Genomic DNA, 56904 nt, shown 5'->3' on the forward strand with positions numbered 1-56904 from the left:
TCAGGCACGGACGCCTCCCTTCGAATGGTTGCAACACTCCATTCTGGCACAGCGATGCCGTCGGGGGGCGTCCACCCCATCAGCTTTGCGCCCCGATTTCGGCCGTTCGACTATATCGTTCGAACTGCCGAAAGCTGTCGGGGCTCCGGCCCTCTCAAACCCTCCGCCGCCGTTGTCGCGCATGTGCCGCATGCCACCTGCCGTGCTTTCAGCGAGCCGACCTTACCTCCAGTCTGGAACCTAGCAGTCGCCCAACTGGTTCAACCTTCCGCCACGGCCGGGCAGGGGAGGGCGTGCAAAACGGTAGGCGCGACCTAAGAAACGGTCGCGGTTCGAGTCGGGAGAGCGCTACCGCCTTTCCCCACACCAAGAAAATCTCCGATATCTCCTCCGTTGTTGCGCGTGAAGCGACCTGTCTTGGTGTTGCTCAGGCCTATGGCGAACGGCAAAGGAAGGCCGGCCGATCCGCGAGGAATATCTGATAGTCGATGGCGGCAAGCGCGCCGGCGCCGGTGCGCATTCCCCTAGCGCCGGCGACGCCATCGATAACAGATATTTAGGGGTGCGGCTGGGCAGGCCCTGCCTGTTTGAGAAAGACGAGCTTCCCGTCCAGTTGCGAGACGACGATAGCGCCTTTGTCGAAGGGGAGCACGTCGACCGGCCGGGTCAGTCCATCGAGAAGCACCTGCCTCTTTCCTGAGACAAGGTCTAACCCGAGAAGCCTGCCGCTGCCAGAAGCCCAGCCATCCGACTGATCGAAAGTGCCATGTTCGAGGACCAGCATCTCGCCCTCTGCATCGAAGGCGACATCGACCGGAGCATTCATGCCGATGGCCTCGACGCGGACGCTGCCTGTTTGGCCGGCCTGCTTCAGCGAGACGATACGGCCGCTGCCGGCGACGAAGGGAAATCCGCCGAACAGGGAGACGTAAAGCCGGCTGCCGTGCACGGCAAGGCCGGTCGGAACCGCGTCGAACTCGTATTTCTGACCGTCGCCGAACTCGGTCGGCGAGAGGGCGGTTAGGGCCTGGCCGCTGGTGCTCAGCCGAGCAAAGGCAAAGAGCTGCGTGCGGCCGCTCCCGTCGGCCAGAAGGCGTTCGACGGAGTTCCGCGCGGCGTCGACGACATAGAGCGTGTCGCCTGACAACGCGAAGTCGTACGGGTTCCAGAAGTCGTTGCTGACGACCCGCGTGACGGCGCCCTCGTCGACCTCGAGCATCGCGTGGTCGTTGGAGTCCTCGTCATGGTCCGCCGGCGTCCAGCCCTGGGCGACGAGATAGCCGCTGCCATGGCGCTCGACCCGATAGGGCCCGGTCGGTTCGCCCATGACGTCGGTGCCATGCGGCAGGACCGGACCGAAAGCGGTGAAACGGCCGTTCGGGGTGCGCCTGTAGAGGCGGCCGTCGGCTAGGTCGGTCACCAGAAGCGCATCGCCGTCGCGAGCAAGTCCGGCAAAGATCGCTCCCGGTCTTCGCACGATTTCGACTTCGTATCCCGACGCTGCCTTCGGCTCCGCCGACCCTTGCGTTGCGATCGCCATAAGCAAAAGGGCAATCAATCCGGTGAGCGTACGCATCGAAAGCCTCCGTTGGCGGCGAAGCGAAAATCAGGGTCATAGGCAAGCCGGCGGGTCGTGCTCAGGCGGGTGGGGTCGCTGTTCCACGCGCCACCACGAAGCACCCGATACTTTCCGGCGATTTCGGGCAGCGCTTCGCCGCCGTAGGGTGCATAGAAGTCGCGGGTCCATTCCCACACGTTGCCGACGAGGTTGAGCAGGCCCTCCCTGCCCGCCCCTAGTGGAAACGACCGGGCGGGTGCCGTCATGTCATGACCGTCGCTGGCGTCCTCGTCGCAGCAGGCGCCGCGTCCAAAATTGGCGCGTGTCGCGTCGACCGGCGCATCACCCCAGGGAAAGTGTGCTCCCTGCGGCCCGCGCGCGGCGCGTTCGTATTCCTGCTCGGACGGCAACTTCAGGCCATAATGGGCGCAGAACGCCTCTGCATCGGTAAAGCTGACGCCGACGACCGGGTGGTCAGGCAGACCGAGGGCCGGATGCCGGTCGTAGAAAGCGGCGCGATGTCCCGTCGCCGCGACGAAGCGGCGGTATTGCGCGTTGGTGATCTCGGTCTGGTTCATGGCGAAGGCCTGGCCTTCGACGACATGTCGCGGCCGCTCGTTTTCATCGCCCGTGTCGTTGCCGAAGACGAACGGCCCCCCCGGAATTTCGACAAGCGGATTGTCCGCAATGACATCCTCGCCTGCCGCGGCGCCTCCGCTCCACAGAAGTGCCGCGACGGCGAGGAGCATCCTAGAAGTCAACACGGTCCTGGCTCTGGCGGTCAAACAGGAACACCCGTCCGGGCGCAAAGCCGACCTCCACCATCTGATCAAAGTCGCCCACAAAATTCTTGTCGGCGCGAACAGTGAGCAAGGCCGCTCCGGCGCGCAGGGTGACCAGCGTGCTTTCGCCGGTCAGTTCGACCGAATAGATCGGGGCCACGATATTGGTCTTTTCGCTTCCGGCAGGAAGGACGTGGATGTCCTCCGGGCGGACGCCCAGTACAGCGCTCGCAACGTTCGCGCCCCCGAGGCCGTCGACCCTGACGCCGCCGAGGCTCGTGAAGACCCCGTCCTTGACCTCACCGTCGATCAGGTTCATCGGCGGCGAACCGATGAAGCCCGCGACGAAAAGGGTGCGCGGGTCGTTGTAGATCTTCTTCGGCGTGCCGAGCTGCTCGATCACGCCCTTGTTCATCACCGCCACCCGGTGAGCGAGGGTCATCGCCTCGATCTGGTCGTGGGTGACGTAGATCGTCGTCACCTGTAGCTCGTGCTGGAGGTGCTTGAGTTCGGCCCGCATCTGGACCCGCAGCTTGGCGTCGAGATTGGACAGCGGTTCGTCCATCAAGAAGACCTTTGGTGTGCGGATGATGGCGCGGGCCAGCGCGACGCGCTGGCGCTGCCCGCCGGAGAGTTGCTTCGGCAGCCGGTCGAGCAGGCCGTCGAGCTCGACGCGGCGTGCCACCTCCATGACCATCTGGCGCATCTTGTCCTGCGCCACCTTGCGGATCTTCAAGGGGTAGCCGATGTTATCGGCGACGCTGAGGTGGGGGTAGAGCGCGTAGGACTGGAAGACCATCGCGACGTCGCGATATTTCGGCAGCACGTCGTTGACCCGGTCGCTGCCGATGAAGATCTCTCCAGCCGTAACCTCCTCGAGGCCGGCTACCATGCGCATGGTCGTGGTCTTGCCGCAGCCCGAAGGCCCGAGTAGGACGAGAAACTCCTTGTCGCGCACCTCAAGATTGAGGTCGCTGACCGCGGTGAAGGTGCCGAACTTCTTGACCACGTTCTGGAAGACGACCGAGGCCATGGCTCACCCCTTGACCGCGCCGAACGAGATGCCGCGAACCAGGTGTTTCTGGACGACGAAGGCGAAGATCATGATCGGGATGCAGGCGGTGAAGCCGGCGGCGCTGATTTCGCCCCAATAGGTGTTGTACTGCGTGACGCGCCCGGCAATGCCGATCGGTAGTGTCTGCGATCGTTCGGTCAGGGTCAGGATAAGGGCGAGCAGAAATTCGTTCCACGAAATGATCAGGCAAAAGATGGCTGTGGCCGCCAGCCCAGGACGGGCGAGCGGCAAAGCGACATGCAAGAATGCGCCCCATCGCGTGTCGCCGTCGACCATCGCCGCCTCCTCGAGCTCGACCGGCAGGTCCTGGAAGTAGCTCTTCATCATCCAGGTAGAGAAAGGCAGGTTGAACGCCGTATAGGCGATGATCACCGCAGGCTTCGTGTTCAGCATGCCGAGATGGTTGAAGGCGATGTAGAGCGGGATGATCGTCACGATGGGTGGCATCATGCGCGTCGACAGGATCCAGAACGAGATCTGGTAGCGCCATCTGCCCGGATACTGGAAACGGGCGAGCGCATAGCCGGCCAGGGAGCCAAAGACGACCGAGACAAGCGTCGTCGAGACCGCGATGATCAGGCTGTTCAATGCATAGATTAGGAAAGGCCGCTCGACGAAGGCGGCGTGGTAATGCTTCGACGTCGGATTGGCGGGGACCCATTGCGGCGGTATCGAGAAGATGTCGATGTCGTATTTGAACGAGTTGGCCGCGATCCAGTAGACTGGGAAGAGGGTGACCACGAGCGCTACGGCGATCACCACATAGGCGGCGATGCGCTGGATTCCGATACGCTTTCGGCGGTGCGCCATAGGTCCTCTAGTCGGCAAGCCGCATGCGCTTGATGAACCAGGTGCTGAACGCGACGGTCGTGAACAGCACGAAAAGCGAGATGGCGGCCGCATAGCTGGGGTCGGCGAAGCGGTACGCCACTTGGTAAATATAGAGACTGAGCGTCTTTGTCCGGTCGGCGGGGCCGCCGCCGGTCAAGATGAAGACGAGGTCAAAGAGCCGCAGCGCGTCCATGATGCGTAACAGCAGCGCGATGGCGATGACCGGCTTCAGGAACGGCAGCGTCAGATCCCAGAACTGCCGCCAGGCGGAGGCGCCGTCAATCGCCGCCGCCTCGTAGGGCTCGTCCGGCAGGCTGGCGAGCCCGGCAAGCATCAGCAGGAACATGAACGGCGTCCATTGCCAAACGTCGGCGACGATCACGGACAACATAGCCAGTCGGACGTCGCCGGCCCAAGCTTGGAGGGGCAGGCCGAGCCGGAACATGATCTCGTTGAGCACGCCGAATTGCGGCTCGTAGATGAGCTTCCAGGTGATCGCGACCGCAACCGGCGGCAGCATCATCGGCAGCATCAGGATCGTTTTCAGGAAATTCAAGCGCCGGATGTATCGGTCGAGCAGCAAGGCGAGGCCGAGGCCAAACAGGAACTCGGTGCCGACAGCGAAGACGGTGAACACCAGCGTGTTCCACAAGCCGACGTGAAACTGCTCGTCGGTGAGAAGCCGCAGAAAATTGTCAGCGCCGGCAAATTGCCAGGGCAGGTCCGGATTCGGGCTGATCCGCGTTGCCGCCGCAATGATCATGTAGATCGACGGAAATATCGTGAGCGCCAGGAGCACGAGCATAGCTGGCGCAAGCATCAATACCCGCAGGTGGCGCTCAAACCACCGCTCGAACGAATTTCCGAACTTCGCACCGATAGAGACGGTCATCGGAAGTTCTATCCGTCATATCAGTCAATCATAGCATGGCGAACCCGAGATCCAAACCGGCGCGTACGCGCTCGTGCTTGCCCCGAGAGCTGATCCGGCAAAATGGAGCAGCATCACCGGATACCACCATATGCGGCCAACTACTTGATGCCGGTTATCTCTTCGACCGCAGCCTGGGATCTCTTCAGCGCCTCCTCCGACGTTTCGGTGCCAGCTACGGCTTTGGAAAGCTCGATCCCGAACGCGTTCTCGATCTCGGGCCATTTCGGATGACGCGGACGCGGCGTCGAGGCTTCGATCGCTTGCATGAGCACTGGATAATGCCGGAATTTTTCCTGGCCGGTCAGGCTGGGATCAGCGAAGATCGACTTGCGCACCGGCGGGTTGCCGCGCTGGGCCGAGATTTTCATCTGTTCCGGTGAGGTCGCCCACAGCATGAAGTCGAAGCCCTCCTGCTTGTTCTTCGCAGCGGCCATGATGCCCATCGTCCAGTGGCCGATTTCCGAGCTGCCCGGTTTGGTGCCCGCCGGGATCGGCGAGTAAGAGATCTTGCCGACCATCTTCGACTGGCTGGGATCTTCGAAGGTCGCGACCCAGTTCGGCCAGTTGATCGACGAGGCTGCGGTGCCCGCTGCCAGGGCCTGCCCGACCTCGTTGGCGTTGTAGCTCTCGACGCCCTTCGGCGAGACGTCGCGCAGGGCCATGAAGGTCTTCATCGCGGCCGCACCTTCGGGCGTGTCGATCGTCACTTTTGTCCGGTCAGCGTTGAACATGTCCGCGCCATAGGACCAGAAGATCGGCATGAAGTCGGCGACGACGGGGTTGCCCTGGCCGCCCCGGAAAACATAGCCGAAATAGCGGCCGCCGCCTTTTTCGGAGAGCGCCTTGGCTGCCTTCAGCACGTCGTCCCACGTCTTCGGTGCCTCAACGCCTGCTTCCTTGAACTTGGTGGCGTCATAGAAGAACATCTGCGCGTTTCCCACATAGGGCAGGCACACGTAGGGCCCCTTGTTGTAAGGATTGCGGCAGACTGCCAGGGATTTCGACAGGAAGTCGCTGTCCGGTCCTTCGAGCCCGGCCTTCTTGAAATAGGGCGTCAGATCTTCAAGATGCCCGTTTTCCGCGAAGAACGGAATCCACGGATCGTCCATCAGAACGATATCGAAGGCGCCCGATTTTGTCTGGCCGGCATTGGCCGCCTGTTCGAAGACGTTGCTGTAGGGAGCCTGGACGATCTCGACTTTGGTGCCCTTCAGCTTCGCATAGTCGGCGGCAGCGGCTCTCAGGCCGTCGCCCTCGCTTCCCGAGGGAACGAGCACTGTTATGTCGGCCCACGCGTGCGTCGCCATCAGCGACGACAGCGCCAAGACCACGGAGAAAAGAAATCTTCTGACCATCTTATTCCTCCCGTTTCCGCTCCGGCCTGTCGGGCGGCCGGTGCCAGAACCGCTCGCACGCGTTTTGACCGCTTACGAAGCGCGCGAGCGCTCCGTCGCAGACGGCAACGTTTGAAAGGGGTGCGAACGGCGCAGGGGGCCACTTGGACCGCCAAAGCATCAATACTGCGGGGCAACTCGTGGGTCATCACAACCCACATCTCCCGTAGGTGCACCGAGGTGCGCTAACTGCCATTTTAACATCTTGGCTGCTTCAGTTGAAGTGGATGCGGGCTCCACGGTGTGACAAATGCGCCCCGGTCGGGTCAGTACGAGATTGTCGGTCCCCGCGGTGGCGGCAGTGGCCAGGAGTGCACCGTTGTTCGCAACGAACCGCTTCCTGTCCGCGCCGAAGACGTATCGTTCGCACTGATGGCCGTGCTTGAGCGCTCCTCCCGCTGGGGCGCGTTGTGTTCGTGTCACTCTTCGGTGTCATCTCTTCCAGTACACCGAGCGCCGCCATCTATTGTACGCGCGTATCGTCCAGGGCGCCCACCATGTATTGCACAAGCTCCTGAGTATGCGTCTCCGCCGTCCGCTTCTCCGTCACTTTGTGCCCCCTGCGCATCACCATGAGGCGGTCTGAGACCGCGAAAACATCGGGCAGTGTGTGCGTGATCAGGATGACGGGGACCCCCTGGTCCCGCAGCTTCCTGATGAGCTCCAGGACTTTGTGCTGCTCGGGAACGCCCAGATTGTTGGTCGGCTCGTCCATGATCATCAACCGGGCGTCCCAATAGACGGCGCGAGCGATTGCGACGGCCTGACGTTGTCCGCCGGATAGGCTCTCGATCGGCTGCGTGAGGCTCGGGAATTGGATCGCGAGCGACTCCAGCGCCGCCCGGGACTCCCGAAGCATCATCTGCTCGTCGAGCGTCCGGATGAGGCCGGCGAGGTAGCGCTTCTTCGCTTCGCGCCCAAGGAAGATATTGGCGCTGACATCGAGATTGTTGGCGAGCGCCAAGTCCTGATAGATCGTCTCGATGCCCTGCCGGCGCGCATCCATCGGGCGGGCAAAACGGCTGAGCCGGCCCTCGAAGTAGATCTCGCCTTCGTCGGGCTGATAAACGCCTGACACGCACTTGATAAGGGTCGACTTGCCGGCGCCGTTGTCGCCGAGCAGACCAACGACCTCGCCAGGGTAGACATCCCAGCTTACGTCGTTGACGGCCACAAGGCCGCCGAAGCGCTTAGTCAGCTTCCTGATCGAAAGGACAGGCTCCGTCACGTCGGCGGCCCTCGTGTCGCCCGGCCGATAATCAGGTCTCGCGACTGGTCGATCAGCACGGCGACGATCACGACAACGCCAACGACGATGAATTGCCAGAACGCCTCGACGTTCAGCATGACAAGACCGGTAGTTAGCACTGCGATGATCAAAGCGCCGATGACGGTGCCCATCACGCTTCCGGCGCCGCCGAATAGGCTGACGCCGCCAATGATGACGGCGGCGATCGAGGAGAGAAGCAACGCATCGCCGATCACCGCCGAGCCGGCAGTGAAGCGGAGTGTCGACAGGAAACCGGCGATACCGGCCGTTGCGGAGGAGAGGATGTAGAGCGAGATGATATGGCGGTCGACCGGGATGCCGGTGCGGATGGCTGCCTCGACATTGCCGCCGATGGCGTAGGTGTGCCGGCCGAACTGCGTCTTTCGCAAAACGAAGATCGCGATCGCGACAATGATGGCGGTGAGCACCACGGGATAAGGAAGGATGCGGTCCATGCGACGGAGCAGCTCGCCGCTTACCTCCGGCGCTGCGAGGAAATGGAGGCCGCCGGCCTCGCCGCGGATGAAATAGACGAGAGCGTCATTGCCATAGGCGCGAATTCCTGGAGGCAGGCCGATCACCGTCGTGTTCTCGGACATCAACAACGCGACGCCACGCACGATGAACGAGCTCCCCAGCGTCACGATGAAGGCCGGTACTTTCAGCTTGGCGATGATGACGCCATTGACGAAACCGACGACACCGGCGCCAGCCACCGCAGCGAGGAATCCGACGACGACCGAGGGAAAAAGCGGCAGTCCGGCATTGAAGACAGCGCGGATCGCCAGCGCCGACAGCACCGAGGCGAGACTCATGACCCAGCCGACGGAGAGGTCGATGCCGGCGGCGATGATGACGAAGGTCTGGCCGAGGCCGAGCAACAGTATCGGTGTGATGGCGACGAGGATGTTCTGCGAGTTGCGCACGGTGAGGAAATTGACGGCGCCAAAGCTGACGATCGGTACTGTCACGACGAAGAAGACGATCATCAGGGCGAGGAAAGCCCAGGCCCAGGACCGGCTCAGCGCCAGCACGAATCGCTTCGGCGGCGTTAGGGTTTGCGCTGCGGGGGCCATCTCCGCCACCGCCTTCATTTCCACGCGGGCCACGAAACCTTGTCCTCATGAGCGGACGCGAGCTAATCCCGGGAGCGCCGCTCCCGGCAGGCCAGTCGCCCGCTATTTGGCCGGAACCTGATAGATGAAGCGGGCAATCGCCGGGTCTTTGACGTTATCCTTGTCGATGATGGCGAACCCGGTCTCGACACGACGCGGCAGGCTCGTGACGCCGGCAGCATCGGCCGCGGCGAACTGCACAGCCATGTAACCCATGTCGAACGGTTTCTGTGCCAACACCAGCGAGACGACGCCGTTGTTCATCAGCTCGATTGCCAATTGCGTCGCGTCATAGGCGACAACTTGAACGTGGCCGCCCAATCCGGCGTTGACGACGGCCGTTCCGGCGCCTTGAGCGCTGAACACGTTGGTGCCGAACACCCCGGCGAGGTCGGGTTCGCGTTCGAGGACCGCCGCGGTCTGTTGCGTCGCCTTGTTCTGGTCATCGAGATTGTAGTCCGGCCCGAGGACCTTGATGTCCGGAAATTCCTTCTCCATCACCTCCTTGAAGCCCTGCTCGCGACCCTCGACCGAGCTGACGTTCGGGTTCGTGGAGTTGATGTAGACAATACCCTTTCCGCCGATTGCCTTGGCGAGGCCCCGGGCTGAAATGCGTCCGCCTTCGACGTTGTCAGAGCCGATATAGCTGATCGGGAAGGTCACCGGGCCGTTCACGTAGTCGCCGTCGCCGAGGAACGTATCAACGGTGATGACCTTGATCCCGGCGTCGACCGCCGCCTTGAGTGGACCGATCATCTGGTCCTTATCGGTCGGCGCGGTCACGATGTAGTCGAGGTCGCCGCGCGCTACCATGGCGTCCAAAATCGGCGTCTGGGCCTCGACGCCCCACGTCTGCGGGATCTGCGTCACGACCTCGACGCCGAGGTCCTTCGCCGCAGCCTCAACGCCAGTCTGCATCACCTGATAGAAAGGATCGACGACGCCAGGCAGAAAGCCGATCTTGATCTTGTCTTGTGCGGCAGCAGCCTGCGGAGCTGCCGCGAGAGCCAGCGCTGTGATCAGCGCAAGGCAAAGCTGTCTCTTGGACATTTTTCACCTCTCGAGTTGACTTTTGATGCTCAGCCGACGTCACAGATCGTCGCTGAGGCTTTGGCAATTTTAGCAGGTGCTGAATCGCTTGCAAACGACGACTGTCCGTTGACGGCGAAAGGCTGGGCCGCATCTACATGACGTTGGCTGCCCTGTTCATCGCGCAGGCGACCAACATCCACTTTCAATTGGTGGCCAGATCCTCCTGCTGCTTTTTATGGCGCCAGCCTGACTTCAATCAGCCTAGCAGCCTCAACGGGCGGCGCACCGTCAACGACGCACAATGGCAGAATCGCGATCTGCTGCGATCGGCTCATCAATCGCCGGAATTCCGCAAGGAGTGGGGTCATTTTCGATCAGTTGACGGACGAGATCGACCCCAATCTGTACGAGGCAGCCCAGATAGTGGTCGGTAGGCGTGCCGCCCACATGACCTGAACCGCCGGGTCGAGACCGCCGACACAAGCTGACAAAGTCTAAGCCATGGCTGCTATGAACCATCGCGTCGTCATCGTGTTCGGTGGAACCGGGTTTCTCGGCCGCCGCGTTGTTCGGCATCTCCGCGATGGCGAGTTTTTTGTTCGGATTGCATCAAGACATCCGGAACGGGCCAAGAAGTTGTTTGGTTCTGATGATCCGCAATTTCAATCGGTCAAAGCCGACATCCACGATGAGCGGGCGATCGCCGATGCACTTGCCGGTGCTTTCGGTGTTGTAAATGCGGTCAGTCTCTATGTCGAACGGGGACAGGAGACCTTTCACTCCGTGCATGTCGAGTCGGCCCGGCAGGTTGCAGCTCAAGCACACCGAGCTGGCGTCGAACGGCTCGCTCACGTTTCAGGAATCGGCTCCGATGCTGCCTCGCCGTCGCCCTACATCCGCAAGCGTGGCGAAGGCGAACTGGTGGTGCGTGCCGCGTTTGCTGACGCCACTATCATCCGCCCGGCGGTGATGTTCGGACCGGATGACGCGCTTCTCACCATTATCCTCAAACTTCTCCGCCGGCTTCCAATCTATCCGATGTTCGGTCGCGGCCTGACGAGATTGCAGCCGGCCTATGTGGGCGATGTGGCAGAGGCGACCGCAAGAGCGCTGCAGGGAACGGAAACGCATGCGATCACGTATGAGTGCGGCGGTCCTCGCATCTACTCTTACGAGGAATTTCTCAAAGCCGTTGCACACCAAGCCGGCCTTAGACCCATACTGGTCCCAGTGCCATTTGCCGCTTGGCACGCGTTCGCATGGGCCGCGGAAATGCTTGCGAGTCCGCCCGTCACTCGTAATCAGGTGGAACTGATGCAGGTTGACAATGTGTCATCGCCGCAGATGCCCGGATTTGAAGAACTTGGCATTTCGCCGCACTCGGTCGAGGAAATGCTCCAGGAGATATTGTGGGATCACTGATTAAAGAGCCTCTTCGGCTAGATGTTTGATCCCAGGCTTTGATGGTTCATCATTGTCGTCCGAATCAAAGGATGCACTATGGGCCAGGTTCTGCATGGGAGCGCCACAACGACAGAGGCGAGGGCGGACCGAGTGCGCTCCGATATTTGCCGCTGCTCCTTCTCCGCCAGAGCTGCGTACGGGTGCAGTATAAGTTCGTCCTGCACACGCGGCATTTCAAGGATGCAGCCGACAGTTGCGGTTGGTTCCGCAATCGTCGGAGCCGAAGCCCGACGGGTATCGACTATCCGCCGGGCGAGCCACCCTTTCAGTGGTGATGGGCGGAAACGCTCTTGATGTATTCGGACACCAGTTCCATCGGCGCCGACTGACCGAGGTCGCCCACGCCGAGGATGCCGACCATCCGCATATTCTCGTTGATCACCGGTAACCTGCGGATTTTTAGTTTCCTCCATGTGCTGCATGGCCTTGGCCAGATCTTCGTCTTCGCGGCAGCGGTGAATGCCGGCGGTCATGACATCGCGCGCCGTCGCGGTACGGCTGTCTAAACCATCCTCCGCCAGTGCTTTGCAGACGATGTCGCGGTCGGTCACCATTCCGATCAACCGGTCGTCTCTCCGATAGGAATCGAGCCAATATCCTGGGCTCGCATCATCTTCGCTAGTTCGGCGACAGGGGTTTCGGGGCTGACCCAGTCGACACCCTTGTGCATTGCGTCTTTGACTTTCATAGCGGACTCCCTTGCTGGTTGCCCCGCCGCTGTGTTGACGTTTGCTGACAAGGCCGCTGATTCCGGCGTTCTCCTGGGATTATCTGGTGCGATCATCATTCGTCATTCGTTATTTTCCTCCAGGCGCGGTCGAGTGAGCGTTCGGCGCATGACGGCCGAGCCAAACGAGTTGTTGTTGGCCCTAAACCATCACTACGACGAGTGGCTTGGTGAGGTTGGCCTGCCGTCGTCTTGTGCCGAACAAGCTGCATCGCTGATCTCTGGCGCTGCCCCCTCTCCTGCGGATCACCCGTCGATGTCGCCGCAACGCTTCCCCCAACGAAAAACCCCGCAGGAGCGGGGCTTCTAGTATTTTTCGGCGCGGGCTTGCGCTCCACTGAAAACAGTGACGGAGCAGTTGGGCGACAGGGCCAGCGTCTGCCGTTACGGCGAGTCAGGATATCGTTGCATCATCGGCGTTCCGAGCCGCGTCGAACGCGACCGGTCGATTGATGACATTGCTGACGGCAGAACCAGCGAGTGTGCGCGTCACGGAAGCCGGAAAGCAGCGGTCGTTCAATTGCGGAATTCGGATGGAATTGTATCGACTCCGACTATCCTTACACACCCTGCAAAGCTACGCCGATGGCGCTTGCAAGGACGACAGGAAAACACCACCTATAGATTGATAGCGAACAAGCTGGAAACGTCGGTTCAAGTCCGACGGCCCCGACCAAATCGGGGTTTCGTCTAGGGTAGGACACCACACTTGGTAAACGCCGCTCCCTTCCGGTCGAGCGGCGTTTTCGTATTTTCTGTAGAAAGGCAACAAACGGCCGGCATTGTGGAAAGGCTAGCCTTGTAGCGCTGGCTGGTGAGCGTTGCGAACTGGCTTGGCAATACCGTCTGAGCGGCAAACGATGCGAGATTCCTCTGCTTGATAAGCGCTGGCTAACAGGTTGTTTGCAATCTTTGGGGGGATACAGAAGTCTGCGAAGTCGGAGCCTGTCAGTGATCATGATGCACGGTGCCGAACCTCGGCAATTCTGAAGTGTCCGCATCAAGCATTTGTTGTCAGCAAACCGTGCGCACGGTCTGAAATAAAGGAACTCGAACGCTGCACCAGTGCCGCCCGCAGCACTTGAAACCATGCCCGGGTCTTCCATGTAATACGCAATAGCGCACAACTTTCCGAATGAGGAAGCGCCGGCAGATGAGTCTGCTCCCCACCAGCAATTCAATAGAGCATCGCCGTGCCGACCATCGTTGGCCGGCAGCGTTAACAACAGAGCGTTTTCCTCTTCGTTGTCAGACGAAGGGAGATACACAATGGCAAAGGTCGTTTGCGTCCTCTATGACGATCCGGTCGACGGCTATCCGACAAAATATGCGCGGGACGGCTTGCCGAAGCTCGACCGCTATCCCGGCGGCCAGACACTTCCCACGCCGAAGACCATCAACTTTGAACCGGGGATCCTGCTCGGCAGCGTGTCCGGCGAACTGGGTCTCCGGAAATTTCTCGAAGGCGCGGGCCATAGCCTGGTAGTAACCTCGGACAAAGACGGTCCCCACAGCATTTTTGAACGCGAACTCGTTGACGCCGAAATCGTGATCTCGCAGCCGTTCTGGCCGGCATATCTGACCGAAGAACGAATAGCCAAGGCAAGCAGACTGAAGCTTGCGATCACCGCCGGCATCGGATCCGATCATGTCGATCTTCAAGCCGCCATGGACCGTGGCATCACGGTCGCCGAGGTGACCTACTGCAATTCGATCAGCGTGTCCGAGCATGTGGTCATGATGATCCTGGGGCTCGTGCGCAACTACATCCCGTCCTACCAGTGGGTCGTGAAAGGCGGCTGGAATATCGCCGACTGCGTCGCACGCTCCTACGATATCGAGGGAATGCAGATCGGAACCGTCGGCGCCGGCCGGATTGGCAGCGCAGTATTGCGCCGGCTGAAGCCGTTCGACGTCAAGTTGCACTACACCGATCGCCACCGACTGCCTGAGGCGGTCGAGAAAGAACTCGGCGTCACCTTCCACCAGGATTCCGCATCCATGGTCGGCGTCTGCGACGTGGTCACGATCAATGCACCTCTGCATCCGGAGACGGAGAACCTCTTCGACGAGACGATGATCGCTAGGATGAAACGCGGCGCCTATCTGGTGAACACGGCGCGCGGCAAGATCTGCAATCGTGACGCCATCGCCCGCGCGCTGGAGAGTGGCCAACTCGCTGGCTATGCCGGCGACGTCTGGTTCCCGCAGCCGGCTCCCAAGGATCATCCGTGGCGATCGATGCCGCATCACGGCATGACGCCGCACATTTCAGGATCGTCGCTCTCCGCCCAGGCGCGCTACGCCGCCGGCACCCGCGAGATTCTGGAGTGCTGGTTCGAAGGCAGGTCAATCCGCGAGGAGTATCTGATCGTCGACGGCGGCAAGCTTGCCGGCGCCGGCGCGCATTCCTACAGCGCGGGAGACGCCACGCGCGGTTCGGAAGAGGCAGCACGCTTCAAGGCCAGGAGTGATCCGCGCTAGATCGATTTCCGCTGCGCTCGACTCGGACGGGAAGAAGACAAGGGCGACGCAGGGACCGCAACGCCATGCTCTCGCCGCAACTGCTGGAACTGGTGCGTCTGTGGTGGCGCGAAGGCAAGCGGCGCGGGGTGATGCTCCCGCACGGCTGGCTGTTCCCAGGGCGTGGTTGCACGGCGCCGATCTCGTCGCGTCAACTGCATCGCGCGGTCCAGGAAGCAGCTGAAGTCGCCGGCATCCGCAAGCGCGTCAGCCCGCACACGCTGCGTCACAGCTTCGCCACCCACCTGCTCGAGCAGGATGTCGACATCCGCGTCATCCAGGTCCTGCTCGGGCACAGCAAGCTCGATACCACCGCGCTCTACACCAAGGTCTCGACCCGGACGATCCACGCGATCGCAGGGCCGCTCGACCGGCTGATGGCGCTGGTGGAAGGCAAGACGCCTCCCGGCTGAACCGGTGCGCGCAGACCTGGAGGTCGCCGATATCTTCCGTGCTGCCGGCCCCGGATACCGGGTCGCCCACGCCGGGCATCTGAGCCTGCAGCAGCTCAAGGTCATGTCGGCGATCGAACACTGCCGCACCGCTGCATTGGGTGGTCATGTCGAAGCCTGCGCGGACTGCGGTCAATGGCGGATCGCTTATAACAGCTGCCGCAACCGGCACTGTCCCAGGTGCCAGGGCGCCGCCGCGCGTACATGGCTCGCCGAGCGCGAAGCCGACCTGCTGCCAGTCGGTTACTTCCACGTCGTGTTCACGCTGCCCGCCGAGGTCGCCGTCATCGCCTTCCACAACAAGGCGCTGGTCTATGACCTGCTGTTCAAGGCGGCATCGGAGACGATGCTGACGATCGCGGCGGATCCCAAGCACCTCGGCGCGCGCATCGGCATCACTGCCGTGCTCCACACATGGGGCTCGGCAATGACACACCATCCTCATGTCCACATGATCGTGCCGGGCGGCGGCATCGCGCCGGACGGGTCACGCTGGATATCGTCGCGGCCAGCCTTCCTTCTCCCAGTCAAAGTACTGGGCAAGCTGTTCCGCCGTCTGTTCCTGACTCGGCTGGTCGCGCTGCACGACGCCGGTCGGCTCGCCCTCTTCGGATCGGCGGCTCACCTGGCCGACCGTCGGGCTTTCCTGCGTCATCTGAAGCCTGTTCGCAGCAAGCGCTGGGTGGTCTATGCCAAGCCGCCCTTCGCTGGGCCGGAAGCGGTGCTCGCCTACCTGTCGCGCTACACTCACCGGGTCGCCATCTCGAACCGCCGCCTGATCACCTTCGATGAGGCTGGAGTCACCTTCCGCTACAAGGACTATCGCCGCGATGGTGTCGAGCGCCAGCGCGCCATGACGCTTGCCGCCGACGAGTTCATCCGCCGCTTCCTGCTCCATGTCCTGCCGCGTGGGTTCCACCGCATCCGTCACTATGGACTGCTCGCCGGCTCCGCCCGCAAAGCCAGCCTCGCACTCGTGCGCGAACTGCTGAACGTCGCTCCGCCACCCGAAGACAACCCTTCAGCATAACCGGCTGACGTTCGCCCGCCTTGCCCTTGCTGCGGCGGGCGCATGGTGGTCATCGAGAGGTTCGAACGGTGGTGCCAGCCTCGTGCGCCGCCAACCTCACGAGCGCCGAACCGGGAGAACACCTCATGACCCGGCATGACCAAGTTGCTCGTACGACCGCGCCACGCCGGCGACGGTCAACGGGATGTTATGTGCACATTGCCGTCGAGCCGGTCGTCACGCACACCAATCCCGTCGGAATCAACAATACACGCTCTGCGACCTGGCCCGGAAGCCGCTTCCACGCCATGCCCACCGCATCCTATGCGGAAGTTCGCGACAGACCCAGGCACGCTCCGAAACACAAATCCCCATAGGCCGTCGTCTGCGGCCCGCGGGTTCCTGCATGAGAGACTTTCGTACGCCTGACGGCACCCGAAACCCTTCAGCATGTCGGTCATTCAGCCAGCCACTCCTGTCCTCCCGAAGCCGACATTAATAGTGCCCACACCACCGTCGAAATTGCGCCGAGAGGGGACGACACCATTAGGAGAAGTGGCATTGAGGCTCTACCTCAGTGTCGCCAGCAGGTGTTCGGCAGCCCCGACATCCGCCGTATTCAGGCTCTCCACAAAATACGCCGCAACCGACTGCAAGAGCTCGCGAGCGCTGTTGATCTCCCCGCGCCCGGCCATCAGCGTCGCCATGTCGATTGCGGTTCGCAACTCCCATGCCCGTGCGCGCTGACTTCGGCTCAACTCCAGTGCCTGCATGAGGTAGGCGGCAGCTTCATCACGGTTGCGCTCCGACTGGAGAAGGAGGCTTCCCTTCATCCGTAGCAACTCCGGGAGGTACAACTGGTCGCCGTTCTTTTCGACTTGACCAAGCGACTCGTCGATCAACGCAATGGCTTCATCAACCTGACCGATCGCGGACAGTCCCCTAACTAGCGAGAGGTTGAGCGGCGTCGTGAGCAATTCATAAGGCGCCGCGTGGAGCTTCCGAAGAGATGTCTGCAGGCCCTCGACGCCGCTTTTTGCATCGCCGTGACGGATCGCGACTTCGCTTTTGAAGCCCCGACCGACCAGCAGGTAAGGAGTCATGGAATGGGATTCCGCGCGGGCGATGAGCATATCTATGTACGCCTCGGCGCTCTTCAGGTCACCGGTCCACAGGAAGACCGATATCGCCCAGATCAACGCGATCGCCAACGTTAGAGAATGATCCATGGCGGCAGCCTCTTCGACGGCCTGTCGGGCGTGTGCCATGGCTTGGTCCGGATGGCCTTGTAGCCAAAGGTTCCTCGCCAGGATGGCCCTGGCCAGGATTTTGCCTTCGAAGCCCAGATAGATCGTCGTGGTCCGCTGGGAGCGCGGCCCACGGTCGAGCGCCGCCTCCAGCTCTGCGCGGGCCTCCGCGAGGTCGCCTCGCAGGTGGAGCGAGATGCCCAGGATCGAGTGTGCCAGCGCGTTGACGACCGAGTCGTCCAAGGTCGCGGCTGTGGCTGAACAACGCCTTGCAAACTCAAGGGCGGTTGCGAAATTGCCCGTCCGCAGATGGAACATGTTGAGCGAACCCAACAGACGCACCCGGTCCAGCGGATCGCCGCGCTGCTCGGCGATCGCCAGGCTCCTCTCCAGAGCTACGCGCGCCCTGTCGCGTCCTCCCCGCATGAACATGAAGGACACGCCGAGGGCTGCCTGAAGATGCATCTCGTCAAGTCCGCCAAGGGCGGCATCGTCGAAAGCGAATATTGCTCTTTCAGACCAGCGATGACACTCCGGCAACAAGGACATTGCCAGGAAAACCGGCGCGACAGCGCTGGCGAGTCCGACGCCGATGTCGGCGTTTCCGCTGTCGCCGAAGCACCATTCCAGGGCAGCCCGGACATTGTTGATGGCGGCGAAGTGGGGCGCCCGCTCCTCACCGGTCGCCAGGCTTGGCCACTCGATCCCGGTCTGCTCCAGCCATCTCCGATAGTAGGCGGTGTGGCGCACTGCCAGATCGGCAGCCTCGGCGTCATCGATCCGGATGTCGAGAACGTAGGCGCGCGTCGTATCGAGGAGCCTGTAGCGCATCATTGCTCCAACCGGACGCGTCGCCACGATCGATTTGGCGACAAGACTGTCCATGGCGCCAAGGACGGTCGATCGGTCGAGGGTCGCGCTCGTCACGACCTCCAGGGCGGCATCGAGCGTGAAATGACCGACGAATACAGCGAGCCTGCGAAGCACCACGCGCTCAACGTCGGTCAGGAGCCCAAAGCTCCAGTCTAGTGTCGCCTGCAAGGTCTGCTGACGCGGCGGCGCTGTCCGTGAACCGAGCCACAGCAGTGTCAGGCGTTGATCGAGAAGCGCGGCTGTCTGCTGCAGCCCATAGGATTCGACACGTCTGGCCGCCAGTTCGATCGAGAGCGCCACCCCGTCAAGCTTTCGGCAGATGCTTGCGATGATCAAGGCCTCGGCGTCGCCGACGTCCAAACGAGCGCCACCTGCCACCGCTCGCTCGACGAACAGCTGGGTGGCCGGGAATGTCTGGACGATGGCCGCCGTTAGCCCCGGTTCGTCGGGCGGAAACGCAAGCGCATCCAACCGGCAGATATGTTCGCCCTCGACCCGAAGCGCCTCGCGGCTCGTCGCCAGGATGTAGACCTGTGACGCCGCATCGACGATGCTCGAGGCCAGAGGCGCCACCGCATCCACGAGATGCTCACAGGTATCGAGGATCAAGAGAATCCGCTTGTTGCGCAAGTAAGCGATCAGGTTGGGCGTCGCATCCTCTGTTTGAACCGTTAGTCCAAGCATCGAGGCGACGGCTGTCGTCACCAGACCGGGATCGCCGATCATTCCCAGATCGACGAACAAGACCGCCCCTGAAAATGCTTCGATCAGGTGATGCCCGACTGCGATCGCGACGGTGGTTTTGCCGACGCCACCGGCGCCAACGATGGTGACGAACCGCGAAGCATTCAGCTGCACCGACAGCTTAAGAACATCCTCGTCCCGTCCGACCATCCGGCTCAAGCGGTTTGGAAGATTCGCGTGCGGAAACTCAGCGGCAATGAATAGGGCTTCGTCGCGTGGGCTGTTTAATCGCAAAACCGGCGCAACGAAGCAATAGCCCCGCCCCGGAAGCGTCGCGATGTACCGCGCGCCATCCTTTCCATCGCCCAGCGCCCTGCGCAGTCCGGTCATGTGGAACCGCAGGCTGCCTTCCTCGACGACGACATCCGGCCAAACCCGCGACATTAGATCTTTCTTGCTGACGACTTCATTCGGTGCAGAGGTCAGGACTATGAGAATGTCGATGGCGCGCGAACCCAACTCTACGGGAGCGCCTTCTCTTGTCAGGAGCCTTTCACCCGCAGCAAAATGGAAAGGGCCAAACGACAATCTGTCTTTGGCTTGTATTCCCGTTTTCGTCATGGCGTCTTCTTTTGGAGCCGCCTGCACCCAGCGCCGCAGTTTAAGTCAAGGAGCGCTCCTGCACCATAGGGAGTCTCACAGTCTAGGCGCCTCCTATCTGCTCAAAAAAGCGGCAGGCTGGCAGCGGCTAACACAAGCTCACGACGCATAACGGGCTAATCCCGCCTCCTGGGCGTAGTTCAAGCTACGTAGATAGATCGCAAACCCATCAACCCAGGAGAGACCCATGGACACGACCAGAACCTCCGAAGCAATCGACCAGGATCGCCGGCGACTTTTGGGCACTGCGGCGGCCGGCATCGCCGCCGCCGGCGCGGCAAGCCTGCTCCCGTCGCAATTGGCCGCCGCATCCACGAGCGATGCCATCCGCCCTTTCTCCGTCAGTTTCCCGCAGGAGGAGATCAATGAGCTTCGCCGGCGCATCGCCGCCACGCGCTGGCCCGAGCGCGAACTCGTCTCCGACGAGGCGTCCCGGCGGATCTGGTCGACCCCAGCAACTGTAGGGCCAACGCAGGGCGTGCAACTCGCCACAATGCAGAAGCTCATGCAGTACTGGCGAACGGAATACGATTGGAGCAAGTGCGAGGCGCAGTTGAAGGCGCTGCCGAATTTCGTCACTGAGATCGATGGGCTCGACATCCACTTCATCCATGTGAAGTCTAAGCATCAGGGCGCCCTGCCTGTCATCATCACGCACGGCTGGCCCGGTTCGGTCATCGAACTTTTGAAGATCATCGACCCGTTCACCAATCCCACTGCGCACGGAGGCACGGAGGCGGAGGCGTTCGACGTGGTGATCCCGTCGATGCCGGGCTACGGCTTTTCCGGCAAGCCCACCGAAACCGGTTGGGATCCCGGGCGCATCGCGCGGGCGTGGATCGTGCTGATGAAACGCCTTGGCTACGACCGCTACGTCGCGCAGGGCGGCGATTGGGGAGCACTCATCACGGAACAGATGGCCCTGATCGCACCTCCCGAGCTGGTCGCCATCCACACGAATATGCCGGGGACCATTCCGCCGGAGATCGTGAAGGCGCTGGCCTCCGGCGGTCCGCCCCCCGCTGATCTTGGCCCCGACGAGAAGCGTGCCTACGAGCAGGTAGCGTTCTTCTACCAAAACGGCCTGGGCTACGCCAACGAGATGGCTCTTCGTCCGCAAACGCTCTACGGGATCGTCGATTCACCGGCCGGCCTGGCGGCGTGGATCCTCGATCACGATGCGGACAGTTATGCGCTGATCGCCCGCTCCTTCGATGGAGAGCCGGAGGGCCTTACCCGCGACGACATCCTCGACAACATCACGTTCTACTGGCTGACGAACACGGCGATCTCGTCGGCACGTCTCTATTGGGAACATACGCAAACGGCGAAGGCCGGCTTCTTCGACGCCAAGGGCATCACCATTCCCGTCGGTGCGACTGCGAACCCCAGTGAAATCTACACCGCACCGAAGAGTTGGACCGAACGCGCGTTCCCGAAGCTTCTGCACTATGGCCGCACGGACAAGGGCTGCCATTTCGCCGCCTGGGAGCAGCCAAAGAGTTTCACCGATGAGGTGCGCGCAACATTCAAGACGTTGCAGACATGACGTGTTGGCGGGGGATGGCGCGCCGGACGCTCGTCATCTTCCGCCCAGCGATAGCTGCGTAGCGAACCTCCGAAGGGAGCGACTGCAATGAACCCCCTCATCAAGACGCTCACCGCACTCGCGGTTTGCACCGTGCTCGCCACGGGCGCGTTTGCCCAGAGCACGGTCGTTCCCATCGACAACGAGCCCGCACCCAAGCTGATCGTGGAGCCGCCGCTTCCGGGTCCGTTGGCTAGCGGCGTCGTGTTCATCCCGTACCGGGTGGAGAACTTGCGCATCCTGCCTGTGGGCGGGGCGGCCGCGCGCAACGTGTCTCCGCGGGTCGGGCATCTGCACGTCACCGTCGACGACCTGCCTTGGGCGTGGGCGGACTACGGTCAGAGCAACACCATCATCTTGGTTGGCATGCCAAGCGGCCAGCACAAGGTGCTGATCGAGGTGGTGGATCCCGAAGGCAAAGTCTTCACCAAACAAACGGTGACGTTCCACACTCCGGACAAGAAGGTGCAGCCATGAGGCTCGACCAACTGGCGGCCGTGCTGGCATTCGGGCTTTGCATCCTTTCCGCGCCCGCCTCCGCCAACCCGGTCGAGGATCGCTCGATCCGGCCCTTCAAAGTCTATGTGCCGCAAGCGCCGCTCGATGATCTTCGCAGTCGCATTGCGCAGACAAGGTGGCCCGACCGGGAGACGGTCGATGACCAGTCGCAGGGCATACAGCTCGCGAAGATCAGGCCGCTCGTCGAGTATTGGGGCACGGCCTACGACTGGCGGACAGCGGAAGCGAGGCTGAATTCCCTGCCCCAGTTCATGACCACGATCGACGGAGTGGACATCCACTTCATTCACGTTCGCTCGAAACATCCCAATGCCTTGCCGCTGATCATGACGCATGGCTGGCCCGGCTCGGTGCTGGAACTGCTCAAGACCGTCGGCCCTCTCACCGATCCCACGGCGCATGGCGGTAGCCCGGAAGACGCGTTCGACCTCGTACTGCCGTCGTTGCCGGGTTTCGGCTTCTCCGGCAAACCCACAGATACCGGCTGGGGTACAGACCGCATTGCACGAGCCTGGGCAGAGCTGATGAAGCGCCTTGGCTACACAGATTACGTCGCCCAGGGCGGCGACTGGGGCTCTCCCGTTTCGAATGCAATGGGACGTCTGGCCCCGGCAGGCCTGCTCGGCATTCATGTCAACCTGCCGGCTGTCGTACCGCCAGAGATTGCCGCGGTGCTCGCCGCCGGCGGACCGGCGCCGGCGGGGCTCATGGACAAGGAGCGCGCGGCGTTCGATGCGCTCAGCATGGCCGCCAAGATGGGGAACAGATCCTACGCCACGATGATGGGCACCCGGCCCCAGACGATCGGTTACGCCATCAATGACTCCCCCGCAGGGCTCGCCGCTTGGATGCTCGGGCATCCGGGCTTTTCGGGCTGGACCTACGACAAAAGCGACCCCGAAAAGTCGCCTGACGAGGTGCTGGACGATATCACGCTGTACTGGCTGACGGACACCGCCACCTCGTCCGGGCGAATTTACTGGGAGTACGGCGGCGGGCGCAGTCCCGTTTTTGCCGGCCCTGAAAAGACCAGCGAAGTCTCGCTGCCGGTGGCCATCACGGTCTTTCCGGGGGAAGGCTATCAGGCCCCCGAGACGTGGGCCCGGCGCGCCTACCCCAACCTGATCTACTTCCATGAGGTCGACAAAGGCGGCCACTTCGCCGCGTGGGAGCGGCCGGAGCTCTTTTCTGCCGAGTTGCGCGCCGCGTTCAGGCCGCTGCGGCAAACCAAATAACCACCTCACTCGAAAGGAACGACAAATGTCTCAAACCATGAAAACGCCCCGTGACGAAAAGCACGAAACTGCGACCGGGACCCTCAAAAAGCAGGCGCTCGACATGAAGCTCGAGGTCGTGGTCATCCCCGTCTCGGACGTCGATCGCGCCAAGAGCTTTTATATCGGCCTGGGCTGGCGGCTCGACGGCGATTTCGTCGTCGGCGATACGTTCCGGGGTGTGCAGTTCACACCTCCGGGCTCGCCTGCCTCGATCCACTTCGGCACGGGGGTCACGACGGCGGAGCCCGGCTCGGCAAGCGGGCTTTATCTTGTCGTGTCGGACATCGAGGCGGCGCGCGCCGAGCTCATTGGCCACGGCGCCGAGGTCAGCGAGGCGTTTCACCGCACAGGTCCCGGCAAGCCGGCGGTCAAGGGGCGCGATCCCGAGCGGCGCAGCTACTCCTCGTTCGCGACGTTCAAGGACCCGGACGGCAACGAATGGCTGCTGCAGGAAATCACCACCCGCTTTCCCGGCCGGATCGACACCACGACCTACGCTTCCGGAGCGGATCTTGTTGCCGCGCTGCGACGCGCGTCGGAGGCCCACGGCGAGCACGAGAAGCGCAACGGCGGCCAGCGCGATGAGAACTGGCCGGACTGGTACGCGGAATACATGGTGGCTGAGCAGGCCGGCAAAGAGCTTCCGCTCTGAAGGATTCAGCGCGCAGCGCGCCGCTGAACCGTCTGCGCGGCGATATCGATCGAAACTGAAAAGGCGTCGTCGATGAAAGCAATTAAGCTGCTCGTCGCCGTGGCGCTCGCAATGGCAATCGGGGCTCCGATTGCCAGTTTTCTGGGAGACACGAATGTGGCTCAGCCGATAGCCTCCGCACCGATGAGGGTTCCGTTCCTTCACGGACTTTCCTCCGACCAGTTCGAGGGTCAATCCGAGCTTGCTTCGCTTGGCGTGGCGCACGAGTGGATAAATTCGCCGCCGCTGACGGCGTCGGCTTTGCATGGCAAGGTCGTCCTCATCGATTTCTGGACCTACACCTGCATCAACTGGCTGCGCACGCTTCCCTACGTTCAGGCCTGGGACGAGAAATACCGGAAGCATGGTTTGGTGGTGATCGGAATCCACGCGCCGGAGTTCTCGTTCGAAAAAGACCTGAACAACGTGCACCGGGCGGTGAAAGACCTGGGGATCGATTACCCGATCGCCGTCGACAACGACCATCTCATATGGCGGGCTTTCAGCAACCAGTACTGGCCGGCACTCTATTTCGTCGATTCGCGGGGACGCGTCCGGTATCACCACTTTGGCGAGGGCTCATACCAACAGTCGGAAATGGTCATCCAGGAATTGCTGACTGAGGCTGGCGCCGGCGGATTCGACCGTGAGCCTGTGTCGGTGGATGCCCGCGGCATCGAAGCCGCGGCCGATTGGGAGACCCTCAAGTCTCCGGAAAATTATCTCGGCTACGAACGCACCCAGAATTTTGCCTCCGGCGGTGAAGCGGTCTTGGACGCGCCGCACATCTACGACGTGCCGGCGCGACTACGCCTGAATGAGTGGGGGCTGTCTGGCAGTTGGACGGTAAGGAAAGAAACCGCCGTACTGAACAAGTCCGATGCCCGCATCGCGTACCGTTTTCACGCGCGCGACCTTCATCTGGTCATGGGTCCGGCAGCGCCGGGAACGTCTGTGAGATTTCGCGTGCTGATCGACGGGCAGCCGCCAGGCACGGCTCACGGCATCGACGTCAATGAAATGGGCGAAGGCGCAGTGACAGAGCAGCGCCTGTACCAACTGATCCGACAATCGAAACCCATCGTCGATCGCCAGTTCGAGATCGAGTTTCTCGACACAGGCGTGGAGGTCTTTGCATTCACGTTCGGCTGATCGCCGCGCAAGGATAGAGGTTCCCAAATGCATCCGCTCAATATCCCCGATGAAATCGACCAAGATCGCCGTCGGTTCTTTGGCGCCGCCGCGATGGCTGTCGCCGCCACTCAGTTCGGCCTGATCGGCCCGGCACAAGCGCAACAGACGACTGGAGAGCCTGCGGCGTCCTTTGGGCCCTTGAAGCGGATCGAGGCCGGCGTGCTGAGCGTCGGCTATGCGGAACTTGGACGGACCGACGGCCCGCCCGTCATCCTGCTACATGGCTGGCCGTATGACATCCACACCTATGCCGATGTCGCTCCTCTGCTGGCAGCGAAAGGCCACCGCGTGATTGTTCCCTACCTGCGCGGATACGGCACGACCCGATTCCTGTTGGACGACACGATGCGCAACGGTCAGCAGTCAGCGATTGCCGCGGACATTGTCGCCCTGATGGACGCACTGGGCATCGAAAAGGCGACGATTGGCGGCTGCGACTGGGGCGCGCGCACCGCGAACATCATTGCCGCACTATGGCCTGAACGCTGCAAGGCGATGGTCTCGGTGAGCGGCTACCTCATCGGCAACCAGCAAGCCGGCAAGCTGCCGCTGCCACCCAAGGCCGAGCTGCAATGGTGGTATCAATATTACTTCGCCACCGATCGCGGCCGCGCCGGCTACGAGAAATACACACGAGATTTCACCAGGCTGATCTGGCAACTCGCGTCGCCGCGGTGGAATTTCGACGATGCCACATTCGAGCGCAGCGCCGCAGCCTTCGACAATCCCGATCACGTGGCCATTGTGGTCCACAATTATCGCTGGCGGCTCGGACTCGCCGCCGGCGAGCAGCAATACGACGCGTTCGAGGAGCGACTCGCGCAGGCACCGGTCATCGGCGTGCCGACGATCACCCTCGAAGGCGACGCCAATGGCGCGCCGCATCCGGACGCCAGCGTATACGCCACGATGTTCCCGGGCAGATACGCGCATCGGGTCGTCACCGGCGGCATCGGGCACAACCTGCCCCAGGAAGCGCCGCAGGCCTTTGCCGATGCCGTTGTCGAAGTCGACGCCTGATCGAGTTCGCGGCAACCGCCGAAGCGGCGGTTACCGCTACCAGCAAAGAATGCCCATGAGCCACATCACAAGGGTTGTCTATACGGCCAGGACCGCAACCACGGGCAGTCGCGAAAATGGCGCCTCGCGCAGTTCCGACGGTCTTCTGGACATCTGGCTATCGACGCCTGGATCGGCGCGCATCGGCACCAATCCGGAGCAGTTGCTCGCGGCCGGCTGGTCGGCCAGCTTCGCAAGCGCAATCGCATCTGCGGCCCACGAACGAAAAATCGCGCTGCCTGCAGGGATGAGCATCGAGGCCGAGGTGAATCTGAACTGCGGAGAAAACGGCCACTTTCTTAGCGTCCAACTGGATATTGCCGTCCCGAGTCTGGAGCGCGATGTGGTACAAATTCTGGTGGATGAAGCGCACGAGATTTGTCCTTACTCCAAAGCGACACGGGGCAACATCGATGTCGTAATGAGGATCGTCTGATTTGACCTAAATCGCTCTTCGGCGTTGAAGCTTTTGGCACCTCGCTCCCAGTCTGTTCAGGGTCAGATGATGATCATGCCCACATCGACGTGAATGTCCGCTTTCGATATCCACGGGCTCGAAGCTGCCGATCCGTTGTCGGCCCATTCCTGACATAATCGCCACTGCTCAGAAAATCACTTGCTCAGCCGGCTTCCACCGTAGGGATACTCACTTGAGCGTTTGACCCTGAGTTCTTCGTTCGCTAGCGGGAGCCTCGCGCGGCGTCACAACCATATGTGTCATCGCCTCCAACCTTCGGCGACAGCGCCCGCCAGTGCCGGGGCGATTCGCGGCTCACGTCTCCCTTTTGCGCCGAGCTTGTTCTATGGCTGCCCGAGAGGCTGCGCCTCCCCCGCCTCGCATTCCGGCAGCCGCACAGGTTTGGCGAGTTTTGCCAGCGACCCGGTCTTGGCGCACGCCGGGAAGCCGGCTAGCGGCATTGTCTCGATGAAACGACCGCGCTCCGTCTTGCTCAAGCTGAATTCATTGACCATGCCCTCGACGGTCAGGTCCGGATACCGTTTGAGGGTTTCCCGGACCGAAGCATTCGCCTCATCGATTCGACCCAGAGCCGCAAAGGAGCTGCTACGCACCACCCAACCCCCTTTGCCGTAGTTATCGGGCGTCTTGCGCTCCAGCATCTTCAAGGCGTCCTCATAGCGACCAGCCATAAAATAGGCAGTGGAGTAGAAAGCAGTTGCCCACATCGGGTAATTCGGGTCGAGCCGTATAACTTGGTCGACCAACTGAGCGCCGCGTTCGGGTTCGTCGAAGCCTGCCGCAAAGCCGGAATAGAATGTCAGGATTTCGGCCGAACCCGGAGCGAGGCGGAGGGCCGTGTCCAGCTCGACCTTGGCGCGGGCGTTGTCGCCCTTGTCTTTGAGGCTCATGCCAAAAACGGCGTGCGCCTCGGCGTCGCTCGGATCGAGCCGCACCGCGCGTTCGGCTACATCGGCAGCCGCCTTGATCTCGCTCTCGGGATTGATACCGAAGCCAGCCAATATGTTATGAGCATGATAAAGTTCCACCCAGGCGCGGGCGAACCCCGGGTCCAGCTCGACAGCGAGGTTGAGCAGCCTGATGGCCTCCTCCTCATCCGCTACGGTAATCTTTTCAATCCTTTCGGTTCCGAGCAGGTAGTAATCATAGACAGTCAAGTTGTCCGGCCGTTTACGCTTCGCTGCAGCCCGCCCCGCGCCTTGAATCAGCCCCACGCCGTTGCCGAGGCGGTTGGTGACCTGCTCGGCGATCTCGGTTTGAACGGCGAATACGTCTTCAGCAGGCCGGTCCCATCGCTCCGACCACAGATGGTTGCCGGTTTTTGCATCGATCAGCTGCGCGGTGATCCGCAGCCGACCGCCCAGGCGCTGGATCGAGCCTTCCAGCACATAGCCGACGTCGAGCGCACTCGCGACCTGGCGGACATCCAGCGACTTGCCTTTGTACGCTTGCGTCGAATTGCGTGCCACGACGTCGAGTTCGGGAAACTGCGCGAGATCGGTGATGATGTCTTCGGTGAGGCCATCGGCCAAACGCCCGGTGGCCTCGTCGCCGCCATAATTATTGAAGGGCAGCACCGCGATCGACGGCTTGGCCCCCAGTGGCGCAGGCTGAAAGACCCACCATGTCCCTCCACCCGCCAGAGCCAGCACCACGATGGCCGCCGCAGCCGTCCTGGCCCAGCGCGGCATCATTCCGAGAAGCGGGCGGCGCGCCGGCTTGCCATCGAGCCTCAGCCGGTACATCCGCACGGGGCGATTGATATTCTTGACTTGCTGCTCGCCAGCGAAATCGAGGGGCCAATCAAGCTTGCCCTGCAGATGGTCAAAGGCCGTGCCCGATACGATCACGCCGCCCGGGTCAGCGAGTTGCTGCAACCGAGCGGCGATATTGACGCCGTCGCCATACACATCGCCATCCACGAGCGCCACATCGCCAAGATTTATCCCGATGCGGAACACAATCCGCTCATGCTCCGGCAGTCCACCATTGCGAACGGCCACAGCTTTTTGAATTTCGGCTGCGCAGATTACCGCATCGACCACGCTGTCGAAGACGACAAGTGCGCCATCTCCTAATAGTTTGACAATTCGACCCTGGTGCAGAGCGATCGCCGTATCGGTTACGTCGGCCCGGATAGCTCTCAGGCGTCCGATGGTGCCAGCTTCGTCAATTTCGATCGCCGTTGAATAGCCGACCATATCCGCTGCAAGGATCGCCAGCAGTTTCCGGTTCAATGGAGGGACGATCATCATCCGGCCCCGGACCCAACATGGCTAAAATTGTACACCTATCGCGGCGCCCTGACGAGCCCGCCCGGCCAAAGCCAGGAGGTCGTCCATTAGCCCCGGTGGTCCGAAAGGTCGCTTCTGGCGCACAGCGGTCAGACGAGGCTGGACGCAAGGGCCGGCTATCTTGTCCAGTCATCTTGAAAGCTGACAGTCCGGTTCCGGCCCCTTCCAGGCATTCACAATGCCGGTCGATCGCCGATCTGACCGCCAGAGGCTGTTGACGTCGAAAACACATAAGCCGCTAGATGTTCCCCTTTTGTGCTTCCAAAGTCGCATAAACAGAACCGGCAGTTTGCCAATCCTTGCTGCGACTGCGTGCCTCAAGCTCTGATCGGCGCATTGCCCGTCCGTTGTGCGGCAGCAGGAGTGGCTGAAGCTGGAGGGCAGCGCCGCGGACTCAACGAGCGCTACTGTTATGACGGCAGGAACGAAGAAGCAGTCCTCATGGACCGATGCATGCTATGCATTGCTTCGATCACGCCCAGCACGTGCGGACATAGGCGAACTCCGGCGAAGAGTTTGACAGCGGAGATCAGCGCAAGATGTCCGACAGGCTCTCGGGCTTCTTCTCGCCAAGCGACAGATCAAGGCCCGACAGAAGGTCGATGAGATGACTTTGCATCAGGTCGGACGCGTTTTTTGCGTCGTGCTTTTCGATAGAATCAACGAGGGCGTGATGGGCGTGGCTTTCGCAGGTGGTGTCGCGGCGGCGCCAGTAGAGCGCGATGATCAGCGACGACCGCGACAACAGGTCCTTGACGAAGCCGGTCAGGATCGAATGGCCGGCGATTTCAGCGATGCCGACATGGAATTTTGCCGACAGCATTATGGCGTCGCTGTCGCGGCCGGCATGCAGGGCCTCGTGCTCTTTTTCGAGATGAAGCCGCAGTTGCGCGATCTCGGCCGGCTTTGCCACTTCGGCGGCAAGCGCCGCGACCTTGGGCTCGATCAGCGCTCGCGCTTCGAACACCTCGCGCGCTTCCTGCTTGGTCGGCTGGGCGACGAACGCGCCGCGGTTCGGCTCGAGCCGAGCCAAGCGGTCATGCGACAGCGCCTGCAGCGCCGCGCGTATCACCGCGCGGCTTACCGAATAGATCGAGGCGAGCTCGTCCTCGGGCAGCTTTGTGCCCGGTGCGAGGCGGTGGCTGACGATGGCGTCGCGCAGGCCGGCATAGACCGGAAACCAGCGCATCGTCGGCTTGTCGCCATCCCGTGTCTTTGGTCCAAGCAGGTCCATCGTCTCATTGTCCCGGCGGCCGGATCGCATAGCGGCGCGAACACCGCGTTTCCGGCCGGACATCGAACATCCTGTGTGGGAATGTCAACAATTTTGCACGCATCAGGATACACGGCCGGAGGGCGAAAAGGACGCAAAGATTCCGGCGAAGGACTTTTCGAGTGGAACCTGGTAGCCGCCGCGCTTCGAGGTCGACAGGCCAAGGCTGACGAGGCTCTCGCAGAGTTGTACCGCGCAGGCGACGCCGTCGAGCACAGGAAGGCCATGTTCGCGGCTGAGCGCGGCGGCGAGGTCGGCCATGCCGGCGCATCCCAGCACAATCGCTTCGGCCCGGTCGTCGCGGATGGCGCGCTCGATCTCCTCCGAAATTCGATGGCGGGCGTTGGAGCCGGGCACTTCGAGCTCCAGAACGGGAACGTCGCTTGCCCGCACCCTAGCGCAGCGGCTGGCGAGGCCGTAGCGCACCAGATTGTGCTCGATCGCCGGCACCGAACGCGACAGCGTCGTCACCACGCTGAACTTGCCGGCAATTAGGCTCGCCATGTGAAACGCCGCTTCGCCGATGCCGACCACCGGCATCTCGCCGACGCAGCGTACTGCGTCGAGGCCGGTGTCGTCGAAGCAGGCGATAACGCAGGCGCTCGCCGCCGGATGTCTCTGGATCTCGCCGATCATTCCCGGGATGGCGAAGACCTCGTCGAAATAGCCTTCGACGCTCGGCGGCCCGTCCTTCGGATTGACGGCGATGATCCTGGTGCCGGCCGAAGCCGCGCCGCGCGCCGCCTCGCCGATCTTTTCGGTCATGGACGCAGTGGTGTTGGGATTGACGACGAGTATGTCCATTTGCGCTTTCATATTTCCCCGCCGAGATAGAGTTTCTTGACCCGGTCGTCGCCAAGCAGCTCGGCCGAATGTCCGGCCAGCGCGATCTTTCCGGTCGTCAGTGCGTAGGCGCGCTGCGAGATGCGCAGCGCCATGCGCGAATTCTGCTCGACCAAGAGAACGCTGACCTTTTCGTCGCGATTGATCGCCACGATGGAGCGGGCGATGTCCTGGACGAGCTTCGGCGCGACGCCGAGCGAGGGTTCATCGAGCAGCAGAAGCTTCGGTTTGGCCATCAGCGCCCGCCCGATCACCAGCATCTGCTGTTCGCCGCCGCTCATCGTGCCCGCCGTCTGGGAATAGCGTTCCTTCAGGCGCGGAAAGCGCGCGAGCACCATGTCCAGCGTCCTGGCGATTTCGGCCTTGTCGGTGCGGGTGAAGGCGCCCATCATCAGATTGTCGCGCACCGTCATGTAGGAAAAGACGCGCCGACCCTCCGGCACCATGGCGATGCCCATCCTGACCAGCTCGTCCGGGCGCGTTCCGTCGATGCGGTGGCCCCGGAAATGAATCTCGCCGCTGCGGACTTTCTTCAGGCCGGTGATGGCGCGCAGGATCGAGGATTTGCCCGCGCCGTTCGCGCCGATCAGCGCGACGGTCTCGCCCTCGTTGACGTTGAGCGACACGCCCTTCAGTGCATAGACATGGTCGTAGTAGAGTTCGACGTCGGAGACTTTCAGCAGTTCGCTCATGGCTAAAATCCGATCGCCTCATCTTCGGCGCCGAGATAGGCCTCGATGACCTTTTCGTTCTCCTGGATTTCGTTCGGCGTTCCCTCGGCGATTTTCACACCGAAGTTCAGGACGACGATGCGGTCGGAAATGTTCATGACGGCGGGCATATCGTGCTCGACCAGCAGGACAGTCACGCCGCGCTTCCGCACGTCGCGCACCATCTCCACCGCGCGCACGGTTTCGTCATGGTTCATGCCGGCGAAGGGCTCGTCGAGCAGAAGCACGGTCGGGTTGGTAGCGAGCCCGATGGCAATCCCGAGCGCGCGCAGATGGCCGTGCGGCAGCGTGCTGGCGATCTCATGCCGTTGCGCGCCGAGATCGAGGAAGTCGATGATCTCGTCGGCCGAGCGGCCGAATTCATCCTCGTCGCGCCGTGCGGTGTTCGTGCCGAGATAGAAGCCGGCAAGGCTGGCGTTGGAACGCAGGTGATGCGCGATGATGACATTGTCGCGCACCGTCATGCCCTTGAAGATCGTCGTCTCCTGGAACGTGCGCACCACGCCCTTCCGGGCGACGATATGCGGCGCCAGGCCTGAAATCCGCTCTCCCCGGAATAGCACTTCGCCCGAGGTCGGATTGAGGAAAGAGGAAATCAACTTGAACAGCGTCGACTTGCCGGCGCCGTTGGGGCCGATGACGGAGAGGATTTCGCGTTCGCGGACCGCGAAGGAAACATTGTTGACCGCGACCAGCCCGCCGAAGCGTTTGGTCACGGCCTTGATCTGGAGAAGCTCAGTCATGGTCCTAGCCCTGCTTCTTGCCGAACAGCCTGAGGCTGAGCAGGCCGTTGGGAAGGAACAGCATCAGCGCGATCAGCACCGAAGAGAAGATCAGCAACTGGAACTCGCCGGTCTCGAACAGAAAATCCCAGCCGAAATAGAGCACGAAGGTGCCGATCATCGGCCCGAAGACGTGGCCGAGCCCGCCGAGAAAGCAGTTCAGCATGAAGTTCACCGAGTCGGTGACGGTGAAGCTCGACGGATAGATCGACTGCGAGATGGCGACGAACATCGCACCGCCGAGACCGCCGAGGAATGAGGAGAAGGCGTAGGCGATAACGCGCAGATAGGCGATGTTGACGCCGATCGAGGAGGCCAGTTCCTCGTTCTGCTGCAACGACTGGCAGAGTTTGCCAATGCGCGAATGGACTAGGCGGTAGAGCGCCGCAAAGCACAGCACCATCAGCACAACCGACACCAGATAGAAGGCGGGACGCGGATTGGCGAGCGTCGCGAAATCTGGAAGGATGGTCAGCCCGAAGATCGAGATGCCGCCGGGGAGCGGAATGCTGACCATGCCCTTGGCTCCGTTGGTGATCGGCAGCGCCAGCGCGAGCAGCCGCGCCACTTCGGTCAAAACCAGCGTGACCATGGCGAAATAGACGCCGCGAAGCCTGAGGATGGGCAGTCCGATCAGCACGCTTGCAGCGGCGCAGAATAGCCCAGCCAGCGGCAGTGTCAGCCAGAACGACACACCGTACTGGACGACAAGAATGGCCGAAACATAGCCGCCCATAAGCGCGAAGGCCCCCTGGCCGATATTGATGCGGCCGATGTAGAAAGTCACCCACACCCCGGCGCTGGCGATGCTGAGCAGCGCGACCGAGGTCAGCGTGTAGTAGAGGTCGAGCCGACCGGTCGCCTCGATCAGCCAGGGCACGCCGACGAGTACGACCAGCAGGAAGACAGCCACGGCGAGGATGTTGCGTGTACGCTTCATGTCCATCATCCCCACGGCTTGCCCATGAGCCCGTTCGGGCGGATGCTCAGGAACACCATCAGCGCGGCGAAGATGACGAGATAAGTGACGTCGCCATATTGGCGTAGGACCGTCAGGCCGACCGATTCCATCATGCCGAGGATGAAGCCGCCGGCGATCGCTCCGCTGACCACGCCGGCCCCGCCGATCATCACCATCAAGAACGCCTTGATCGAGATCGGCCCGCCGATGCCCGAATTGACGCCGGTGATGGCGACCAGCAGCCCCCCGACTATGCCGGCAAGCATGGCGCCGAGCGCAAAGCCGATCATCGAATAGCGGTCGACCTCGACGCCCATCAGCTGCGCCGCGACCCGGTCCTGCGCCAGCGCCCGCATGGCGCGTCCCGGCTTGCTGTACTGCATGAAAAGCACGAAGGAGGCGATGAACAGTATGGCGAGTGCGCCGACCAGCAGCCGGTCGTAAGGCATTATGAGGCTGTCGGAGACGAAGACGCCTTTGACGATCTTCGGCACGCCGCGCTGCTTTTCGCCGAACAGGAGGAGGATCACGGCGTCGAGGAAGAATGCGACCGCCGCCGCGAGAAGCATCGTACTTTCCTCCCGCACGCTTCGCTTAATCACCGTCCTGAAAAGGAATTTCTCGACAAGCGCTCCAATGACCAGCAGCGTGATCCCGGACGCGACGAGCGCGACGACGAAAGGCATGCCGAGCTGGCCATAGACGGTGTAGGTGACGAAGCCGCCGAGAACGTACATCTGCCCATGGGCAAAGTTGAGCACGTTCATCAGCGCGAAGATCAGGGTCAGACCGAGCGCGATCAAAGCGTATTGCGCGCCAAGATAAAGCCCGTTGGCGATGACTTGTTCCATCAGGATGGTTCCGGCCGTTCAGAGGCTGAAGACGAATGCTCGAGCCTCTGCGGCAATCCGCTTCGGTGCAGTTGCGTCAATCGACTTGAGCGACGAAGAGCGTCTCGAACTTGCCGTCGCGGTATTCCGTGACCACCATCGGGACCGAAAGCTGGCGCTTCTGGCCAAACGACGTCATTCCGACATAGGTCAGCTTGGCATCGTCCTTCAGATAGGGATTGGGCGCCGAGAAAGTGTCGATCGTCTTCTTGAACTCCTCGACATTGTCGATCGCGGCCGGGTTCGCCTTCAGCGTCTCGATGATGTATTCGAGCGCGTAGACCTTGGTGTTGGACTCGTCATTGTATTCGCCGAACATTTTCGTATAGCGTTCGACGAACTCCTTCATCGTGTCGGACGCGATTTCGGGCGTCGATGCGCCGCCGACCGAGATGAAGCCGTTGGCCAACTCGCCCGCGCCCTCTTCCAGCACCTTGGCATCCTGCGCCGTTTCGGTGGAGATCAGGCCTTCGTAGCCGAGCTCGCGCGCGGCGCGGATCAGCAGCGGCGCATTGCCCGGCGCGACGCCCGAAAGCACCAGCAGGTCCGGTTTTTGCAAAACGATCGGCGTCAGTACCGGCGTGAAATCGCGGGTATCGTTTTGGTAGACATCCGTGGCAGCCACAACCTCGAGCCCGAGCGCCTTTGCCGCGGCAACACCGCCATCCCGCTGGCTCAGCGGATCGGATTCGTTGGCGGCGACAAAGGCAACTTTTTTCACGCCCCTGTTTTCCATGAGATATTTGTAGATCGCCGGAGCCGACTGGTAGTTGGCGATCATGCCGAGCACGGCGTTGGACGCCGGCGGGGTGTAGAGTTCCTTCGGGAATGCGTAGGGAAAATAGATGATGCCCTTGGATTCTGCCACGGGACGCACCGCCGCCGCGCCGTCGTCGACATTCGGACCGACGACATAGTGGATGCCCTCCTGGGCCATCTTCTCCATGCCGGCGATCGCCCGCTTCGGGTCCTTCTGGTCGTCGAAGGTGACGATTTTGATGTCATAGGTCTCGTCACCAATCTTCACACCGCCGGTTTCGTTGATCCAGGCGGCGCGCGTCTGCATCGAGCGGACGTTGGATGTGCCCCACGCAGCGGCCGCGCCACTCGTCACGCCGACAAAGCCGATCTTGAGTTCCTTGTTGGCGGCGTGCACCGCGATTGTGCCGCCGGCCATGATTGCCAGCGCGGAGACGGCGCCGCGCGCCGCGGATGTGATTATTGAACGTCTGTTGATCATTGTTCTTTCCCCTTTGGAGGCCGCGCATTGTTGCGACAGAACTCGATACGCGGACTTTTGTGAGTGAAGGCTCAAATCAATCACCTGTCAACAAAACTTTCTCAGATTGTTGACAATCTTGTGAGCGGCCGTAGACGAAGAACGTAGGACCGATCGCGGTGCTTTGCTCGAGAGGTTCGTGGTGTCGGAATTCCTGAAGCTCGCATGGTGGTCAGAGCGACGGGTGTCTTTCTCACACTACCGGACCAAGGATCAGGACGAGGTCGGCGTCGTGATCGAGGATCGACGCGGTCGGGTCGTCGGTATCGAGGTGAAGGCCTCCGCAAACGGTTCCGCAGGACTTTCGGGGATTGCACCAGTTGCAGGAAGGAGTCCGCGATCGTTTTGTGCGCGGGCTGGTGCTGCACGACCATCACCGTGTGACGCCGTTCGGCGAAATAATTGCAAGCGGCACCGCTGTCGGTTCTGTGTTCGATGTAAAGTTGCATAAAATGCGGTCTGGAACTTGGGTCGCGAGGTGGTCTAAATAATCCCAGATCGATACGAGCCGAGCCTTCATTGGTCGCGGTGATTTCTGGCAACTTCGCCACCCCCCGTAAGCCATCTTGCATCGAACCAGCGGTCCGCCGGCCCGTCATAGGGCAGCCGCGTGACATCCCAGTGGCTGACGAAGCGCGCGTAGGCGTCCCAGACCGGTGGACCGCCGCCGATGAAGACGACACGGCCGGCAAAGCGCTTGAGCGTGTCCTCGGGATCCATACTGGAGCGAACGACGACAAGTTCCCGATCCGCGCGAGCAAAATCCGGAACGCTCGCGATCGTCTTGGGACCGGCGAGCAAGACGTGTCCTCTCGTGACGTCGAAAAACCGTGCAACGTCGGCTACGAACTCCGGCGAGCCGAAGCGATATTGGCAAACTGAAACGTCAGAGCGGGCATCGAGCAGATGCCCGCCACCAAGGGTACGGATGCACGCAAGGGACCGAAGAAGCGCCGGCGACCCCCCACCGCTCGAAGAACAGGAGAGGGGCCAATAGTGCGAAACCCGCTTTCCAAGCCGTTTGCCGATCCAGAAGGACAGCCAGTCCCCCAGTGCCGCGCCAATGGCGGCGGCAAGCCATCACGAAATTCCGGTTCCTCTCAGCAGCGCCACGCGGGCTAACGCTGATTATCGTATGGCCGGCCTGCAGCGCGAATCGCGCTGCTGGCTCGCCCAGGTTCGGCCATCGTCAACCGCCAGATCACGCACGATCAGCACGGGATGGAGCCGGTGAACGACAGCGCAGGGTTCGGCGTCGTTTTGGCCTTCGGCCTATTGGTGCTCAATTGGCTGGCGATCCGCTATATCGATGTTGTCGCCTGGCTGGCGAGCTTCTGATGCGCACGCCGTTCCACCCCGGTGCGAGGAACGGGAGAGCACCAAGGACGGCGACGAAATAGCAGGGCGGTACAACCCGCCCCAACCGAAGCCGCGTTCTCGACGACATGGTTACTGTGACAAGACGAACAGGGTATAAGGCTATGAGGCAGCAGACTGGTTGAGGAGCGCCCCACCGTCATGAAGCCGATGAACGAAGAGCATCTCGCGGTTCTACGCAGGCACATGGTCGAGATGATTGCAATTCACACCGATCTTGCAAGCGATGAACTTGGCAAGGCGGCGCTCGATGAGCGGGTATTGGCGGCGATGAGGCGGATACCGCGGCATCTCTTCGTGCCAGCATCAGTTGCGCCTTATGCCTACCAAGACATGCCGCTGCCGATCGGCTTTGATAAAACCGTCTCGCAGCCCTTCATCGTTGCTCTCATGACCGATCTCCTTGCGCCGCAACCGCACGAGGTAGTGCTCGAGATCGGCACCGGCCTAGGCTACCAAACCGCAATCCTCGCGGACCTTGCCGGGCAAGTTTGGAGCGTCGAAATCATCGAGGAATTCGCAAGCCATGCCGAGGCTCTCCTGCAGGGTCTCGGCTTCTCCAATGTCGGCATTCGTGTCGGAGACGGGTCTCGCGGCTGGCCTGAGCACGCCCCATTCGACAAGGTCCTGGTCACGGTGGCGGCTGAGCGGACACCGCCGGCTTTACTGAAGCAACTCAAGCCGGGAGGACGCTTGGTTCTGCCTTTGGGATCTGAAAATGCACAGTTTCTGACGGTCATCGACAAGGATGCGGCAGGGCAACTGAAGACTCGCAAACTCATCCCGGTTCGGTTCAGCCGTCTCGAAACGGTCTAATGAGGGGTGCGGCTGCGCGGAGCCGTGCTGGAAGATCAAGATAACGCGCGCCGCATCGATCACACAGGCGCTGGATGGCATCGCCGATCTTTTGACATCCATGCCGCAACGCCACTCGTCGAGCACGCCTGCCGCCGCCGGTCGCAGCCGCTGGCGATCATGCCGGCGCGGTCGTATTGCGCGCTTCTCAAAGACCCCTTATCCAGCCTACTGTGTGCCTGCCAGACGGCAAATGGGTCGCTCATCTGGGAAATGACGGCTAAAGGCTCAAGGAATTCGCCCAGTGGCCAACACGTAGCGGGCAGGAGGTAACGATGGATCTCAAGGACAGGCGCCTCTGGTACGGCGTGGTAGCCGTGATCGTGGTATTGGTCGTGATTGCGTATGCGGCTGGTTGGTTTGGCGGCACACCGATACCAGCGCCGCAGCAGTGAGAGCGATCGTCATTCTCGCTTGGCGGCAGCTGACTGCTCAGTCTCTAAAGGTCGAAGGAAGGGACACCTGATTGGCTGTTTCGCTGGTTCGGCTACCATCCTGACGACGCACAGCCTGGACCGTTTTTGAGATGGCTTCCGCGCAACTTGTTGGTTGTTGGACGGACCGGTCCTTGGATCGCGCAATCCGCAACACTCCGCCATCGGGCCGGGTAACTTCGATAATGGTTTCGACACGGACAAACTGCGATCCTACGGAGTAGCCAGGCGCCAGGTCATGCCGGAAGTCGTACACTGGAGCCACAAGGGCCCAACGACCGGGCGGAGAACTCGCATCAGCCCGGCCTTCGGCGGTTTCGAAGCTAAACTGCCACTCGCTTGATCCCGCTGCCCGGCCAGCGATGGAGCCGGGCTACTCCAGCACAGACTCTGCCCGTCGATCACCTCGATCGGCACGGACTCCAGACCGACATCGTCGAACAGCCGCGCATTTGACCGCGTTCGCCAAATTAATGGCCGGATCTTTGCGAAGCCTCCGCATTTTCGTGGGGGGGAAGCCCTCCCAGCATCATCGTGATTGGACTTCACGATCGGTCGGAGTCACGCTGGCCGCAGGTATAAGAAGGATATGGGTGGGCCAACTATCGTCCGAATAGGAGGCTAAAATGAAGCACCAGACGCTTGAGCAACTGCAGATCGTCGCCGAGATCGATCAGGACTACCTGCGCCAGGCCATGTCGCGCAGCGAACGTCTTGAACGCTGGGCGGAGCTCCTTGAACGGAACCCTGACCGGCGACTCTCGACGCTACACCAGACCGAGTATCAGCCGGTTAGATCACGCGGGGCCATGCGCGGCGACGGCTCGCCGATCTCAGTCGCTTTCGAGGATCCTGTCCTCCGCGCCGCCGGGTTGGAAAACGACAACTACGGCGAAGCGAAGCGGTTCTTCGAACTGACCGACAGGCAATTGCATGAGATCATCTGCTATTGTCATTTCGGCGCGACGGTGAGCGCCGTAACGGCCGCCCGTCACATCCGTGCGGCGATTGCCGGGAGACAGCCAGGCATGTTCGCTCGGATGCGTGAGGCGTTCGTCGGATAAAGCCGGAGCCGTTTCGCAGCATCATTTTTGAAGCGGCTCGCATGGAAAGCCGCCGCCGTAGCGCAGGCAAGCGCTCCCCACGCGGGGAGGCTGCGTTTGCATGAGGGGGTGCGGCTTTCCGCAGGAGCACGCCGACGCCCCCTCCTGCATCTTTTCCATCCGAACCGGAAAGATCCCAATGCTGCCAGCACATCCGTGGTCAGCGCCGGGGTTCAAAGGCTCGAACAGAGCGACATGCGCGCCGGATAAGCGCTATACATTCGCTGTCGAAAATTCGATGCTTCATGGTGGGTCGAAGGTCGCGGACCTATGTCGATCGGGACCGGGAAAGCCAAATCGTGATCGCGAGCAGCTTGGCCTTGTGATCGAGGCCGTCCCGAGCCAGCGCCTCCCCGAACCCGAAATCGATCGAAAGCTGCGCGAGGTCGGGCGCGGTGCCGGCGAAGCGGTCAAAATAGCCCTGGGCGTCGCCCGCTACGAGCCGCTCCAGCATCTCGCGTCCGGCCCATCCGCGTCCCGCTCCGTCACCCGTCGCGGGCTTGATGGGCTGAAATGCCAGCTCGCGTTCGGCGAATACCGACCGGACGATGCCGACGGCATTGACGGTTGCAGGGAAGCCCAGGACCGCGACCGAGACGAAGAGCAGTTCGACGATCGCTTCGGGGGTGCCGCCGGCATTGAGAAAGCCGGCGATATGAAACTTCAATTGCGGCTGGGCGCTTCCGTCGGCCAGCAGCATCGAGACGGTGCAGAGCTGCCTTAGCGGGAGATCCAGCCCCGGGCGGGACAACACATCGCCATAGGGATATTCGACGGTGAAGCGCGACAAATCGGCGGAGGTCTCCGCCAGAGCATTGATCGGTCCATCGAAATTCTCCCCGCCGATCCGGCGGAGCATCTCCAGGCCGCGTGAAAATCGATCCTCATGAGTTTCCGAGGCCATGGCTTGCCCGCTCCGACTGATGGCGAAAGAACTTGCTGCGATGAAGGCAGCCTCAATAAAGCGTCGGCGAGAACTTACTCTTCCCGTTGCTGCGGTGGTGGGACCTGACACTCATGTTCTCTAACTCTGCCCGCCCCCGCTTTATTTCAGGTCAGACCTTGCATCGGCGATTGCGATCCAATTCATTATTAGCATCGCCGTGATGAAGAAGATTCATATCGCTAACGTCGATCTCAATCTGCTGGTCGTCTTCGACGCCCTCGTTGCCGAAGGGCACGCCACGCGCGCGGCCGAGCGGATTGGGCTGACCCAGCCGGCGGTCAGCCATTCGCTCAATCGCCTTCGGGCTCTGTTCGGAGACCCGCTGTTTGTCCGATCCCCGCGCGGCATGACGCCGACGCCACTGGCGCAGGACATTGCGCCGAGTGTTCGGTCGATCCTCGAACAGGTTGAAGGCGTCCTGCTCGGCGGGCGCTCGTTCGATCCGACCGAAAGCACTCGGCAATTCGTGGTCGGTCTCTCCGATTATGCCGCTTTCGTGCTGCTACCGCGTCTGACTGCACGGCTCGGCCGCGAAGTACCAGGCGTTTCTCTGGTGGTCCGCAACACGAGCCGCAGCGTCGGTTTGCCGATGCTGGACGACGGCGCAGTCGAACTCATCGCCGGCAACTTCCCCCAGCCGCCGACCCATATGCGAGAAGAACTGCTATACGAAGAGGACTTCATCTGCGCTGGCCGCGGCGATCACACCGATCTGGCCGATAGTCTCGACCTCGACCGCTATCTCTCGCTGCGCCATCTTCAGGTTTCGATGAAGGGCAATCCGAGCGGCTATGTCGATGCTGTGCTCACCGAGAAAGGATTGAAGAGGAATGTCGTCGTGACGGTCGGCCACTTCTTGATGGCACCGATGCTGGTCGATGCCTCCGAGCTCGTGGCAACGGAACCCCGTCGTCTCTTCGCACCGTTGGCAGGGCGGCTACCGCTCCGACTTTTTCCGCCGCCATTGGATATTCCTTCATTTCGAGTGGTGCAGACTTGGCATGCGCGCCACGACGCCGACCCAGGGCATCAATGGCTGCGACGGGTGCTCAGTGAAGTCGGTCAAGGGGTTTGAGGGCGAAAGCCCCAATCCCCGCTGCCGCCCCAACTGCCAGGACACCGATCCGCCCTGCACGATGCCACTGACCTCGCGGCCGAGCTGGCGGTCGATGACTGGCCGCCACGGGACAAGCGTGAACTCGTGGGACTTCTCGACGATGGCGAACTTGCCACTGGATAGCTGCGCGGCCCCCGGTGAAGGTGCCGGTCACGGTTTCGCCCTCGGCGGCAGCTCGGAAGGGCAGTGCCTTTTTCGCCGCCAGTTCCCCACCGGCACGGTCAACCTCGCGTTCCTGAAGCGTGGCGATCAGGTTGCGCCGGTAAGCGCCCCTTCAAATTTGTAGATTCGCTGAAAGATCTGTCGATCGATCCAAGCCGCGATTGCCGACGAGGAGCTGAGGACCCTGTGAGAGTATGGCGCTGCAGATCAGTTCCTCGGCAACAAATTTCGTTCTTGCAGTACCGCATTTTTCGAGGGCAGCCACAGCCGGCCTACTGAAAGCCACCCTTTGACCTTGCAGCCTCGGCACTGACGTTGGCTGCTTATGGGACGCGCGTCCCATCCATCAATGTCGGAAATGGGGGGCGGTAGCAGTCATCCAGCTCTTAATCGTCGAATGCGAACTTTTCCGTGATCCACACCTAGGAGCTGCCAGTCCGCTCTCGGCTCCATGGCTGTCGTTCCAGACCAAACGTGCAAGGGACCGTATGTAGCGCTGGCACGACAACATTGATTACGGCTCAGGCCTCGTAAGACGTGCCATTTTACCAGGTGGCTAGGTCAGCCTCGTGCGATACGGACTGAGATACAAACTGTGATACAAATCGCTGTGGGCTCCTGGACTAGAAAAAACATCGTAAAATCAATGCCTGCCGAGGCGCGGCATTGCGTCTCGACAGACCCCACCTCAAATCGCCACCTGAAGCGACATCGGTGGCCGCCCGTCCCAACAATCTACTCAATTCCAGAATCATGGAAATCCACAACTCGGTTGGATTGAGCAGCTGAAGCCGAAGTTCATGCGAAATTCGCCGTATTAATTGCCGTACTAATTTACCAAAAAGTACGGCGGCTTGTTGGCTAAGTGCTTGAAAAACTTGGTGATCCCGACAGGAATCGAACCTGTGACCTACAGATTAGGAATCTGCCGCTCTATCCTACTGAGCTACGGGACCATCGCGCCCGACACATAACCGCTTCGGATCGTTTCGCCAAGAGGCAGCTAGGCTGCTCGCTTGGGTTCGACAGCGAACGGGCTCAGGCCCAGCCAAGTCTGCATTTTGCGGGCGATATCCTGATCGCCCGTCAGAATGACTTTCGGCCCGGCCTTCTCGACGGTGATCAGCCCCATCCAGATTTCGGTCATGGTGTGCAGGTCGGTCGAGACGTAGAGATCGACATCGAACCCCGGATCGTACCAGCAGAGGTCGACCTCGCCGTGCTTCTCGACGATCAGCCACCACGACCGTTTGGAGGCGGGGAGCTCCTGGTACAGAAATTGTATCACCGTGCGCCCGTCGGGCAGCGGCGACGCGTTTAGATTGCGCCGCATGTCCCACATCAGCAGCGACGGATCGAGGTTCTTCAGCGACAGCCGCGACTCGACCCATTTCTGCCCCCAAAAGCCCATCGCCTCGACGACGGACCGCAGATCCCTGCCTGCCTCGGTCATCCGGTATTCGAAGATGCCTTTCTCGCCGCGCACCTCCTTGCGCTCGACGATCCCGGCCAGCTCGAGCTCCTTGAGCCGTTGCGACAGAAGGGTCGGCGACATTTTGGGGACGCCGCGGCGCAGATCGTTGAAACGGGTCGAGCCCGCCACCAATTCGCGAAGCAGAACCATGGTCCAGCGGGTGCACAGCACCTCCGCGGCCATCGATAACGGGCAGAACTGCTTGTATCCGGCCTGGGTCATGATGTTGCCTTCCCCTCAAACTCAGCCGGGAGCATAGGCCTTTCCCAGCGGTGCGGCGAGTACAGAAACTGTACCGGCCCAAGTGTGGTGGATTTGAAGTTCCTGCTTTCTGGGTGGCATCAGCGTTAGGAACTTCAAATCCAAAACCACACTGGAAATCCAAGCACTTGCTGGTGTGGCTTTTGAATCCGAAATTCGCTCGCTGCGTTGCTCCAAAGTGAATGCGAATTTCGAATTCGCCGCACCAGTACAGATCGCGGACTGGCTGGCGCCGGCCTTGCCATGCGACCCCTCTGCCGCTGCACGGGATACCCCTGTGCACGACCAGGAGACATGACCCATGACCGCTTACGTTATCGCAGACATCAAGGTGAGGGACCCGAAGTGGATGCCGGCCTATGCCGCGTCGGTCCACGACCTCGTTCACAAGCACGGCGGCAGATATCTGTCGCGCAGCGGCAATGTGAAGACGCTCGAAGGCAAGCCGCGCGACACGACGCTGATTGCCTTGATGGCGTTCCCGACCGAGGCCGCGGCGCGCGCCTTCACCGACGATCCCGCCTACGCACCCTTCGTTTCGGCCCGTCAGGGCGGCAGCGACAGCCGTTTCCAGCTGATCGACAACTCCGATCTGGCCGGAACCATCCCGTATCTGCCGAAGGGATGATCTTCCCCTTCATTCGTCGCATCGGGACAGGGATCTCCCAGCAACAACAGCCACAGCGCCCACCTGCCGGACCTCCTTACTTCCGGCGGCCGGCCGGGCTGTGCTTTTCAAGAAGAATGGAATGACTATGACAATCAACTTTCGCAACAAATTCCTCGCTGCCGCGGCGCTGCTGTCGGCCTGCACTGCATTGGCGCAGGCGCATCAGGCAGCGCCCGCGTCCGGTCCCAATCCGCTGGCCGACAAGGTACGCGCCGCCAACAGCCGCTTCGAGAATGTGGCGGCGGCGACCGCCGAGGGCTATGCGCCGATCCCCTGCGCCAGCGGCATCACCGGCGGCGCCATGGGCATCCACTACGTCAATCCCGGCTACCTCAAGGACGACGCGGTCGATGTCGCCAAGCCCGAAGCGGTGATGTACGAGCCGATGGCCGACGGCACGCTAAAACTGATCGCGGTCGAATACATCACCTCGAAAGGCCCGGCCTCGCTCGATGGGCATCTGTTCAACTTCAACAGCGCGCCCAACCGCTATGGCCTCGGCCCGTTTTACGAGCTGCATGTCTGGGCCTGGAAGGGCAACCCGACCGGCGCGTTCGCCGACATGAACCCGAACGTGTCGTGCGAACCGACGATTGCTGCCAGCCAGTAAGCAGCCGGGCCAGGCGGCGCCAACGCCGCCTGGTTTTTAATCTCACAGAGGGGCCAAGCTCCGGGAGATCGCGATGCAACCTGGCATCGCTGGCGTGCCTGTGTGCCCATCGAGCTGTCTTTGCAAAAAGAGTCGCTTGACTGGCGATGTAAAATGCTCATTCTAGAATGATCATTTTACATTGGGTTGCTCCATGACCAGACCGCGACTATTTGACGAAGCCACTGTGCTGGGTGACGCGATGAACGCGTTTCGACGGGCCGGTTTCGCGGGAATTTCGATCAAGGATCTGAGCGATGCCACCGGCCTGACGTCTGGCTCGATCTACAATGCCTTTGGCGACAAGGAAGGTCTCTATCGGGCGGCCTTCGGCCACTATATCGATGCCGTCATCCGACACCGTATCGAGACCTACATCGGCGAAGCAAGCGATCTGGATGGTTTGGAACAGTTGTTCCTGTCGTTGTTGCTGCCCGCCCCGGAATCCGGCGACCTCGGCTGTTTGTTAACGAACGCTGCTGTCGAGTTCGGTGCGCAACCGTCGGTCGCCTCGGAAGGTCTCGCGGAAGGCTTCGCCGTGCTGGAAGCCGCCATCCGGCAGGTCGTGGAGCGCCAGATCGGTGGAGGGCAGGTCGATCTCCACGTCGTCAGGCTTCTGCTTCTCTACCAAGGCATTCTCGTGCTGATCCGCGCCGGCCGAGACGTCTCGGCCTGCCCGGCCGTCATTCGATCAGAATTCGAGCAGCTAAGGAAACTTCTGCCATGATCACCCTTTCCCGCAGGGCGGTGCTTCTCGGCACCGCCGGCAGTCTTCTTGCGCCTTGCCTGCCGGTCTTTGGCGCGTCGCCGGCCATGCCGCCGGTCCGATACGTTCGCTCCAACGGCATCGATATGGCTGTTTATGAAGCCGGCAAGGGACCGGCGGTTGTTTTGCTGCACGGCTTTCCCGAACTCGCCTTTTCCTGGCGTCACCAGATCGCGCCGCTCGCGGCCGCCGGCTACCACGTCATTGTTCCCGACCAGCGCGGATATGGTCTGACCGACCGGCCGTCCAAGGTCGAGGATTATGACATGGTCCACCTGACCGGCGATCTCGTCGGTCTCCTCGATGCTCTCGGCGTCGAAAAGGCCGTGTTCGCGGGCCATGACTGGGGCGGCCTGGTCGCATGGCAGATGCCGCTTTTGCATCAGAGCCGGGTCACTGGCGTCATCGGTGTCAACACGCCATTCATTCCCCATGAAATGCTGTGGCTGCATCCGAGCCTCACCAAGGGGCTGACCGCCCCGGACAAGCCGTTCGTGGCCAACCCGGCAAAAGACCCGATCGCGCAGATGCGCGAAGTCTACAATCCCGACATGTATGTGCTGATGTTCGAAGATGGTGATCTCGCGGACCGTTTGATGGCGCACGACGTGGCGCGGGTGTTCAGGAGCAATATGCGCAAGGGTGTTATCACCGCCGCGCAATACGCCAAGCTGCCGCCGCAGGCCCGACACATGACATTCCTACAGGCGCTCTCGCAGCCGGAGCCGAAGACGCTGCCCGGCGAGCTGATCCTGACGCCAGACGAGCTTGCTTTCTATGCCGAGAGCTTCGGGCGCACCGGTTTCACGCCGGGCATCAACTGGTACCGCAACTTGTCCCGCAATTGGAGAGCCGGCTTGAATGTCGACCAGACGATAAAAGTGCCTTCGCTCATGATCGGCGCTGAGGACGACGTCGTGTTATCTCCAGCGATGATGGATGGAATGGACGCCCACATCGCCGATCTCGAAAAACATGTGGTCGCCGGCTGTGGACATTGGTCACAGCAGGAGAAGCCGGGCGAAGTCACCACGCTAATGGTCGATTGGTTGAGGCGGCGGGTTCCTGCGTAGCCGACATGGCGAGCGGTGCAAAGACGGTTAAGATAGCGGAACTTTCGGGATGCCGGCGCGCTTTAGTGTCCCGAAGGAGACACCGCATGAGCGCCACAAAAGAGTTCTTTGAAACCTGGCTGCAGGAGAATGTCGGCAATCTGCCGGCCGAGAGCGAGGTGAGCGTCGCCGTCCTGGCGCAGCAATTCGAGCAGGATGCCGATGCTGCCGGCTACGGCCACGAGGTTCGCGAAGACGAGCTTGGCAACATCCAGGAGGCGATCGAGGCAGCCCTGAAGAAGGCAAGGACAGGCGAAGAGCCGCAGGCTGCCGACGACAATGAGCTGGCGCCGGTTATGGAGGCGCTGGAGGTCGAGGATCCGAAGAGCGGACCGTAGCGGTTGCGGCTCTTCCCTTCCACGCTACATGACCGGGCATAATGGATGCCAAACACCTCACACTCGGCGTCGTGATCGGCGTGGCCATCGGCGTCGTGTTGGACAACATTGTTGCGGGCATTGGTATAGGTATTGCTCTGGGCATTGCCTTCGGCCTTGCCCGGAAGTCGTCCGGCCGGAAGTGACCAGCAGAACATGTCCTGCCCGATTTTGCCGCCCAGAGGTGCGGCGGTCGCCGCACCGCCGATGCCGAACGGCTACGCCGCCAGCGCCGTCTCCGCCAGCTTCACCCAATAGCTCATGCCGTGCGGGATGACCTCGTCGTTGAAGTCGTAGGCCGGGTTGTGCAGGCCGGCGGTATCGCCATTGCCGATGAAGATGAAGGCGCCCGGCCGCGCTTCCAGCATGTAGGAGAAATCCTCGCCGCCCATCACCGGCTGGATGGCGCGGTGCACATGGCTGTCGCCGGCGACGTCGGCCGCGATGTCGCTGGCAAAGACCGTCTCTTCCGGATGGTTGAAGGTGACGGGGTAGTTGGCATTGTAATCAACCTCGATTGTCGCGCCGAAGGCAGCGCCCACGCCTTGGCAAAGCGCGCGGATGCGCTCTTCAGCCTTCTTGGCGACCTCCTTCTTCAGCGTGCGTACGGTGCCGGCGATCTCGGCGCTCTCGGGAATGATGTTATAGGCGTCGCCGGCATGGAATTTCGTCACCGAGACGACCACCGCCTCGACCGGATCGGTGCTGCGCGAGGCGATCGTCTGCAACGCGCCGACAAGCTGGCTGGTGATGACGATCGGATCGATGGTGCCGTGCGGCATCGCCGCGTGGCCGCCCCGGCCCTTGACGGTGATGGTGAACTCGGCGGTCGCCGCCATGATCGGGCCCGGCCTGATGGCGAACTGGCCGACCGGCAGGCCCGGCATGTTGTGCATGCCGAACACCTTGGAGATGCCGAAGCGCTCCATCATGCCGTCCTTGACCATCTCGTTGCCGCCGCCGCCGCCCTCTTCGGCCGGCTGGAAGATGACCGCGACGGAGCCGGCGAAATTGCGCGTTTCAGCGAGGTATTTGGCGGCACCCAACAGCATCGCGGTGTGGCCGTCATGGCCACAGGCGTGCATCTTGCCGGGGATGGTCGAGGCATAGGATTTGCCGGTGATCTCGTTGAGCGGCAGCGCGTCCATGTCGGCGCGCAGGCCGATGGTCGAGCCTTCGCCGTGGCGGCCGCGGATGATGCCGACGACGCCGGTCTTGCCCAAACCCGTCACGATGTCGTCGCAGCCGAAAGCCTTCAGCTTCTCGGTGACGAAGGCGGCGGTCTTGAAGACGTCGAAATTCAGCTCCGGCGTCTGGTGCAAATGGCGGCGCCAGCCGGCCACCTCGTCCTGCATTTCGGCGGCTCGGTTCAGGATCGGCATGATGGTTCCATTTCGCTGTTGGAGCAGGCGGCCTTGGCCTGCTGCTTTGCAATTGTGCCTGCTGCCTTGCAACCATGCACGCAGCTTTGCATTGTGCTGCTGCTTCCACATTGTGATCGGCAGCACTTTGCCATGTTGACGTCACATAGAGTAAATAGCACCGCGACTGTGGTCCGGGAACAGAGAGCCGGACCATTATCCTGGCGATCGTGTAACGAAATCTTACGGAGCCAGGGGCGACTGCGGCAAGAGGCTATTTCGGTTTTCATGATGCGCTACAGGCATTTCCTCAAACTGCTGGTGACGGGCGCGGTGGTGCTTGCGGCGCTGGCCGGGCCTGCCTTGGCCAATCCGACCATCCTGTTCGACCTGAACAGCGGCAAGATCCTGCAGCATCAGGAGGCGTTCAGGCGCTGGTACCCGGCGTCGCTGACCAAGCTGATGACCGCCTATGTGGCGTTTCGGGCGATTGCCGCGGGCGAGGTCCAGCTCGATTCGCCGATCAAGGTGACGAAACATTCGGCCGGCGAACCGCCGAGCAAGATGGGCTTCAAGCCGGGCTCGGTGATGCGGCTGGACAACGCGCTGAAGATGATGCTGGTCAAATCGGCCAACGATATCGCCATGGCGGTCGGCGAGAATATCGGCGGTTCGCAAGCGGCCTTCGCCGAACGCATGAACGCCGAGGCGCAGAGGCTCGGCATGAGCGGGTCGCACTTTGTCAATCCGAACGGGCTCTATTCGCCGGACCAGTATACGACAGCGCGCGATCTCGCCTTGCTGGTGATGGCGATCCGCAAGGAATTCCCGCAATATGCGCCGTGGTTCTCGATCGAGGGCCTCGCCGTCGGCAAGAAAGCGATCTCCAACTATAACCTCCTGATCGGCCGCTATCCGGGTGCCGACGGCATGAAAACGGGTTTCGTCTGCTCGTCCGGTTTCAATATGATCGGTTCGGCGACCCGCAACGGCCGCACTCTGGTCGCCGTGGTGCTCGGCGAGCAATCGGCCGTCACCCGCGCCGAGGCGGCGGCAAAACTGCTCGACCAGGGCTTTGCAACCCCGGCGCCGAGTTGGCTGACGGTCGCGGCGCTGCCTGCCTATGGCGACACCATGTCGGCCAACGACATGAACGACGAGATCTGCAAGAAGAAGCCGGTCGAGGAGCAGTCGGAAGCCGCACCCGCCGTCGGCGATAAGGGCAAGGACGTGCCGAAATCGCCCTATCAGGAAAAGCTCGACCATGTACCGACGCTGATCGCCGTCGGCCTCGGCGGCGCCACGGGGCCGAAGCCGAAGGCGATGCTCGACGCCTCCGGGCAGGAATATGCCGACGTGCCGCTGCCGACATGGCGGCCGGATCGGGTGCCGCCGGCCGGCGCCGAGCCGGCCGTGGCCGGGTCCACCACCGCCGCGCAGGTCCAACGGCCGGCCAAGGCGCTGAACTAGCCGTATGGCCGGCTTCCCGATCCCCGTTTCGGTGCTCACCGGCTTTCTCGGCGCAGGCAAGACGACGCTGCTCAACCGGCTGCTCCGGGATCCCGCGCTCGCCGACACCGCCGTCATCATCAACGAGTTCGGCGAGGTGGCGATCGACCATCTTCTGGTCGAGCAGGCGTCCGACGGCATCATCCAGCTTTCCGATGGCTGCCTCTGCTGCACGGTGCGCGGCGAGCTGGTCGACACGTTGGCCGACCTCGTCGACCGGCTGCAGACCGGCCGCATCGACCGGCTTGCCCGCGTTGTCGTCGAGACCACCGGGCTCGCCGATCCCGCCCCTGTGCTGCAGTCGATCATGGCGCACCCGGCCCTGGTCCAGGCCTTCCGGCTCGACGGCGTCATCACCCTGGTCGACGCCGTCAACGGCAATGCGACGCTCGATGCCCATGTCGAGGCGGTGAAGCAGGTGGCCGTCGCCGATCGCATCGTGCTCAGCAAGGCCGACCTGGTCACGGATGCAGGCGACGCGGACGCGTTGCGGGCGCGGCTCAGGCAGCTCAACCCGGGCGCCGTGGTGCTCGACGCGAGCCAGGCAAGCGCGGCGACCCTGTTCGACAGCGGCCTCTACAATCCGGCCACCAAATCCGTCGATGTGCAGCGTTGGCTCGGCGAAGAAGCCGGCCACGACCATGACCACAGCGGGCATGACCACAGCGGGCATGATCACGACGGGCATGACCATGCCGGCCATGATCACCATCACCACAGGCACGATTCCCGCGTGCGTTCGTATTCGCTGGTTCATGACGGGCCGGTGCCGTTTTCGGCAATCGAGATGTTCCTCGATCTGTTGCGCTCGGCGCATGGCGAGCGCCTGTTGCGGATGAAAGGCGTCATCGAGCTTGCAGAAGATCCGTCGCGGCCGCTGGTTATTCATGGCGTGCAGAAGATCCTGCATCCGCCGGTGCAACTGCCGGCCTGGCCGGACGGCCAGCGCGGCACCAGGCTGGTGCTGATCACGCTCGACATGCCCGAAGACTATGTCCGCCGGCTGTTCGCCGCCTTCACCAACCGGCCGTCGATCGACACGCCGGACCGCGCGGCACTGGAAAGCAACCCGCTGGCTATTGCCGGGCGGTAGAGGCTTTCATCAGTTTTAAGTCGAACGCCGCGCTGCCCCTCATCTGCCTGCCGGCATCTTCTCAAGAAGGACGCTCTCGTCGACGATTTCGCCAATCTCCAGCGCCGCAGAAAGAGCGCCAAAGTTGCGGCCAGCCCCTTCTCCCCGTCACTATACGGGGAGAAGATGCCGGCAGGCAGATGAGGGGCAGCGCACCGTCAGCAGAACGAGCTAAGTCCAGGCTCGGCCGCCGCCGCGCTCGACCAGGAAGCGGTGGCCGCCCGATATTGCCGCCGTTTCGATCAGCCGATGGCCGCTCTCGGCGCAGAAGGCGGGGATGTCGATGACGGCGAGGGGGTCGGTGGTTTCGAGCCAGAGGCGGCTACCCGGCTGCATTGCGGCCAAGCGCTTTTTGGCCTTGAGCGCGGGCAACGGGCAGTTCAGACCTTTGAGGTCGTAGACGGCGGCGGGGCTGGTTGAGGGCCTGTCTCCTTGGCCCCCATCTTCTTGTTCAAGCATGAAGCTCAGCCGCCAAACATGCCGAGCAGCTTTTTCTTCAACCTTGTCGCCGTGCTTTCGGCGTCCGCAGCCTGCGTTTCGACTGCCGGGGCGGCCTCCGATGGCGCTACAGTGGCGGTGGCGACAGGCATCTCGGCGGCGGTCTTGGCAGCTTCCTTTTCAGCCAGTGCCTGCGCCTTGGCCGCTTCCTTCTCGGCCAGCGCCTGCGCCTTGGCTGCCTCTTTGGCGGCCTTGGCCGCTTCAATGGCGGCTAGCCTTTGTTCCTCGGCCTTCTGCTTGGCGGCCTTTTCGGCGTCGAGTGCCGCCATCTTGCGGCCGGCCGGCGAATCGACGCGGCCCATGCGCGCCGTCTCGGTCAACGTGCCGTCTGGGTTGAGCGACGGCGGCTCGATCGGCACGCGTTCGCCGCGGGCACGCCGTTTCGACCAGTCGGAAACGATGCTGGCTTCCTTGATCCCGGCGATGGTCGGCTTGGGTGCCGGCACGCTGGCCTTGACGGCGCCGTTGAAGGCCGCCTCATAGGTGCTTTGATAGGCGTTGATGGCGCTCTTCAGTGAATCGGGCTGGGTGGTCGCAGGGCAAGCGCCGGTCGGATTAAAGGTCGAGCCGTCGGCCGCAACCTGGTTGAAGACGTAGCGCTTCTCGCAGACGTCGACTTTCGGCGGCACCTTGGTGACTTCGAAATTGTCGTAGCCGACCTTCAGCATCTTCCAGAATTCGTAGTTCGGGTCGTTGCGGTAGCGCGCCATGTTGGCTGCAGTCATGCGGAACGGAAAAGCCTGGATCTGGAACTCGGTCTGGCCGCCCTGGAAGGCGTCACGACCGAAAGCGTAGATCTGCTCGATCTGCGCGTCGGTCATCGAATAGCAGCCCGACGACGAGCAGGCGCCATGGACCATCAGGTTGGAACCAGTGCGGCCATTGGCGCGGTCATAGGCGTTCGGGTAGCCGATGTTGAAGGACAGGTGATAATTCGACCGCGGGTTCATCTGCGCCGGGCGGACCGTGTAAAAGCCTTCCGGCGCTTGGCGGTCGCCTTCGGTGAACTTCGGCCCGAGCTTGCCCGACCATTTGCAGATGTCGTAGCTGGCGACCAGGTCGTAGCGGCCGTTGGTCTTGGCCTTCCAGATTTCGAGCTTGCCTTCTTCCTTGAAGATGCGGGCCATCACCGAAGAGGTGCGGACCATGCCCTTGGCCCTCATCTCGGCCAGGATCTTGTCCGGCAGCGGCTTGTTGGCCTGCGGTGCAAAATCCTTCATCGAAGCATCATTGCAGCCGGCGACGCCGATCGCAGCGATCAGAACTCCGGTGCGGGCAAGCTTGGCAAACATGGATATGGCTATCGTCTTCATCTCTGCGCCGCGGATGCCGCGGCTGCTAAACTGACCACTGACGGACCTTAAGCCCGTTAACCTTGAAAATTCCTTACCGCAAGCGACCTTGCGCCAAGCAGCCCTCTTGCCCCAAACGAAATTGGCGCGTCCCCTACGGCAAGCTCACTGTGACGAACGCAGCGGCATTTTTGTGGCGAAATTGCTCCACGCCGTCACATTTCAGGCCGCGCACCTGCGTTGGCTACAGATTGCGGCCCATCGCCAGGTATTTCTCGCGGCGATGCTCGCGGAAGTCGGTGTTGGCGCCGGAAAATTCCTTCATCGTCCTGGCGATGAGGTCGCCGGTGGCGGCAATCACCGTTTCGGGGGCGCGATGGGCACCGCCGAGCGGTTCGGCGACGATGGCGTCGATGATCTTCAGCTCCAGCAGATCCTGCGCCGTGATCTTCATGTTGGTCGCAGCATCCCTGGACCGGGTGGTGTCGCGCCACAGGATCGAGGCGGCGCCCTCCGGCGAGATCACCGAATAGATGGCGTGTTCGAGCATGTAGACGCGGTTGGCGGTGGCGATCGCTATGGCGCCGCCGGAGCCGCCTTCGCCGATCACCACCGAGATCGACGGCACCTTCAGGCCAAGGCAGGCTGAGGTCGAGCGGGCGATGGCTTCCGCCTGGCCGCGCTCTTCGGCGTTGACGCCGGGATAGGCGCCGGCAGTGTCGACCAGCGTCAGCAGCGGGATTTGGAAGCGGTCGGCGAGTTCCATCAGCCGTACCGCCTTGCGGTAGCCCTCCGGCCGCACCGAGCCGAAATTATGCTTCAGCCGGCTTGCCGTGTCGGAACCTTTTTCCTGGCCGATGATCGCCACCGGCTCGCCACGGAAGCGGGCGAAGCCGCCGACGATCGCCTGGTCCTCGCCGAAATTGCGGTCGCCGGCGAGCGGCGTGAAATCGGTAAGCAGGCCCTTGATGTAGTCGATGCAATGCGGCCTGTCCGGATGGCGCGCCACCTGCACCTTCTGCCATGGCGTTAGCGCCTTATAGGCGTCGCGCAGCGCATCGCGTGAGCGCTTCTCGAGACGGGCGATCTCATCGCCGACGTCGACCGCCTCACCGTTCTCGGCAAGCTTCTTCAGCTCGAGGATCTTGCCTTCGAGATCCTGCACAGGCTTTTCGAAATCGAGGTAATTGTACATTCTTGGGCGAACCGGCAAGTCGGAAGGCAATGACTGACGCAAGCCCGAAAATGCAGGCTGGGCGCGGTGGAACGTCGTTCTCACATAGCGACATGACGCCTAGTCGGCAAGCGGATGATGATCGTTGACCAGACGCACCAGCCGCTCCTCCAGTACATGGGTGTAGATCTGCGTCGTTGAAATATCGGCATGGCCGAGCAGCTGCTGCACGGCCCTGAGATCGGCGCCGTTCTGCAGCAGATGGCTGGCGAAAGCATGGCGCAGCACATGCGGCGATATCTTCGCCGCGGCAATGCCGGCTCGCGCGGCAAGCCCTTTCAGCTCGCGGGCAAAGACCTGTCTCGAGAGATAGCCGTTTTCGGAGGCGGCCGGAAACAGGAACGGGCTGTCGGCAAGAGCCGGCACCGCCGCCCGTGCGGCAAGCCAGGTCCGCATCGCCGTGCGCGCCTTGGCCGACAGCGGCACCATGCGTTCCTTGTTGCCCTTGCCGCGCACCATGAAGAAGCGGTCGTCGCGCTGCGCCACCGTCACCGGCAGGCTGACCAACTCCGAAACCCGCAGGCCGGTGGCGTAGAGGACCTCGACCAGTGCGTGCAGGCGCAGCGCCGCCAGGCTGTCGTCGTCGTTGAGCGAGGGGTCGATCGCCTCCTGCGTGGCGCGGTCGAGCAGCCGGCCGGTATCGGCCTCGCTCATCGTCTTCGGCAGCGGCCGGCCTTTCTTCGGGCTGTCCAGCGTGCCGGTCGGATCGTCGCCGCGCAGGCCTTCGGCGTAGAGGAACTTGAAGAACTGACGGATTGCCGACAATTTGCGCGCCTGCGAGGTGGCGGCAAAGCCGCGCGCGGCGATGTCGTCGAGATAGGCACGGATGTCGGTGCTGGTGGCAGCGGCGAGCCCGCCGCCGATCCCGGCGGAAGCGTCCTCGAGGTCGCGGCGATAGGAGGAAAGCGTGTTTTCGGCAGCGCCGCGCTCGGCGCTCATCATCTCGAGAAAGGCTTCGATGCGGGCGGCGCTGTTCATTTTTTGGGATTGAGCTTTTCCGGAGGGATACGCACGCTCATTTCCGCCTTTCTCGGCTCGACGAACATGACCAGGGCGAACATCGCGCCGTAGACAATGCCGGCCAGAATCACGAGCGTCACGACAAAGCGAAACAGTGTCGGCATTAATTTTCGCCCGTCGTCTTGTTCTGCATTTCCAACCCTGTGCCCTTATGAGACGCCAATCCCACCAATTCAAGGGTGAAGCCGATAACAGGTCCCGGGCGCGCCGCGCTTGACGCAAACAGGCTTTTGATGTCGATACGCCGGCAAAGAGGCCCTAGAAACATGAACGCGTTACCAGCAAACCCTCCGGGCGAGAGCCATGCCGCGCTGCTCGGCCGGCTGGGCGACCGTTCCATCGTCTTTGTCGGGCTGATGGGCGCCGGCAAGACGGCGATCGGCCGCAAGGTGGCGGCGATGCTGGCGCTACCCTTTATCGACAGCGACCAGGAGATCGAAAGTGTTTCGCGCATGAGCGTCCCGGACCTGTTCGAGCGCTATGGCGAGGCGGAGTTCCGGGCACTGGAGCAGCGCGTCATCCTGCGCGTGCTGGAGCACGGGCCCCAGGTGCTGTCGACCGGCGGCGGCGCGTTCATGAATGCGCAGACGCGCGAGGCGATCGCCAGCCATGGCGTTTCGGTCTGGCTGAAGGCCGAGATCGACCTGTTGATGGAGCGCGTTTCCAAGAAGCAGAACCGGCCGCTGCTGAAAAGCGCCGATCCCCGGGTCGTGCTGGAACGGCTGATGGCGGAACGCTACCCGGTTTACGCTGCGGCCGATGTCATCGTGCCGACCCGCGACGACCGCAAGGAGATCATTGCCGCCGAAGTGGTGGACGCGCTGCGCGGCCATCTCGGCGTTGCCGACATCGACGAGGTGCGGTCGTGAGCGCTGATGCAACGGTCTCTGTCGAAGTCGGGCTTGGCGAGCGTACCTACGACATTTTGATCGGCCCCGGCCTGCTGTCACGCGCCGGCGCCGAAATTGCGCGCCGTCTGCCGGGCACAAGGGCGGCGGTCGTCACCGACGAAAACGTCGCTAGCGCGCATCTCGCAACGCTTGCGGCCGGCCTGGCAAGCGGTGGCATCCAACATGCAGTCATCACGCTGCCGCCCGGCGAAAAGACCAAGAGCTTTGCGCACCTGGAAGAGGTGGTCGACGGCGTGCTGGCCGCCAAGCTGGAGCGTGGCGATGTCGTCGTCGCGCTCGGCGGCGGCGTCATCGGCGACCTCGCCGGCTTTGCCGCCGGCATCGCGCGGCGCGGCATGAACTTCGTGCAAATCCCGACCTCGCTGCTGGCGCAGGTCGATTCCTCCGTCGGCGGCAAGACCGGCATCAACAGCAAGCGCGGCAAGAACCTGGTCGGGGTGTTTCACCAGCCGAGGCTGGTACTGGCCGACACCGAATTGCTCGACACGCTGCCGATCCGCGAGTTTCGCGCCGGCTATGCCGAACTGGCCAAATACGGGCTGATCGACCGGCCGGAGTTCTTCGCCTGGCTGGAGGAAAACTGGTCTCGCGTGTTTGCCGGCGGGCCGGAGCGGGCAAAAGCGATTGCCGAGGCCTGTCGCGCCAAGGCCGACGTCGTTGCACGCGACGAGTTCGAGACCGGCGACCGTGCGCTGCTCAATCTCGGGCACACCTTCGGTCACGCGCTCGAGGCGGCGACCGGCTATGACGGCACGCGGCTGGTGCATGGCGAGGGCGTTGCCATCGGCATGGCGCTGGCGCACCGTTTTTCTTCAAGGCTCAATTTGGCGAGCCCCGACGATGCGGCGCGCGTCGAGGCGCACCTTCGCGCCGTCGGCCTGCCGTGGCGCATGGCCGACATTCCAGGCGAATTGCCTGACGCCGAAAAGCTGTTCTCCTTCATCACCCAGGACAAAAAGGTGTCGCGCGGCGCGCTGACCTTCATCCTGACGCGCGGCATCGGCCAGGCCTTCATCGCCAGGGATGTGCCGGCCTCGGAAGTGCTGGCGTTCCTCGGGGAGAACCATCCGGGATGAGCCAGGCCGGCTGGATCGCGGCTGCCGCGCTTGCCGGCCTCGGCCTGCTGGGCTTCGTCTTGCGTCGGCACCTGTTCGC

General features: G+C 62.1%; 51 protein-coding genes, 1 tRNA gene and 7 pseudogenes (1 of these 59 only partly in view). 28 read left to right on the forward strand and 31 right to left on the reverse strand.

Annotation, left to right across the window (positions count from 1 at the left end; genetic code table 11):
* Positions 1-454 precede the first annotated feature (454 nt).
* Positions 455-541 (forward strand): annotated as a pseudogene (locus tag NKG95_RS34315) (formate dehydrogenase); the annotation flags it as partial.
* Positions 542-556: 15 nt separating this feature from the next.
* On the opposite strand, the gene NKG95_RS17315 reads toward NKG95_RS34315, so the two are convergent.
* The 10 genes from NKG95_RS17315 to NKG95_RS17360 all read right to left on the reverse strand — a co-directional run bounded on the left by NKG95_RS17315 (position 557) and on the right by NKG95_RS17360 (position 10197).
* Positions 557-1576: a ScyD/ScyE family protein gene (locus tag NKG95_RS17315; protein WP_353041656.1), complete on the reverse strand. Its 1020-nt coding sequence runs from the start codon at positions 1574-1576 to the stop codon at positions 557-559.
* Positions 1555-2307, reverse strand: a complete 753-nt coding sequence (locus tag NKG95_RS17320; protein WP_352788254.1) for a formylglycine-generating enzyme family protein — start codon at positions 2305-2307, stop codon at positions 1555-1557. Before NKG95_RS17320 ends, NKG95_RS17315 begins: the two co-directional genes overlap by 22 nt.
* 1 nt (position 2308) lies before the next feature.
* Positions 2309-3373: an ABC transporter ATP-binding protein gene (locus NKG95_RS17325; RefSeq protein ID WP_352496618.1), complete on the reverse strand. Its 1065-nt coding sequence runs from the start codon at positions 3371-3373 to the stop codon at positions 2309-2311.
* 3 nt (positions 3374-3376) lie between these two features.
* Entirely contained in the window at positions 3377-4225 is an 849-nt protein-coding gene (locus tag NKG95_RS17330) for a carbohydrate ABC transporter permease (RefSeq protein WP_352496619.1), read from the reverse strand.
* A 7-nt stretch (positions 4226-4232) separates the two neighbouring features.
* Positions 4233-5138 carry a carbohydrate ABC transporter permease gene (locus tag NKG95_RS17335; protein WP_352496620.1) on the reverse strand — a complete coding sequence of 302 codons (906 nt, stop codon included), beginning with the start codon at positions 5136-5138 and terminating at the stop codon, positions 4233-4235.
* Between the two features lie 140 nt (positions 5139-5278).
* Complete coding sequence (locus NKG95_RS17340; protein WP_352496621.1) at positions 5279-6535, reverse strand: ABC transporter substrate-binding protein; 1257 nt, start codon at positions 6533-6535, stop codon at positions 5279-5281.
* 502 nt (positions 6536-7037) lie between these two features.
* On the reverse strand, positions 7038-7802 hold the full coding sequence (locus tag NKG95_RS17345) for an ATP-binding cassette domain-containing protein (protein ID WP_352788251.1): 765 nt from the start codon (positions 7800-7802) through the stop codon (positions 7038-7040).
* Entirely contained in the window at positions 7799-8953 is a 1155-nt protein-coding gene (locus tag NKG95_RS17350) for an ABC transporter permease (protein WP_245525468.1), read from the reverse strand. The genes NKG95_RS17345 and NKG95_RS17350 overlap by 4 nt, the downstream gene beginning before the upstream one ends.
* A 69-nt stretch (positions 8954-9022) precedes the next feature.
* A complete protein-coding gene (locus tag NKG95_RS17355) occupies positions 9023-10009 on the reverse strand; it encodes an ABC transporter substrate-binding protein (RefSeq protein ID WP_353024434.1) in 987 nt (328 codons plus the stop codon).
* Between the two features lie 29 nt (positions 10010-10038).
* Positions 10039-10197 (reverse strand): hypothetical protein, encoded by a 159-nt coding sequence (locus NKG95_RS17360; protein WP_352788242.1) that lies wholly within the window; start codon positions 10195-10197, stop codon positions 10039-10041.
* 295 nt (positions 10198-10492) lie between these two features.
* On the opposite strand from NKG95_RS17360, the gene NKG95_RS17365 reads away from it, so the two are divergent.
* Positions 10493-11413, forward strand: coding sequence for a complex I NDUFA9 subunit family protein (locus NKG95_RS17365; protein ID WP_353041659.1), 921 nt, complete (start codon positions 10493-10495; stop codon positions 11411-11413).
* A gap of 307 nt (positions 11414-11720) precedes the next feature.
* Here NKG95_RS17365 and NKG95_RS17370 read toward each other — a convergent pair.
* Positions 11721-12143 (reverse strand): annotated as a pseudogene (locus NKG95_RS17370) (CBS domain-containing protein).
* A gap of 1308 nt (positions 12144-13451) precedes the next feature.
* Between NKG95_RS17370 and NKG95_RS17375 the strand changes: the two are divergent.
* From NKG95_RS17375 to NKG95_RS17385, 3 genes and pseudogenes are all read left to right on the forward strand, one after another.
* The gene (locus NKG95_RS17375; protein ID WP_353041661.1) at positions 13452-14666 is read left to right on the forward strand and encodes an NAD-dependent formate dehydrogenase; all 1215 of its coding nucleotides are present in this window, start codon (positions 13452-13454) and stop codon (positions 14664-14666) included.
* A gap of 38 nt (positions 14667-14704) precedes the next feature.
* A pseudogene (locus NKG95_RS17380) lies at positions 14705-15118 on the forward strand (tyrosine-type recombinase/integrase); the annotation flags it as partial.
* Positions 15119-15122: 4 nt separating this feature from the next.
* Positions 15123-16316: pseudogene (locus NKG95_RS17385) on the forward strand (IS91 family transposase).
* Between the two features lie 419 nt (positions 16317-16735).
* On the opposite strand, the gene NKG95_RS17390 reads toward NKG95_RS17385, so the two are convergent.
* Positions 16736-19591: an ATP-binding protein gene (locus tag NKG95_RS17390; protein ID WP_353041662.1), complete on the reverse strand. Its 2856-nt coding sequence runs from the start codon at positions 19589-19591 to the stop codon at positions 16736-16738.
* 226 nt (positions 19592-19817) lie between these two features.
* Here NKG95_RS17390 and NKG95_RS17395 point away from each other — a divergent pair, with 226 nt between their 5' ends.
* From NKG95_RS17395 to NKG95_RS17425, 7 genes are all read left to right on the forward strand, one after another.
* Positions 19818-21179, forward strand: coding sequence for an epoxide hydrolase family protein (locus tag NKG95_RS17395; RefSeq protein WP_023722323.1), 1362 nt, complete (start codon positions 19818-19820; stop codon positions 21177-21179).
* 87 nt (positions 21180-21266) lie between these two features.
* Positions 21267-21695 carry a DUF6130 family protein gene (locus NKG95_RS17400; RefSeq protein ID WP_352591189.1) on the forward strand — a complete coding sequence of 143 codons (429 nt, stop codon included), beginning with the start codon at positions 21267-21269 and terminating at the stop codon, positions 21693-21695.
* Positions 21692-22972 carry an epoxide hydrolase family protein gene (locus tag NKG95_RS17405; protein ID WP_353041664.1) on the forward strand — a complete coding sequence of 427 codons (1281 nt, stop codon included), beginning with the start codon at positions 21692-21694 and terminating at the stop codon, positions 22970-22972. Before NKG95_RS17400 ends, NKG95_RS17405 begins: the two co-directional genes overlap by 4 nt.
* A gap of 37 nt (positions 22973-23009) precedes the next feature.
* Complete coding sequence (locus tag NKG95_RS17410; protein WP_031195072.1) at positions 23010-23666, forward strand: VOC family protein; 657 nt, start codon at positions 23010-23012, stop codon at positions 23664-23666.
* Positions 23667-23738: 72 nt separating this feature from the next.
* Positions 23739-24857, forward strand: coding sequence for a redoxin domain-containing protein (locus NKG95_RS17415; protein WP_353041666.1), 1119 nt, complete (start codon positions 23739-23741; stop codon positions 24855-24857).
* Positions 24858-24950: 93 nt separating this feature from the next.
* Complete coding sequence (locus tag NKG95_RS17420; RefSeq protein ID WP_502895824.1) at positions 24951-25919, forward strand: alpha/beta fold hydrolase; 969 nt, start codon at positions 24951-24953, stop codon at positions 25917-25919.
* 55 nt (positions 25920-25974) lie between these two features.
* Positions 25975-26394 (forward strand): Ohr family peroxiredoxin, encoded by a 420-nt coding sequence (locus tag NKG95_RS17425; RefSeq protein WP_353041667.1) that lies wholly within the window; start codon positions 25975-25977, stop codon positions 26392-26394.
* Between the two features lie 365 nt (positions 26395-26759).
* Here the strand turns inward: NKG95_RS17425 and NKG95_RS17430 are convergent, their stop codons facing one another.
* From NKG95_RS17430 to NKG95_RS17465, 8 genes are all read right to left on the reverse strand, one after another.
* The gene (locus NKG95_RS17430) at positions 26760-28688 is read right to left on the reverse strand and encodes an adenylate/guanylate cyclase domain-containing protein (RefSeq protein ID WP_352484987.1); all 1929 of its coding nucleotides are present in this window, start codon (positions 28686-28688) and stop codon (positions 26760-26762) included.
* A 571-nt stretch (positions 28689-29259) separates the two neighbouring features.
* On the reverse strand, positions 29260-29964 hold the full coding sequence (locus NKG95_RS17435; protein ID WP_023722328.1) for a GntR family transcriptional regulator: 705 nt from the start codon (positions 29962-29964) through the stop codon (positions 29260-29262).
* Between the two features lie 102 nt (positions 29965-30066).
* The gene (locus NKG95_RS17440; RefSeq protein ID WP_353041669.1) at positions 30067-30807 is read right to left on the reverse strand and encodes an aspartate/glutamate racemase family protein; all 741 of its coding nucleotides are present in this window, start codon (positions 30805-30807) and stop codon (positions 30067-30069) included.
* Between the two features lie 8 nt (positions 30808-30815).
* Entirely contained in the window at positions 30816-31538 is a 723-nt protein-coding gene (locus NKG95_RS17445; RefSeq protein ID WP_292659994.1) for an ABC transporter ATP-binding protein, read from the reverse strand.
* 2 nt (positions 31539-31540) lie between these two features.
* The gene (locus NKG95_RS17450) at positions 31541-32320 is read right to left on the reverse strand and encodes an ABC transporter ATP-binding protein (RefSeq protein WP_353041671.1); all 780 of its coding nucleotides are present in this window, start codon (positions 32318-32320) and stop codon (positions 31541-31543) included.
* A gap of 4 nt (positions 32321-32324) precedes the next feature.
* Entirely contained in the window at positions 32325-33299 is a 975-nt protein-coding gene (locus NKG95_RS17455) for a branched-chain amino acid ABC transporter permease (protein WP_292659991.1), read from the reverse strand.
* 5 nt (positions 33300-33304) lie between these two features.
* Positions 33305-34171, reverse strand: a complete 867-nt coding sequence (locus NKG95_RS17460) for a branched-chain amino acid ABC transporter permease (RefSeq protein ID WP_352466754.1) — start codon at positions 34169-34171, stop codon at positions 33305-33307.
* 76 nt (positions 34172-34247) lie between these two features.
* On the reverse strand, positions 34248-35450 hold the full coding sequence (locus NKG95_RS17465) for an ABC transporter substrate-binding protein (RefSeq protein WP_353001297.1): 1203 nt from the start codon (positions 35448-35450) through the stop codon (positions 34248-34250).
* 181 nt (positions 35451-35631) lie between these two features.
* Between NKG95_RS17465 and NKG95_RS17470 the strand changes: the two genes are divergently transcribed.
* A complete protein-coding gene (locus tag NKG95_RS17470) occupies positions 35632-35940 on the forward strand; it encodes a DUF4143 domain-containing protein (protein ID WP_352847471.1) in 309 nt (102 codons plus the stop codon).
* A gap of 65 nt (positions 35941-36005) precedes the next feature.
* Here NKG95_RS17470 and NKG95_RS17475 read toward each other — a convergent pair.
* Positions 36006-36344 (reverse strand): annotated as a pseudogene (locus NKG95_RS17475) (diacylglycerol kinase); the annotation flags it as partial.
* A 663-nt stretch (positions 36345-37007) separates the two neighbouring features.
* Here NKG95_RS17475 and NKG95_RS17480 point away from each other — a divergent pair.
* The 3 genes and pseudogenes from NKG95_RS17480 to NKG95_RS17490 all read left to right on the forward strand — a co-directional run bounded on the left by NKG95_RS17480 (position 37008) and on the right by NKG95_RS17490 (position 39219).
* Entirely contained in the window at positions 37008-37682 is a 675-nt protein-coding gene (locus NKG95_RS17480; RefSeq protein ID WP_352495641.1) for a protein-L-isoaspartate(D-aspartate) O-methyltransferase, read from the forward strand.
* 669 nt (positions 37683-38351) lie between these two features.
* Positions 38352-38476, forward strand: a pseudogene (locus NKG95_RS17485) (IS6 family transposase); the annotation flags it as partial.
* Positions 38477-38781: 305 nt separating this feature from the next.
* On the forward strand, positions 38782-39219 hold the full coding sequence (locus NKG95_RS17490; RefSeq protein WP_292659986.1) for a hypothetical protein: 438 nt from the start codon (positions 38782-38784) through the stop codon (positions 39217-39219).
* A gap of 307 nt (positions 39220-39526) precedes the next feature.
* Here NKG95_RS17490 and NKG95_RS17495 read toward each other — a convergent pair whose 3' ends face one another.
* Complete coding sequence (locus tag NKG95_RS17495; protein WP_023722339.1) at positions 39527-40162, reverse strand: carboxymuconolactone decarboxylase family protein; 636 nt, start codon at positions 40160-40162, stop codon at positions 39527-39529.
* 202 nt (positions 40163-40364) lie between these two features.
* Here NKG95_RS17495 and NKG95_RS17500 point away from each other — a divergent pair, with 202 nt between their 5' ends.
* Positions 40365-41279 (forward strand): LysR family transcriptional regulator, encoded by a 915-nt coding sequence (locus tag NKG95_RS17500; RefSeq protein ID WP_353041672.1) that lies wholly within the window; start codon positions 40365-40367, stop codon positions 41277-41279.
* 12 nt (positions 41280-41291) lie between these two features.
* Here the strand turns inward: NKG95_RS17500 and NKG95_RS17505 are convergent.
* The 3 genes and pseudogenes from NKG95_RS17505 to NKG95_RS17515 form a co-directional block, all read right to left on the reverse strand.
* Positions 41292-41586, reverse strand: a pseudogene (locus NKG95_RS17505) (DUF3363 domain-containing protein); the annotation flags it as partial.
* Between the two features lie 776 nt (positions 41587-42362).
* A tRNA-Arg gene (locus NKG95_RS17510) sits at positions 42363-42439 on the reverse strand.
* A gap of 47 nt (positions 42440-42486) precedes the next feature.
* Positions 42487-43179 carry a winged helix-turn-helix transcriptional regulator gene (locus NKG95_RS17515; RefSeq protein WP_023722341.1) on the reverse strand — a complete coding sequence of 231 codons (693 nt, stop codon included), beginning with the start codon at positions 43177-43179 and terminating at the stop codon, positions 42487-42489.
* Positions 43180-43519: 340 nt separating this feature from the next.
* On the opposite strand from NKG95_RS17515, the gene NKG95_RS17520 reads away from it, so the two are divergent.
* The 6 genes from NKG95_RS17520 (at position 43520) to NKG95_RS17545 (ending at position 46938) form a co-directional block, all read left to right on the forward strand.
* Entirely contained in the window at positions 43520-43846 is a 327-nt protein-coding gene (locus tag NKG95_RS17520) for a DUF1330 domain-containing protein (RefSeq protein ID WP_353041674.1), read from the forward strand.
* A 127-nt stretch (positions 43847-43973) separates the two neighbouring features.
* The gene (locus NKG95_RS17525) at positions 43974-44498 is read left to right on the forward strand and encodes a hypothetical protein (protein ID WP_376702992.1); all 525 of its coding nucleotides are present in this window, start codon (positions 43974-43976) and stop codon (positions 44496-44498) included.
* Positions 44499-44691: 193 nt separating this feature from the next.
* Positions 44692-45264, forward strand: coding sequence for a TetR/AcrR family transcriptional regulator (locus tag NKG95_RS17530; RefSeq protein WP_023722343.1), 573 nt, complete (start codon positions 44692-44694; stop codon positions 45262-45264).
* An 86-nt stretch (positions 45265-45350) separates the two neighbouring features.
* Positions 45351-46376 (forward strand): alpha/beta fold hydrolase, encoded by a 1026-nt coding sequence (locus tag NKG95_RS17535; protein WP_353041778.1) that lies wholly within the window; start codon positions 45351-45353, stop codon positions 46374-46376.
* 86 nt (positions 46377-46462) lie between these two features.
* Positions 46463-46753, forward strand: a complete 291-nt coding sequence (locus tag NKG95_RS17540; RefSeq protein ID WP_023722345.1) for a DUF768 domain-containing protein — start codon at positions 46463-46465, stop codon at positions 46751-46753.
* A 41-nt stretch (positions 46754-46794) separates the two neighbouring features.
* Positions 46795-46938, forward strand: coding sequence for a glycine zipper domain-containing protein (locus tag NKG95_RS17545; RefSeq protein WP_198023575.1), 144 nt, complete (start codon positions 46795-46797; stop codon positions 46936-46938).
* Between the two features lie 72 nt (positions 46939-47010).
* On the opposite strand, the gene NKG95_RS17550 is transcribed toward NKG95_RS17545, so the two are convergent.
* On the reverse strand, positions 47011-48174 hold the full coding sequence (locus NKG95_RS17550; protein ID WP_353041678.1) for a M20 aminoacylase family protein: 1164 nt from the start codon (positions 48172-48174) through the stop codon (positions 47011-47013).
* Between the two features lie 270 nt (positions 48175-48444).
* Here NKG95_RS17550 and NKG95_RS17555 point away from each other — a divergent pair, with 270 nt between their 5' ends.
* A complete protein-coding gene (locus tag NKG95_RS17555; protein WP_353041780.1) occupies positions 48445-49623 on the forward strand; it encodes a D-alanyl-D-alanine carboxypeptidase family protein in 1179 nt (392 codons plus the stop codon).
* A 4-nt stretch (positions 49624-49627) separates the two neighbouring features.
* Entirely contained in the window at positions 49628-50755 is a 1128-nt protein-coding gene (locus tag NKG95_RS17560; protein WP_353041680.1) for a CobW family GTP-binding protein, read from the forward strand.
* A 210-nt stretch (positions 50756-50965) separates the two neighbouring features.
* Here NKG95_RS17560 and NKG95_RS17565 read toward each other — a convergent pair whose 3' ends face one another.
* From NKG95_RS17565 to NKG95_RS17585, 5 genes are all read right to left on the reverse strand, one after another.
* On the reverse strand, positions 50966-51253 hold the full coding sequence (locus NKG95_RS17565) for a sulfurtransferase TusA family protein (RefSeq protein WP_023721143.1): 288 nt from the start codon (positions 51251-51253) through the stop codon (positions 50966-50968).
* Positions 51254-51258: 5 nt separating this feature from the next.
* Entirely contained in the window at positions 51259-52584 is a 1326-nt protein-coding gene (locus NKG95_RS17570) for a L,D-transpeptidase family protein (RefSeq protein WP_353041782.1), read from the reverse strand.
* A gap of 244 nt (positions 52585-52828) precedes the next feature.
* A complete protein-coding gene (locus NKG95_RS17575; RefSeq protein ID WP_023721141.1) occupies positions 52829-53779 on the reverse strand; it encodes an acetyl-CoA carboxylase carboxyltransferase subunit alpha in 951 nt (316 codons plus the stop codon).
* A 99-nt stretch (positions 53780-53878) separates the two neighbouring features.
* Complete coding sequence (locus tag NKG95_RS17580) at positions 53879-54796, reverse strand: site-specific tyrosine recombinase XerD (RefSeq protein ID WP_352495633.1); 918 nt, start codon at positions 54794-54796, stop codon at positions 53879-53881.
* A complete protein-coding gene (locus NKG95_RS17585) occupies positions 54793-54942 on the reverse strand; it encodes a hypothetical protein (RefSeq protein ID WP_023721139.1) in 150 nt (49 codons plus the stop codon). The genes NKG95_RS17580 and NKG95_RS17585 overlap by 4 nt, the downstream gene beginning before the upstream one ends.
* A gap of 162 nt (positions 54943-55104) precedes the next feature.
* On the opposite strand from NKG95_RS17585, the gene NKG95_RS17590 reads away from it, so the two are divergent.
* The 3 genes in view from NKG95_RS17590 to NKG95_RS17600 are tightly spaced (each overlapping or abutting the next) and all read left to right on the forward strand, a layout consistent with a single transcriptional unit that may run on beyond the window.
* Positions 55105-55707 (forward strand): shikimate kinase, encoded by a 603-nt coding sequence (locus tag NKG95_RS17590; RefSeq protein ID WP_353041682.1) that lies wholly within the window; start codon positions 55105-55107, stop codon positions 55705-55707.
* Positions 55704-56825 carry a 3-dehydroquinate synthase gene (aroB, locus tag NKG95_RS17595; protein ID WP_353041684.1) on the forward strand — a complete coding sequence of 374 codons (1122 nt, stop codon included), beginning with the start codon at positions 55704-55706 and terminating at the stop codon, positions 56823-56825. The genes NKG95_RS17590 and aroB overlap by 4 nt, the downstream gene beginning before the upstream one ends.
* Positions 56822-56904, forward strand: the beginning of a protein-coding gene (locus NKG95_RS17600) for an HlyC/CorC family transporter (protein WP_023721135.1). It continues 814 nt past the right edge of the window; the window shows 83 of its 897 coding nt (coding positions 1-83); its start codon is at positions 56822-56824; the stop codon falls past the right edge of the window. Before aroB ends, NKG95_RS17600 begins: the two co-directional genes overlap by 4 nt.

This window comes from Mesorhizobium sp. M1423 (genome assembly GCF_040317575.1).
Lineage (GTDB): Bacteria > Pseudomonadota > Alphaproteobacteria > Rhizobiales > Rhizobiaceae > Mesorhizobium.

Coding starts and splice junctions, on each gene's coding strand:
- NKG95_RS17315 (WP_353041656.1), bottom strand. CDS start 1,576: ATGCGTACGCTCACCGGATTGATTGCCCTTTTGCTTATGGCGATCGCA.
- NKG95_RS17320 (WP_352788254.1), bottom strand. CDS start 2,307: ATGCTCCTCGCCGTCGCGGCACTTCTGTGGAGCGGAGGCGCCGCGGCA.
- NKG95_RS17325 (WP_352496618.1), bottom strand. CDS start 3,373: ATGGCCTCGGTCGTCTTCCAGAACGTGGTCAAGAAGTTCGGCACCTTC.
- NKG95_RS17330 (WP_352496619.1), bottom strand. CDS start 4,225: ATGGCGCACCGCCGAAAGCGTATCGGAATCCAGCGCATCGCCGCCTAT.
- NKG95_RS17335 (WP_352496620.1), bottom strand. CDS start 5,138: ATGACCGTCTCTATCGGTGCGAAGTTCGGAAATTCGTTCGAGCGGTGG.
- NKG95_RS17340 (WP_352496621.1), bottom strand. CDS start 6,535: ATGGTCAGAAGATTTCTTTTCTCCGTGGTCTTGGCGCTGTCGTCGCTG.
- NKG95_RS17355 (WP_353024434.1), bottom strand. CDS start 10,009: ATGTCCAAGAGACAGCTTTGCCTTGCGCTGATCACAGCGCTGGCTCTC.
- NKG95_RS17365 (WP_353041659.1), top strand. CDS start 10,493: ATGGCTGCTATGAACCATCGCGTCGTCATCGTGTTCGGTGGAACCGGG.
- NKG95_RS17375 (WP_353041661.1), top strand. CDS start 13,452: ATGGCAAAGGTCGTTTGCGTCCTCTATGACGATCCGGTCGACGGCTAT.
- NKG95_RS17390 (WP_353041662.1), bottom strand. CDS start 19,591: ATGACGAAAACGGGAATACAAGCCAAAGACAGATTGTCGTTTGGCCCT.
- NKG95_RS17395 (WP_023722323.1), top strand. CDS start 19,818: ATGGACACGACCAGAACCTCCGAAGCAATCGACCAGGATCGCCGGCGA.
- NKG95_RS17400 (WP_352591189.1), top strand. CDS start 21,267: ATGAACCCCCTCATCAAGACGCTCACCGCACTCGCGGTTTGCACCGTG.
- NKG95_RS17405 (WP_353041664.1), top strand. CDS start 21,692: ATGAGGCTCGACCAACTGGCGGCCGTGCTGGCATTCGGGCTTTGCATC.
- NKG95_RS17410 (WP_031195072.1), top strand. CDS start 23,010: ATGAAAACGCCCCGTGACGAAAAGCACGAAACTGCGACCGGGACCCTC.
- NKG95_RS17415 (WP_353041666.1), top strand. CDS start 23,739: ATGAAAGCAATTAAGCTGCTCGTCGCCGTGGCGCTCGCAATGGCAATC.
- NKG95_RS17420 (WP_502895824.1), top strand. CDS start 24,951: ATGGCTGTCGCCGCCACTCAGTTCGGCCTGATCGGCCCGGCACAAGCG.
- NKG95_RS17425 (WP_353041667.1), top strand. CDS start 25,975: ATGAGCCACATCACAAGGGTTGTCTATACGGCCAGGACCGCAACCACG.
- NKG95_RS17430 (WP_352484987.1), bottom strand. CDS start 28,688: ATGATCGTCCCTCCATTGAACCGGAAACTGCTGGCGATCCTTGCAGCG.
- NKG95_RS17435 (WP_023722328.1), bottom strand. CDS start 29,964: ATGGACCTGCTTGGACCAAAGACACGGGATGGCGACAAGCCGACGATG.
- NKG95_RS17440 (WP_353041669.1), bottom strand. CDS start 30,807: ATGGACATACTCGTCGTCAATCCCAACACCACTGCGTCCATGACCGAA.
- NKG95_RS17445 (WP_292659994.1), bottom strand. CDS start 31,538: ATGAGCGAACTGCTGAAAGTCTCCGACGTCGAACTCTACTACGACCAT.
- NKG95_RS17450 (WP_353041671.1), bottom strand. CDS start 32,320: ATGACTGAGCTTCTCCAGATCAAGGCCGTGACCAAACGCTTCGGCGGG.
- NKG95_RS17455 (WP_292659991.1), bottom strand. CDS start 33,299: ATGAAGCGTACACGCAACATCCTCGCCGTGGCTGTCTTCCTGCTGGTC.
- NKG95_RS17460 (WP_352466754.1), bottom strand. CDS start 34,171: ATGGAACAAGTCATCGCCAACGGGCTTTATCTTGGCGCGCAATACGCT.
- NKG95_RS17465 (WP_353001297.1), bottom strand. CDS start 35,450: ATGATCAACAGACGTTCAATAATCACATCCGCGGCGCGCGGCGCCGTC.
- NKG95_RS17480 (WP_352495641.1), top strand. CDS start 37,008: ATGAAGCCGATGAACGAAGAGCATCTCGCGGTTCTACGCAGGCACATG.
- NKG95_RS17490 (WP_292659986.1), top strand. CDS start 38,782: ATGAAGCACCAGACGCTTGAGCAACTGCAGATCGTCGCCGAGATCGAT.
- NKG95_RS17495 (WP_023722339.1), bottom strand. CDS start 40,162: ATGGCCTCGGAAACTCATGAGGATCGATTTTCACGCGGCCTGGAGATG.
- NKG95_RS17500 (WP_353041672.1), top strand. CDS start 40,365: ATGAAGAAGATTCATATCGCTAACGTCGATCTCAATCTGCTGGTCGTC.
- NKG95_RS17515 (WP_023722341.1), bottom strand. CDS start 43,179: ATGACCCAGGCCGGATACAAGCAGTTCTGCCCGTTATCGATGGCCGCG.
- NKG95_RS17520 (WP_353041674.1), top strand. CDS start 43,520: ATGACCGCTTACGTTATCGCAGACATCAAGGTGAGGGACCCGAAGTGG.
- NKG95_RS17525 (WP_376702992.1), top strand. CDS start 43,974: ATGACAATCAACTTTCGCAACAAATTCCTCGCTGCCGCGGCGCTGCTG.
- NKG95_RS17530 (WP_023722343.1), top strand. CDS start 44,692: ATGACCAGACCGCGACTATTTGACGAAGCCACTGTGCTGGGTGACGCG.
- NKG95_RS17535 (WP_353041778.1), top strand. CDS start 45,351: ATGCCGCCGGTCCGATACGTTCGCTCCAACGGCATCGATATGGCTGTT.
- NKG95_RS17540 (WP_023722345.1), top strand. CDS start 46,463: ATGAGCGCCACAAAAGAGTTCTTTGAAACCTGGCTGCAGGAGAATGTC.
- NKG95_RS17545 (WP_198023575.1), top strand. CDS start 46,795: ATGGATGCCAAACACCTCACACTCGGCGTCGTGATCGGCGTGGCCATC.
- NKG95_RS17550 (WP_353041678.1), bottom strand. CDS start 48,174: ATGCCGATCCTGAACCGAGCCGCCGAAATGCAGGACGAGGTGGCCGGC.
- NKG95_RS17555 (WP_353041780.1), top strand. CDS start 48,445: ATGCGCTACAGGCATTTCCTCAAACTGCTGGTGACGGGCGCGGTGGTG.
- NKG95_RS17560 (WP_353041680.1), top strand. CDS start 49,628: ATGGCCGGCTTCCCGATCCCCGTTTCGGTGCTCACCGGCTTTCTCGGC.
- NKG95_RS17565 (WP_023721143.1), bottom strand. CDS start 51,253: ATGCTTGAACAAGAAGATGGGGGCCAAGGAGACAGGCCCTCAACCAGC.
- NKG95_RS17570 (WP_353041782.1), bottom strand. CDS start 52,584: ATGTTTGCCAAGCTTGCCCGCACCGGAGTTCTGATCGCTGCGATCGGC.
- NKG95_RS17575 (WP_023721141.1), bottom strand. CDS start 53,779: ATGTACAATTACCTCGATTTCGAAAAGCCTGTGCAGGATCTCGAAGGC.
- NKG95_RS17580 (WP_352495633.1), bottom strand. CDS start 54,796: ATGAACAGCGCCGCCCGCATCGAAGCCTTTCTCGAGATGATGAGCGCC.
- NKG95_RS17585 (WP_023721139.1), bottom strand. CDS start 54,942: ATGCCGACACTGTTTCGCTTTGTCGTGACGCTCGTGATTCTGGCCGGC.
- NKG95_RS17590 (WP_353041682.1), top strand. CDS start 55,105: ATGAACGCGTTACCAGCAAACCCTCCGGGCGAGAGCCATGCCGCGCTG.